Below are 57,671 nucleotides of genomic sequence, written 5' to 3'. Positions count from 1 at the left end.
ACAATAAAAAGAGTGCCGTTTCAGCACTCTCTTAACTTTACTTAAGTAAAACACTGATCAGTCAAATCTTTTAAAGCGAATACTATCATCTAGGAAGGTTTTTTCTCCTGCCGGTGCTTCAATCGATCCAAATACCAATTCGGCACGTAATTTCCAGCTTTCGGGTATATCAAAAGTAGCGGCCACTTCAGCATCAATCACCGGATTGTAATGCTGCAATGAGGCCCCGATATGATGTTCTGCCAATGATGACCATACAGCAAACTGAGCAATACCAGTAGAATGTTCTGACCACGCCGGAAAATGCTCTGCATATAAAGCAAATTGCTTTTGTAACGACTTTACCGTTTCTTGGTCTTCAAAAAATAATACCGTGCCATAACCTGCTGCAAAACTGTCAATTTTTGCATTGGTCTTTTCAAACGCATCTTCTGGGACGACTTTACGCAATGTTTCACGCACGATATTCCAGAACTTCTCATGCGATGCCCCATAAAGAGTGACCACACGTGAAGTTTGTGAGTTGAAAGCTGAGGGACTGTTACGTACAGCATCTTTAATAATATCTTCTATTTGATCTGCTGTGAGAGGAACATTTTTACCAATTGCATAGATAGTACGGCGTTGTTTCATATGTGCTAAAAATGACATGAGCTCACCTTCTTTGAATTGTAATCAGCATAATGAGAACAAATTGATCTTATGTTTATTTTAGGAGCACTCACTCATTATAAAAGTGACATTGTGTTTTTATTTATAGAACAATTTTATAGCAACATGCTTTTTGATTTAAAATAAAAAAACACCCAATAAGGGTGCTTAATTACTACAGCAATAAAATTAACTCAAAATTCTAAATCGTTCAGTATCCTGAGAAACCGGTTTTAAGTCTGCTTCTTGTTCAATGGAACCAAAAACCAGTTGTGCTCGCAGCAACCAGGATTCATCAATATGAAAATGTTGTGAAACTGCAGCATCTATACTGGGATTATAATGCTGCAGACAAGCACCGATGCCTGAATCAGCCAAGGCCGTCCATACTGCATATTGTGCCATACCCGATGTCTGTTCCGACCAGATTGTAAAATCTTGCGCATTAAAAGGAATTTTCTTTTGCAGTTTTTGAATTGTGCTCTGATCTTCATAGAAGAGCACCGTTCCATATCCTGCCATGCATTGATCTATTTTCATTGCTGTACCATCAAATACATGTGCCGCGGCTAATTTACGTTGCACCTCTTTGACTATTTGCCAAAATTGCTCATGGGAATCACCAAATAACACCACAATTCTTGAACTTTGAGAATTTAATACAGATGGACAGCTTCGCACGGCTTCTTGAATCAATTCCGCCAAATAGGCCTGACTGAAATGGACCTTTCTTCCTAAAACATAAATACTGCGACGTTTTTTTAATTGATCGACAAAAGTCAGTTCATTTACCTCTTCAGCAGCTCTTTTTTTTAAATTTAAATTCTTTCGTGATATCTGCCGTAAGGACATGACCAATTCTCTGTAATAATGCCACAACAGTACTCCCCAATAAGAATGCTAAAGCTTTTAAGATTTTCTAATATTCTAGCGGTTTATAAGTCTGTGCTTTGGATCTGAGATCTTTGAATGTTGTTTTTTAAATCAAACAATTATCACTAAAACAACAAACTCCGCATTTAGCGGAGTTTGTGTGAAATGTCATGCATTTTACTTTTCAGTTTCAAACAATGCAGCAACAAATGATTTTGCCGAGAATGGACGTAAATCATCAATTTTCTCACCCACACCAATAAAGCGAATAGGTACATGGGTACGACTGGCAATATTAAATAGCACACCACCTTTAGCCGTGCCATCAAGCTTGGTAATGGTTAAGCCTGTCAAGCCAACGGCTTCATCAAACATTTCAACTTGATTAATCGCATTTTGACCAGTACCGGCATCGACAACTAGCATGATTTCATGCGGTGCTGTGGCATCAATTTTTTGCATCACGCGTTTTACTTTGGTCAATTCTTGCATTAAGTGACCTTTGTTATGCAAACGACCGGCTGTATCAGCAATCAGCACATCCACACCTTTAGCACGTGCGCTTTCGAAGGCATCAAAAATCACTGAAGCGCTGTCTGCCCCATGACCCTGGGCAACCACAGAAATATTGTTGCGTTCGCCCCAAATTTGTAATTGTTCTGTTGCTGCCGCACGGAAAGTATCGCCCGCAGCCAACATAACTTTTTTACCTTCGCCTTGTAAGCGTTTTGCCAATTTACCAATCGTGGTGGTTTTACCCACACCGTTAACACCCACCACTAAAATTACAAATGGGGTTTTATTTGGATCGATATGTAAAGGCTTAACGCGTGGTGCAAGCAATGCCACCAATTCTTCTTGTAAAGCCTTATACAAGGAATGTGAATAGATTAAGTCACCACGTGCAGTACGTTCGGTTAAATTGGCAATAATGGTTTTGGTTGCATCTACACCAATATCTGCCACCAATAATTGCTCTTCTACTTCTTCCAGCAATTCGTCATCGATTTCTTTACCACCAATGAGAATATTGACCATACCATCGGCAAGGTTTTTACGGGTTTTCGTTAACCCTTCTTTCATACGGCTAAAAAAGCCACCTTTAGGCGTATCGTCTTGCTCTGTTTCATTTTGCTCTGTTTCTGTGGCTACAGGCGCAGAAACGGAAGCTTGCTCATTTTGAGTTTCAACAATAGGGATATTTACCGCAGGTAAATTCGGTAAAGTGACATCGTCATCCCCGATATCAGCATCAATCAAAAATTTATTTTGCCCATTAGATTGCTGTTGCATGCCGAATCCTTGAAAAGCATTGCGTTAAAAAACAAGAATTCTAGCATAGTTTTGTCAGGCATTTCTCGGTAGACATTGAACACAACAAAAACCAACAACTTAACCTTTGCTTTCAAACAGCAGTTTCTGAAAAATGATCATAAATATAATTTATTAATGGGGTAAATCTTGTGCTCAAACGCAACTACCCACTTTTTTTAAAGCCGTCTATTTTTAAAAGTCATCTTTTAAAGTTCAGTCTGGCTTTATTGATGCTTCAAAGTGGATTGGCATATGCAGAGACACGCAGTGAATTGGCACGTACCACCTTTGAAACTACACTCAAAAACGGTTTAAAAGTCATTATTCGGGAAGATCATCGCTCCCCTATGGTGATGACGCAAATCTGGTACCGGGTGGGCAGCAGTGATGAATCTGGAAATGTATTAGGAATCTCTCATGTCCTGGAACATATGATGTTTAAAGGCACGCAAAAAGTTCCCAATGATGAGTTTACCCGTTTAAGTCGCACCTATGGTGGAAGCATCAATGCGGCAACTTTTACCAATTACACCAATTATTACCAGCTTTATCCTAAAACCTATTTACCGATGGCTTTAGAGCTTGAAGCAGACCGAATGAGCAACCTGCTATTACGCCAGCAAGATTTTGACCCGGAAATTAAAGTCATTATGGAAGAACGGCGTTTACGTACTGACGATAATCCTACAACACTGGCTTTTGAACGGTTTAAATGGATCACTTATCCGACCAGTCACTATCGGCAACCGGTGATTGGCCATATGAAAAACCTGCAAAACATTCAGCTTGAAGATGTCAAAAAATGGTATCGCGACTGGTATAGCCCGAATAATGCCATCCTGATCATTGTCGGTGATGTGGATTCTGAAAGCACTTTATTGCAAGTACAGAAATATTTTGCAGATATTCCTGCCAGAAAAACCCCGGTACGCAATGATGTCTTAGAGTTCGACCATATCGGTTACCGTCATATGGAGCTAAATTTTCCGGTTAAAGTGCCGAATCTGTTTATGGCCTGGAATGTTCGCTCGCTGGTCACAGCAAAAAATCCGCAAGACGCTTATGCCTTAACTATTATCAAAAACGTATTGGACAGTGGAATTTCTTCACGACTGCAAGATCGCTTAGTTCGAGACAAAAAAATATTGACCGCAGTCAGCGTGTCTTATGATCCTTATAGCCGTGGAGACAGCTTACTCAGCATTTCTGCCTTACCCACCGATGGGGTGAGCTTGCCAGAGGCTGAAAAAGCCATACAAGCTGAAATTGAATTGCTCAAGAACGAGTTAATTAAACCTGAGGAGGTCGAGCGGGTAACGGCTAAATATGTCTCCAATTTGGTTTATAGCCAAGATGACATTGCCGGACAGGCCCGGATGATCGGCAATCTGGAAATCAACGGTTTAAGTTTTCGCCTGATGGATGAATTACCGAGACATTTTGAAACTGTCACCCCTCAAGATATTCAACGCGTGGCAAATGTTTATTTTAGCCGTGACAATCTGAGCACCTTATATCTTTCTCCTGAAAATAAAACCCAATAGTGAAATTTGCCATGTTCAAGCTGTATTCCCTTGTTATTTTCGGCTCCATCATCTGGGCTCAAACAGCAATGGCTGAGGTCAATTTAAATACCCTTACCAATGACAACCCGACCCAGCTTAAATCCATTGCTGTTTTACAAAGTTTAAAAATTACCGACTCACAAAATCAATTTCATGCGCCTTATGTGCATGACCTGAAAAACAAATATCAAGTCCGTTCACTATTTGTAGAATCAAAAGACCTGCCGATGGTGGATATTCAGCTGACATTTAATGCAGGTTCGGCACGTGATGAAGAAATCGCTTCCGGCTTGCATGGCTTAGCCAATATGGCGGCAAAACTGATTGATGAAGGCACAGAAAAATATACCGCCAATGAAATTGCCAGCGCATTTGAACGTGTAGGAGCTCAATTTAGCGCGCAGGCATATCGGGATATGTTCATTGTTAAATTACGCGTGTTATCCGATCCTGAAAAACTTGAACCTGCTTTAGGCATGCTGCTGGAAGTGTTAAATCATTCTAACTTTAAAAAATCCAGCATTAATTTGGTACTAAGCAATACTCAAGTTGGACAAAAGCAGATCCAGGAAAGTCCGAGCAGGATGATGGGTGTTCAGTTTTATCGCGCTTTGTATGGTAAACACCCGTATGCAGAACCCATTCCAGGCACACAGCGCAGCATCAGTAAAATTACCCCAGAACAGCTCAAGCAATTTAGTAACCAATTTTTAGTGGCACAAAATATGAATATTGCCATTACCGGTCAGCTCACTCCAAAACAGGCACAACAACTTTCTGAACGTATTGCGGGTAACTTAAAACAGGGAGAGAAAGCCAAAGCGCTGGCTCAACCAGTCGACAAATCAACATTTGATATCCGCCACATCAAGTTTAATTCCAGTCAAGCTCATGTCATGATAGGGCAATTAGGTACGACACGCTTTGATCCGGATCGACTGGCGCTGGAAGTGGCCAACCAGATGTTTGGCGGGAGTGGTTTTAATTCGATCTTGATGAAAGAGCTTCGGGTGAAACGGGGTTATACCTACGGCGCTTATAGTTCATTTTCATTTAGCTTGGCCCCGGGAACTTTTAGTTTGAGTTATTCCACCCGGCAGGATCAACTGTTCGACAGCATACAGGTCGCTCATCAGGCTTTGGTCAATTTTATCAAACAACCAATTGACCAGAAACAGCTGGAGGAAACCAAAGCCGGTATGTTACGCGCCTTTCCAAATAATTATAGAAGTAATGCCAATATCAATGCACAGTTAGGCTCAATAGGTTTTTATCACCAGCCCTCTGACTATCTGAGTAATTATCCAAAATTATTAGAAAAAATTACTGCACAAGATGTTCAAAATGCCATTCAGAAACATCTGCATCCTGAACAGCTCACCATCATCGTGGTGAATAACACCTTAGATAAGCCTGCGTTAGAAGCGCTACTGAAAAAAGATTTAAATCCGCAAAATCCTCCAAGTACACCTTCAATCGAGCAAACTCCGAAAACAGTTATTGCTCCGGTTGCAAAGGAGGTAATTGATGCGCCTGCCTCATCTCCAGATGATGAGCCTGCATCAATTTAAAATACTGGGCATAAGGAATCTGATGTTGTTGCATCAGCTGTAGAGCCATTTCCTGAGTATCTGGATAATTGGCTTGGGCGGAAAGTTGCACTACATTTTCAAACTGTTTAACTGTAATAGGCCGATGTAATGCAGTAAAAGCAAGAATCAAGATAATGGCAATGATTGTAACGATGAATCCGTTATAAATGTCTTCAAGCTTTATTTTAGATTTTAATTGAACAATTTTTTGTAAAGCAATATGCATAACCTACCTCGAATTCAAGGTAGTGTAGGATGCAGCATAAAGAAGCACAAGCAGATTTGCTCAATTTCACCGCAGTTGCAACAGAAATTGAGCAATTCTTAAATCAGCGATTAGCCAATGACATTTCGGATCACTGAAAAGTACAGCACCAATGCAATCATCCCTAATACCAATAAAATTGCGAAGACCCCAACACCTCTTTCAGCATGTACAGGATGCAGTTCATCATCATCCGCTATGCGCAGTAACTCACCATTATAGATATTATAAAAGTCTTCACGTTGCTGATAATCGAGCTGACGAGTAAAATCGTATACTCTTTTACGCTGTGCCAAACAATAATTACCCAAGTGAATTTCCTGATGAAAAACAGCTTCATCTAAATTTCTACGATGCTGATGCGCGAGCTCAATGATTTGATCTGTAGTTGGAGGCAAATCAAACGTAAAACCATCTAATGTTTTTGTCATGTTATTCTCCTTTTATTTTAAAATTACCCTATTAACATACTAAGCAAAAAATATTTTGTACATTGTTTAATCATGTAACCTTGATTTTAACCATTCTGCCCATAGATATTGTTTGACAATTTAGGTTCAATGTAATATTACTTTAACAATACTTAGTTAAATTAGTATCAAGACAAACTTAATAGTCTTAATTCGCAATCATAATTACAATAAGGAGTTTAATATGATTCAACAACTCTCTCAGCAAGACTTAGAACATGTATACGCAGATGCAGTCAATACTATTCAGTCTCAAATGAATTTTGCCGATGCAGTTCAAAAATTGGAAGAAGTGGCTCGCGCCGGACATGGTAAAGCAGCTTTATTTTTAGCAGAACTTTACTATCAAGGGTTCCGAGTAGAACGCGACTCGCTAAAAGCCCAATACTGGCAGAAGCTGGCCACCATGCAAGCTTAATCAAACGTCACCCAGGTGGCGTTTTTTAATGCCTTCTGTTTTTAATTACATAAATATTTACATTGTTTCTCAAAGCTTAAACAGAACTTTCATCTTGATTCCTTACAATAAGCGCTGAATCCACTACACGTATTCTGGTATGAGACGCATTAATTCATTACAACCTATTCCTAAAGACTTATTTTTTAAGATCACGGTTTTAAAATCTATGATGTATTGTGGTGTACTGTGGGGCTTATATCATCAGCAAGGTTGGGCCATGATGTCTGACCATGAAGATTATATTTTTCCATTCTGGCTAAACGGTATGCAGGCCCAAAAATATGCCGAATGCCATTGGCCAAATTATACACCACGTAAAATTACCCCGGCAGATTTTCAGGAAGCCTTACTACCAACATTAACCCGTTTAAGTGTAACCCCTGCACTTTGTAATTCATCTAGTCAAAAATTTAAATTAACCACGCAACAGATGCGTCATTTCTTTTTTGCTGAATCTTTACAATCTGCTTAAATATTTGTGCAAAGACTTAAAAATGAAATATCAAGAAATGTAAAATTTTATTTATGACCTGAAAAGTATTGGCATTTTTCTTATTTCGCGCTAAGTTTAATGTCAAATAAAGAACAAGAAGGATGATAATAAATGACCAATGTTGCACAAGTTATTCAGGATAAAATAGATAAAACCATTTTTACGATTGACCCAGAATCGACAGTACTTGAAGCCATTTCACTTATGGCAGATAAAGGCATTGGTGCACTGGTGGTCACGCAGCATGATAAAGTTGTAGGTATCTTTTCCGAACGTGATTACACCCGTAAAGTGACACTGATGGAACGAACCTCGAAGGAAACCACAGTCAGTGAAATCATGACTGCCAAAGTACTGACCGTGACGAAATCCACCAGTGTTGAAGACTGTTTGGGCTTAATGACTGATCGCCATTTACGTCATCTTCCTGTAGTTGAAAATGAGAAACTGGTAGGCTTAATCTCGATCGGAGACCTGGTCAAAGCTGTTATGGAGGATCAACGAAAACTCATTGATCAATTGCAGCAATATATTGCCAGTTAAGCTTTTAAAGCACACAAAAAACCTCTCATTTTGAGAGGTTTTTTAATCTATTAATTCTCCCTTTAATAAAGGGAGACTTTATAATTAGTTCAAGCCTAATTTTTCAGCCACATAGTCCGAATCTTTATCACCACGACCTGAAACATTAACCACAATTTTCACATCTTTCGCCATTTTTGGTGCTTCACGGATTGCCCATGCCACCGCGTGAGAGCTTTCTAGTGCAGGCACAATTCCTTCTACACGTGACAATGTCATAAAGGCATCCAGGCATTCCTGGTCTGTGGATGTGGTATATTCCACACGGCCCAAGTCTTTAAGCAAGCTATGCTGTGGACCTACGCCCGGATAATCCAGACCAGAAGCAATTGAGTGTACTGGTAAAGGTTCACCTTGCTCGTCTTCAAGCACGTAGCAAGCCATACCATGCAGTTGACTCGGTTTACCCAAAGTCAATGTTGCCGAATGCATAGCAGTATCCAGACCATGGCCTGCAGGCTCTACACCGACCAGTTTCACATCGGATTCATTTAAAAATGCAGTGAAAGCACCCATGGCATTGGAACCACCACCGACACAGGCTACGATATAATCTGGATTCGAGCCAAAACGATCATTGGTCTGAACTTTGATTTCATCGCCGATAATAGCCTGAAAGTCACGCACCATTTTTGGAAATGGATGTGGACCAACCACCGAACCAATCGCATAGATGTAATTTTTCGGATCTTTTAAATATTCTTCAAACGCACTGTCTACTGCATCTTTTAAAGTAGCAGTACCACGTGTTACAGAAATCAGGTTGGCACCCAAAATTTTCATTTTCACGACGTTAGGATGTTCTTTTTCAATATCCACTTGACCCATATGAATTTCACAAGGAATGCCTACCAAAGCACAGGCCGTAGCCAAAGCCACACCATGCTGACCCGCTCCTGTTTCCGCGATGACTTTCTTTTTGCCCATATATTTGGCAAGTAAAGCTTCACCCAGGCAATGGTTAATTTTATGCGCACCCGTGTGGTTTAAATCTTCACGTTTCAGGTAAATTTGCGCTCCACCCAATTGATCCGACAAACGCTTGGCATGAAACAATGGACTTGGACGGCCGACATAATTGGCAAATAAATCTGCCAATTCATTTTGAAATTCTGCAGTATGGCGAATTTGCTCATACGCCACATTAATTTCGTCCATCGCTTCTTTTAAATGAGGTGGAATAAACTGACCACCGTATTGTCCAAAGAAACCTTCTTCATTGGGTAATGGGATGCCATTAATTTGATGATCCATTTTCAATTCCTTCATTTAAAAGAACACATTTAATTTCAATGCGTTTAGCGCGCCAAATATTTTGTCATGTCTTCCACACCTTTTAAGGTCATCGGATACATATGATCTTCAAAGATTTGCTTGATCTGACCGATGGTATGGGTGTAATGCCAATAACGGTCTTCTTCGGGATTCAGCCAGGCGGTTTTTTCAAAATGTTGACGCAGGCGCTGCAACCAGACATGGCCAGCTTCATCATTCATGTATTCCACCGAACCACCTACAGAACTCAACTCATAAGGTGCCATACTGGCATCCCCAACGACAATTACCCGATAGTCGCGTCCATAGGTATTGAAAAGATCCCAGGTGTTCATCCGCGTATTAGAACGGCGGATATTGTCCTTCCAGACATAATCATAGAGACAATTATGGAAATAAAAATACTCTAAGGTTTTAAATTCGGTTTTGGCCGCACTGAATAGTTTTTCACATTGCGCGATGTGTGAATCCATCGATCCACCAACATCAAATAGCATTAAAACTTTGATGCGGTTGCGACGTTCTGGTACCAGTTGTACGTCCAGTATGCCCTGCTTCGCCGTTTCACGAATAGTACCGTTAATATCCAGTTCTTCAGCCGCGCCTTGACGGGCAAATTTACGCAAACGGCGGAGTGCCATTTGCATTTGACGTGTACCTAAAATCTGTTCGTCATCGAGGTTTTGGTATTTACGCTGTTCCCAGACTTTAACGGCTGAGCGTTTACGTCCCGGTCCGCCAATCCGCACGCCTTCAGGATGATCACCGTAGGCACCGAATGGCGATGTGCCACCAGTACCGATCATCTTGTTTCCGCCCTGATGCTTCTTGTGCTGTTCACGAAGGCGCTCTTCCAGCATCTTCATCAGTTCTTCAAGTGAACCGGCTTTTTTCAGCTCTTCGCGCTGCTCAGGGGTGAGATGCTTTTCCAGCAGTTCCAGGTCAAACCAGTCTTTCGGCAGTTTATGCACTTGATTGAGCAAATCATCCAGATCAAAAGTCGAGATGCCATCAAAATAATCTTTCATGGCACGGTCAAACTTGTCAAAGAAGCGCTCATCTTTAACCATAACCGTTTTAGTCAGCTGATAGAACTCATTCTGATTGGCAAAAACCAGGCCCGAAGCCACTGCCTCATTCAGATCAATCAGTTCACGTGTTGAAACCGGAACACCGTATTTGCGTAAGGTATAAAACAATCGCACAAACATGCGTGTTTCTCCCTTAGCGACGTGACATAAAGGCTAAACGTTCAAGCAACTGTACATCTTGTTCGTTTTTGATCAGCGCACCGTATAATGGTGGAATCGCTTTAGATTTATCATGATTACGCAAGATATCTTCCGGCATGTCATCGGCCATCAGCAAGCTTAACCAGTCAATCAGTTCAGAGGTTGATGGTGGTTTCTTTAAGCCCGGAATCTGGCGAAGCTTGAAGAATACTTGTAATGCTTCATTGACCAAAGCTGTAGACACCTGCGGGAAATGTACATCAATAATTTCGCGCATGGTCGTTTCATCAGGGAATTCAATATAATGGAAGAAACAGCGACGCAAGAATGCATCCGGTAATTCTTTCTCATTATTTGAAGTAATAATCACGATTGGACGTTGCGTCGCGGTGATGGTTTCCCCTGTTTCATAAACAAAGAACGACATTTTGTCCAGTTCATGCAATAAGTCATTCGGAAACTCGATGTCTGCCTTGTCAATTTCATCAATCAACAATACGCAGCGTTCTTCACTGGTAAAGGCTTCCCACAATTTTCCAGGTTTGATGTAGTTTTTAATGTCATAAACACGATCGTCGCCTAACTGGCTATCACGCAAACGCGATACCGCATCGTATTCATACAAGCCTTGCTGCGCTTTGGTGGTCGACTTGATGTGCCAGGTGAGCAGCTTAAGCCCCAAGCTTTCTGCGACCTGTTCAGCAAGTAGCGTTTTGCCTGTACCCGGCTCGCCTTTAACCAAAAGTGGCTTTTGCAGACTACGTGCAGCTTTAACAGCAAGTTTTAAACTATCAGTCGCAATGTACTGATCTGTACCGGAAAATTGTTGAGTATCGACAGACATGATCTAACCTTATTGTTTTACTTAAAGCGGTGAACTATTTTTGTTTGCGACAAATTTTGCTTTGTTGGCCATATATTTTGACCATAAAGCACCAATGACCAAGCCCAGACCTACTACAAAAAGAATGAGAGAGGCATTTGTCCAGATTAAAGCTTTTTCTTTGGTTAAAATACCAAATAACAATCCGAAAAAAGCTGGGGCAATAGAAGCATTATTTCCTTCAGAAACTGTAGGCGTGAGTAAAATCGCAAACCCGATCAGCCATGTCATTCCACCTAGCGGCTTAGGCAAGCGTTTTGCAATGGCATACCACGCCCAGAGAATAATCAGACTTCCTACAAGATATACCGTAACAGCAATGCTATCTTCAGGAATTGAATCTAGTAGAGAAAAAAAACCATTCATGGTTACAGCTCCTGATTAACCATTAAGCACCACGCAGCCCTTCAGGCGCAACTGCATTGGGATTGATTAACCCTTCTGGAGGTACTTGAATAAAGAAACCTTTAGTTTCAATCGAGTCGATCACATGCATGACATTTACACGTGCCAGTTTACGGCTTTCGGTTAACTCTAAATCCATGACAAATGTTGCACGTCCAAATGCAACGCGCATCGCTTCCGGTAAAACTTCCAGCGGATTGGCTGCTTCAGCTTCATTGTCAGTAGCTTCCGGGCGGGCGATGTAAAGATACATTTCATCTTTTTTGCTAGATTTAAAAATTGAACAGTGCATAGTTGAAACAGTACTCATAAAACTCAGGACAAAGCATACAGCAAAAAAAAGACCGATACATTAGTGATTATTAACGCATCAGTCGTGATTTTGTATAATTGTTAATTCTTTAAACAGAATGATTAAAAATTAATCCATCACTTTCATCTGAATAGACAGATAATTTTCGTCTGCATGCAGAACTTCAATCAAGGGCTTGGTTAACAGCTCATAGCGCCAACCTAAAAGATAAGCCGGTAAATCCTGTTCATCATTATGAAAGACCACATGCTGGTACAGTGCATTGAGCCATTTTTTACGCATCAATACTTCTTTAGGGACTTGGGTTTCTCGCACCACAGCCTGAATGACATTATCGACTTTTTCACCAATTTCTTTAGAGGAATGACGAATTGGACGAGCCATACGCAGTGGCCATTCTGCCTGCTCAGGTAGGAATTTCAGTAAATCCAGAATGGTTTTGCCGTATTCACGCACAATATTCTGTCGAATATCTTTAATGCTCGATAACTGGAAAGGATTGCGTGGATTTTTTTCCACCAGATCAATCATGGTTGAATTTTTTAGGATAAAACTACGCGGATAATTCAGCGCTTTAACCATCTGTTCACGCCATACCGCCAGTTGCTGTAATTGCATCAATTGACGGCGTGAATGACGATAATTGCCAATATCGTGATAAAGCAGTTCTAGCGGAGTTTCCTGACCGATTTCATAGGTCAGATGACGGCAATCTTCCAGGGCAAAATCCAGTAAATTTTTTTCAGCTAATTCATGTTGAATCTTATTCGACAGATTCATGAGATAAAGTACGTCATTCGCAGCATAGCTCAGCTGTTCCGGACTGAGTGGACGCGCCAACCAGTCAGATCGGGTCTGGTCTTTATCAATTTCAACATCCAGCATGTGCTTTAACGCATTTTGATAGCTCATCTGTAACCCATGCCCTAAAAAGGACATACCGACCTGAGTGTCAAAAACATTGCTTAGGCTTTTTTCTTGGGCATAATGATAGATGAGATCAATATCTTCGCTGCAGGCATGAAAGATATTCTGCTCAGCATGAAACAGTTTTTTCCAGAATGCTGACAAATCCAGACTTGCGCCATCCAGTAAAAAAACCTGACCTGCAACATTGATTTGAAATACACCCAATTTAGGCCAAAGAGTATCAACCTTGATGAATTCGGTATCCAATCCATAAATGGATGTTTGCCCCATCAAGTGCAGAATATTTTCTAAGTCTTTTTGTTGCTGAATGAACTGAAACATATTACCGAGTCTAAAAACCAGATTCTCTTAAACGTATATTACCCTATATATAAAATTTAGATATAACTAAATTTACAATTAGGACGTATAATCACTATTTTCAAGTATTTTTTTTTAAAGACAATCATTCTTTATATATTTTTTGTATAAGTTTAAATTTCGTTCAAGTAAATGTTACCTAAGTCTTATTTTGCACCATAAATGATAAAATAAGCACCTAAGTACTTATTTCATACGCATACGATTATGTACCGCCTGGCTTAGCGTGTGACTATCCACATATTCAAGTTCTCCCCCTTGAGGAACACCTTGCGCAATCCGGGTCATCTGAACGGGCAAATGCTTGGTTGCTTCCACCAGGTAATGTGCTGTCGCCTGACCTTCTACAGTCGCATTGGTTGCCAGAATGACTTCAGAAACCCCGCCTTGACTTAAGCGCTGAATCAGATAAGGAATACCAATTTCTTCAGGCCCAATACCATCGAGTGGCGATAAATGCCCACCCAATACATGGTATTTGCCACGAAAACTGCCACTTTGTTCAATCGCCATCACATCTGCCGGTGATTCCACTACACAAAGCAACTGATCATCACGTTCATGCGAAAGGCAGATATCGCACACTTCATTTTCAGTCAGTGAATGGCAGACGCTACACTCATGAATATAAGTCGCTGCTTCATTCAAGGCATGTGCCAAACCGACAGCACCTTCCCTATTTTTCATGATCAGGTGTAATGCCATGCGCTGAGCCGATTTCGGCCCAACACTTGGCAAAATACGTAATGCCTGTACCAGCTGATCAAATCGATCACTAAACACTCAGCGTATTCCTTAGAATAAACCGGCAAGGCCTGGCGGCAAGCCCATACCTGAGTTTGCAGATTTCATTTTTTCTTCTGAGATCGCTTCAGCTTGACGTGCAGCATCGTTCATTGCAGCCGCAATCAAGTCTTCAATCATATCTGCATCATCTTGCAAAAGTTCAGGATTGATCTCAATACGTTTTACCACGTTACGGCAAGTCATGGTCACTTTTACCAAACCACCGCCAGCTTCAGCATGAACTTCAGTTTGCGCCAGTTCTTCTTTGGCTTTTTTCATGTTGTTTTCAACATCTTTCTGCATGCGCTGCGCTTGCTGCATCAACATATTAATGTTCATAAAATTCTCCGAACAATCAATTTCTAAATTAATATCTATAAAATTAGATTAAATCTAAACCACGACTAATGTCGCGAATAATATCATCAATATCTTCTAAACCAACAGAAACGCGAATTAAACCTTCACGAATACCGGCAGCTTCTTTCGCTTCTGCTGAGAGTTTACCGTGAGTTGTGGTGGCAGGGTGAGTAATTGTCGATTTCGCATCACCTAAATTACCAGTGATAGAAATAAATTGGGTGTTGTCAATAACTTTCCAAGCCCCTTCACGACCACCTTTCACTTCAAACGAAACAATACCACCGAAACCAGTTTGCTGTTTCTCTGCAAGCTCATGACCGACATGTGAAGGCAAACCAGCGTAATAGACTTTTTCAACTTTTGGATGAGTATTTAGGAATTCAGCCAGTTTCTGTGCACTTGCTGAATGTTCACGCATACGTAAACGCAAAGTTTCCAGACCTTTCAAGAATACCCAGGCATTAAATGGGCTCATTGATGGTCCGGTAGTACGCACATAACCAAAGACTTCTTCAAGCAGTTTGTGATTACCCACCACGGCGCCGCCCAAAGCACGGCCTTGACCATCAAGATATTTAGTCGCGGAATACACCACCAAGTCCGCACCGAATTTGATTGGTTGTTGCAATACTGGCGTACAGAAGCTGTTATCAATCGCAAGCAACGCACCATGGGCATGGGCAAGATCAGCCAGAGCTTGAACATCGGCAACTTCAGCAAGCGGATTAGATGGAGATTCTACAAATAACAGCTTGGTTTCAGGCTTGATGGCATTTTTCCATGCTTGCACATCTGTCAAATCAACAAAATCAACGCTGACACCAAATTTAGCCACGTATTTTTCGAATAACGAAACAGTCGAACCAAACACAGCACGTGAACAGATGATATGATCGCCCATTTTCAAATAGGACATTGCCACAGCCATAATGGCTGCCATACCTGAACTGGTTGCCACAGCGCGTTCAGCACCTTCCAAAGCAGCCAAACGCTTTTCGAACATCGCCACAGTCGGATTGGTAAAACGCGAATAAATATTTCCCGGTTCCTGTCCTGAAAATTTAGCGGCTGCTTCTGCTGCATTTTCATAGACGAAAGATGAGGTTAGGAAAATTGGCTCGCCGTGCTCACCTTCAAAACTGCGGGTATGACCTGTACGAATGGCTAAAGTATCTAATTGGTATTCAAGGTCGTCTTGTTGGCTCATCTTTACTACCCAGTCCTGCTGCCTTTGCTAATAATTGCCAACATTTTGAGCGCCTATGGCATTTAAGGTCAAGGTATAATGCATAAATATCGCCTACACTTCGATCAATCCACTCATAGGTTAGTAGCACCAGCAATGATTCAAGTTAAAAATAGAATGGCTAAACACAAAAGCAAACTCAAAAACCTGTCAACGACTTTATTCAATTCAAAATCACTGGTTCTATCGCAAACTACGCCTTATGAAGTCATTGCTGAGTATAAACAAACCCGTGTGCGCTATTACGCCTCACCCGATAAACAATATAAAGAACCCTTAGTCTTTGTTGCTCCACTTGCGATTAACATGGCCATTTACGACCTGTACCCATATCGCTCACTGGTAAAACATTTTCAACATAGTGGCTTTGATGTCTATTTAGTCGAATGGGGTCAATACAGCTATAAAGATCGCTTTCTGAATTTCATGTCATTTATTGACGATGCCATTCCCCACTGCATTGCCCAAATTCGTCAGCATTCCAGCAGTGATGAAATTTCACTGCATGGCTGGAGCATGGCCGGTGTCTTTGTCATGCTATATACCGCCCTGCAACAACCCAATTTTGTCAAAAACCTGATTGTCCTGGGTAGTCCGGTAGACAGTCATGCATCGGGGCGTACCGGTAAACTGTTTCAAAAGGTCAATCAACTGATTGCCAAAAATAAAGTGCTGCAAAACAAGATCTATTCTGAAGCCTTGCCAAAATCTCTCATCCATACCCCAGGATTACTGAATACTTTTGGCTTTAAAATTATTGATCCAATGGGATGGGTACAAAGCCAAAAGCAGTTTTTAGCCAACCTTGATAACCTGCAAGCCTTATACGAACATGCCACCATGGGCAACTTCCTGAATCGTATGATTGACTACCCAGGCGGTATCAATCAGGACATGATTTTTAATGTCTGGCTACAAAATCCGCTCAAAAACGGCGTTATCAAATTACAAGATAAGAATATCGAATTAAAAAATATAGCGTGTTCCTTATTGGTCGGTGCGGGCCGCAGCGATCAGATTGTTTCTGAAAATGCCGTTAAGCCTTTAATTGAATTGACAAATAGTAAGGATGTCACGTTTACTCTTATCCCCGGTGGTCATTTAGGACTGATGTCCAGCCAGTCTAGTGCTAACGAATTTTGGCCTTTTATGACCACCTGGCTTAAACAGCGATCGAGCAAAATATAAAGGACACATCATGATTCAGTCAGTTGCATTTATCGGCTTAGGTGCTATGGGTTACCGTATGGCAGCACATTTACCTCAACATTTCGGTACAGTCTATGTCTGGAACCGTAATTTCGAAAAAGCTAAACAACATGCAGCTGAATTTGGTACGCAAGCGGTCGAACTCGAACAGGCAGTTCAGGCCGATATAATTTTTTCATGCCTGCCAACCAGCCAGGATGTAGAAGAGCTGATTAACGGCATAAGCATCAAATCTGGCGCAGTCTGGGTGGATTGCACCAGCGGTGTACCCGAATCAGCCATAAAACTTAGCCAGAAGTTAAAAGCGCTGGATGTAGATTTTCTGGATGCACCGGTCAGTGGTCAAACCATTGGCGCCGAAAATGGTACCTTAACGGTCATGATTGGCGGTGACGCTGCTGCTTTTGAAAAAGCCTTTCCAGCCATTCAGGCCTTCGGCAAGCTGATTAAACATGTTGGTGCATCAGGCGCAGGATTTGCAGTGAAAGCGGTCAACAATATGTTATTGGCAGTCAATCTTTGTTCAGTCGCTGAAGGTTTCACCACCTTAAAAGCACATGGCGTAAATTTGCATGAAGCTTTAGACTGTATTAATGCCTCAAGCGGTAAAAGTGGCGTCACAGAAACCGTATTGCCACAACGGGTGTTAAACCGTAGCTTTCCACTCACTTTTGCTCTACCGTTATTGGCCAAGGATACGGGTATTGCCCTGGATCTGGTACGTGATGCTAAACTGTCAGCTCCGGTGATTGCCTTAACGCAAAGCCTGATTCAGTCAGCCAGCAATTTAGCAGAAAAAGACAGTGACTTTTCTAGCGCTGTAAAAATGTATGAATCATGGAGTAAAATTACACTTGAGTAATAACTCGCCATTGAATAATGATAATTAAACCTAATATTGTGATGATGTGTCATACACAATGTTCCAACAGAGGAAAACCTCATGATTAAGTTTACTGTTGCAATGTTTGCAAGTTTTGCAACTTTGCTTGGGGCAACGGCATTTGCCGCAACGGCCGAGCAAGAATGTCAAAAGTTGAAAAATGACCATGATGTCATTTATGCTTCTAAAGGTTTTTGCTTTAAAGATCCTGAAGCCAAGGCGAAGTATGGTAATGATAACTGCTATACAACCAAGCCAAAATTTTCAGAAAAAGAGCAACAACGACTTGACGCCATCAAAGATCGTCAGAAAGAATTGAGCTGTAAATAATTACAGCTCTTCATTTTCTTTCTAAGGACTCGCTATGCTTTACGATGATCAAAATATTTTTGCACGAATTATTCGCAACGAACTTCCTGCAATTAAAGTGTATGAAGACGAACAGGTCCTCGCTTTTATGGACATCATGCCACAAGCTGAAGGTCATACTCTGGTCATCCCGAAAACACCTGCAGTGACCTTGCTTGATCTGCCACCTGATGCAGCGGCCTATACCATTCAAATTGTGCAAAAAGTTGCTCAAGCGATGAAAGTAGCACTCGATGTTCAAGGAATTGTATTGATGCAACTGTCAGGTGCATCTGCTGGTCAAACGGTTCCGCATGTACATTTCCACTTGATTCCAAGTTCAGTGCATGAACTCGGAAAACATGCCTTAAATATGGGCGACCAGGAAAAAATTAAAGCCCTGGCGGAAAGAATTAAAGCTGAACTTTAAAATTCACTATAATTTTAACTTGTCAAAAATGGAGCTTCGGCTCCATTTTTTTATCTCTGCGATTAAACCAATCTATCTTACGACTTTTAATTAAAAATTAAATAATTGAAAAACAATAATAATTATTAATTTACTTAAAATTCTTCGTCATAAAACTGTCATCTAGCTTTCACTTCCCCGTCATAAAGTTTGCAGATACTGCTTAGCAAGTTGGTGAGCTTATGTAATTTTTTGTACACAAGCAAACTATAAAAAGAGTCGACAGGGCAACCGCCCCATAAAAGTGTTTTTGGAGAAACTTCGATGAAAAAATTGCTTCTCGCTGCTACCGTAGCAACCTTAAGCGTAAGTGCAGCGCAAGCAGCACCAACATTGTATGGCAAGCTCAATGTAACTTTAGATCAAATTGACAAGAATGGCTTCAAAGATGAAAGCATCACCAAATTAAACTCTAACTCTTCACGTTTCGGGATTAAGGGCGAAGAAAAACTCACTGATAAATTATCTGCCATTTATTTAGCAGAATGGGCAATTGCTACAGATGGTTCGGGTTCAGATGTCGACCTGAATGCACGTAACCGCTATATCGGGATCAAATCAGATGGGATCGCTACTTTAAAAGTAGGTAAATTTGATTCTTACTTTAAGACTGCTGCGGGCAATAACCAGGATATTTTCAACGATCACACTGAACTGGATATGACTTCAGTTTTGGCAGGTGAAGATCGTTTGAACAACGTGATTGGTTTTGAAATCGACAAAAAATTATTAGGTGGTTTAGGCTTCAACATCATGTTCCAGCAAGGTGAAGAATCTTCAACTACAGACAGTGCGACCACAGGTTATCAAGGTAGCCGTGATGGTTTCGGTGATGGCGTTTCAACATCACTGTCTTATGACAACAAAAATCTAGGCTTAGCTGCAGCTGTAGCAGGTAACTTTGGGGTGGCTTCTAAATATAGCGCTTACAGTTTATCTAACATTTATTCAGATGCCATCCGTGTGACTGGCTCGGTAGATTTAACTAAAGCAGGTGTTGATGGTCTGGTTTTCGGTGCCCTTTGGCAGACCGCCCAACCTACTGACGATTCGGTAACAACAACGGCGGGCACACCAGCGGTGGTAACATCGTATAAAGGCCTTCAAGAAGATGCGTACGGCCTTACTGCTGCTTATGTCATTCCATCTACTCCAATTAAGTTAAAAGCAGAATATATTTCTGCGACCACTCAATCGGATGGTCGTAATGACCGTAAACAAGACCTGTATGGCTTAGGTGCTGATTATCAACTTAACAAACAAGCCCGAGTCTATGGTGTTGTGGGTCAACAGAAGCGTGACTGGTTAGCCCAAGATGATACCAAAACTGTGATTGGCCTCGGTATGGAATATAACTTCTAATTTAAGCATGCATAAAAAAGACCGTTCTAAATGCGGTCTTTTTTATTTACTCACTGAAAAATATGCTCTCGGCTTTAACTGTCTTCATTATTTTAAAATAGTTCATTCATGATATTTAATTTATTGCCACAAAATAAGAATGAACCTAATTTATCCCAGTAAAAAAATACTACATAAAATAAATACGACTGTTTTAGTTGGTTTAAAAAAATAATTATAAGCATTTTAGTCGGATTTAATAATTTAAATATAAGTATTTTAGTCGGAATTAAAATTATTAATACAAAGCATTTTAGTCAACTTTAAAATCATAAAGATTTAGTTTATTTTTTAACATTATTATAATTTAAGTTATTGTTTTTAATATGTTAAATAATATATTTTTATTTTAACTGTTTAATCTATTTATTTTTAGTAATTTTTTGTTTAATAATATACATTATGTTTTGAAAATAGGCTTATTTGCATGAGCTTAATACCCAAAGATTTCAATCAAAGATTAGTTCGAGAGATCGCAATCATATTAATAATCAAGATTGCTCTCCTACTCACGATTAAACATATCTGGTTTGATGCCCCTACTATTCCCCAAAATTTTGACAATCAAGTTGCCGAGCATATTGCTGGCAGTCCTTCCCCAATCAAGGAGACACGTTGATGATTTCTGAAAGCGTGGTCGATCTTTCGCGGTTCCAATTTGCAATGACCGCGTTGTATCACTTTATATTTGTACCTCTTACTCTTGGTCTGGCCTTTATTCTTGCCATTATGGAAACCACCTATGTGATTTCCGGTAAAGAAATTTATAAAGACATGACTAAATTCTGGGGAAAACTTTTTGGTATTAACTTTGCCTTAGGTGTAACTACAGGCTTAACCATGGAGTTCCAGTTTGGTACAAACTGGGCGTACTATTCGCATTATGTCGGTGACATTTTCGGTGCGCCACTCGCTATTGAAGGATTAATGGCATTTTTCCTGGAATCGACTTTTATTGGTCTATTCTTCTTCGGCTGGGACCGGCTTTCTAGAGTTCAGCATTTAGGCGTGACCTGGCTGGTTGCACTGGGTTCCAACATGTCGGCACTCTGGATTTTAGTTGCCAACGGCTGGATGCAAAACCCGGTAGGTGCAGCGTTTAACTTCGAAACCATGCGTATGGAGCTGGTTGACTTTGGCGCACTGATTTTCAACCCGGTAGCTCAGGTTAAATTTGTCCACACCGTATCTTCAGGTTATGTAACGGGTGCCGTTTTCGTTTTAGCGATTTCCAGTTTCTACCTGCTAAAAAAACGTGATCTTCCTTTTGCACGCCGTTCATTCGCCATTGCTGCAATCTTTGGTTTAGCTTCTACACTTTCAGTGATTCTGCTTGGCGATGAGTCAGGTTATGAACTGGGTGATGTGCAAAAGACCAAACTGGCTGCCATTGAAGCAGAATGGGAAACTCATCCGGCACCTGCTCCGTTTACATTGTTTGGTATTCCAAATCGGGAAGAACAACGCACTGATTACGCCATCAAAATTCCTTATGTGATGGGTATTATTGCAACACGTTCGCTGGATAAAGAAGTAACTGGCCTGAAAGACCTGATGGTTCAACACGAGCTTCGTATCCGTAATGGTATGACTGCATATGCCGAACTTGAAAAACTTCGTGCAGGTGACCGTTCTCCAGAGCTTATGGCTTCCTTCAAAGAAAATCAGAAAGACTTGGGCTACGGCTTACTTCTTAAAAAATATACACCAAATGTCGTAGATGCTACTGAAGCGCACATCAAAGCTGCAACCAAAGATACTATTCCTAACGTAACCGCATTGTTCTTCTCGTTCCGTGCCATGGTGGCTTCCGGTTTCTTGATGCTGCTTCTGTTTATCCTTGCAACTTATGCGGTCGCTAAACGTAATGCAGAAAACAAACCCTGGTTGCTTAAATTTGCACTTTATGGTCTGCCATTACCATGGATCGCTACACAAACAGGTTGGTATGTTGCTGAAGGTGGTCGTCAACCTTGGACAATTGGTGAAGTTTTACCAACACATCTCTCTGCTTCAAGCTTAAGCACTGGTGATATTTGGGGTTCAATCCTGGCACTTGCGGCGTTCTATACAGTACTTCTGATTATCGAAATGTACTTGATGATTAAATTCGCGCGCTTGGGTCCAAGTTCATTACATACTGGTAAATATCATTTTGAAAAATTAAATGCCGAGCAAGACGACATTGTTCTTCCAAAACGCGCATCTGGAGAGGCTTAATAATGATTGAATATGAATTACTCAAAATCATTTGGTGGGTTCTGGTGGGTGTATTACTCATTGGCTTTGCCCTCACCGATGGCTTCGATATGGGTTCCATGGCAATTATGCCATTCGTGGGAAAAAATGATGATGAACGTCGTGCGGCAATCAATACCATTGCCCCACACTGGGACGGCAACCAGGTCTGGTTCATTACCGCAGGTGGTGCACTGTTTGCTGCATGGCCGATGGTGTATGCAACCGCATTCTCCGGCATGTACTGGGCGCTCTTACTGGTACTGTTTGCCCTGTTCTTAAGACCTGTAGGTTTTGATTACCGCTCTAAACTAGAGAACAAAAAATGGCGTAACTCTTGGGACTGGGGTTTAGCGGTTGGTGGTGCTGTTCCTGCTTTAGTTTTCGGTGTTGCCTTCGGTAATATGTTCCTGGGCGTACCATTCACCTTAGATGAAACTGTACGTTCAACTTATACCGGCAGCTTCTTTGCCTTGCTCAACCCGTTTGCCCTGGTTTGCGGGATCGTCAGCCTGTCTATGCTGAGTGCGCATGGCGGTGCCTGGTTGATGCTTCGTACGGATGGTGACTTACATACACGTTCTGCAAAAGCAACTCAATTGATGGCTGTGGTATTCCTGGTTTGCTTCCTGGGCGCTGGTGCCTGGTTATACTTCGGTGGAATTGAAGGTTATAGCCTTGCTCAACCCTTTAATACTAACGGTGTAGCAAACCCTCTTGCCAAAGAAGTGATTACCAATGCCAACCATGGCTGGATGAATAACTATTCAACTTATCCAATCACTAGAATTGCACCTGTAATGGCAATTCTGGGTAGCCTGATTGTGATTGCATCTGCTGCAAAAGCCAAAGCGGGTTTGAGTTTCCTCGGCACATCAATGATGATTATTGGTGCAATCTTGACGGCAGGTTTTGCCCTGTTCCCATTCCTTATGCCTTCAAGCATCAATCCTGTTGCAAGCTTGACCATGTGGGATGCTGTTTCCAGTAAAAACACACTGACTGTAATGACTGTTGCAGCCTGTATTTTTGTGCCAATCATCTTGTGCTACACCACCTGGTGTTACTACAAAATGTGGGGCGTGATTACTAACAAACACGTTCAGGAAAATTCACATAGCCTTTATTAAGGCTGTGTTAAAAAACTAGGAGTTATTCAATATGTGGTATTTTGCTTGGATTCTCGGGATTTTAATGGCGTGCTTTGCAGGCGTATTAAGTGCCCTTTATATCGAACATCATCAAGATTTGGATGAGGAATAAACAATGACAGAGATCGCAATGACAGCAGAAGGAAGCAAGCCAAATAGAATTGTAATGGCCATTTCATTTTTGATGGCATTGCCACTTGCTACGGTGCTATTAATTCACCCAGCCCTTATGCTCGATGCTAATGGTCACTACAACCATAGTGCCTTAATGATGATCATGATTGGCATTTCAGGTGGATTTATTTACGGCGTAGGATTTCTGCCTAAGTTCTGGCTCTGGAAATGGCTGTTTAGCCCTTATATCGCCTGGCCGCTGATGATCTGGGGTTATTACACCTGGTTCCTCACCTAATTCTTTAAACGTTCTAAAAAGCCCGCAATTGCGGGCTTTTTTAATTTTTATTAGTCATTACTCGTAATCAAGACGCCCATATAACCGACCCAAATTAAATAAGAAATAAAGACAATGCCCAAATTTATAAATTATTTTTAAACTACGTTTATACGCATATAGCATTTTCTCTCAATATAACTATACCGATCATCCACTCCATTGTTATTCTGCCCGTATTCAGATAAAAATAACTCAACCTCTTACTTCAAATAATCATTAGCTTGTAGAGTTTTTATATAAATCGTTTTATTACGTGCAATAAAAAAAACCGGATATTTAATCCGGTTTATTTCGTCATCAACGATGGGTATGAATCGACATCACAATCCCCATACTTGCCAGTAAGGAAATCACTGCCGAACCGCCATAACTCATCAATGGCAGAGGATCTCCTGTCACAGGCAGAATCCCGCTTGCCATACCGGAGTTTAAAAATACAAAGAAAAAGAACGTCAGACCTATAGCACCCGCATATAACCGTCCAAAATTATGGAAGCTATTTAAGCCAATCATTAAGCAACGAATAATAATGGCAGCAAACAGGCTAAATAATAAAAACACCCCAATAAAGCCATATTCTTCAGCATAAGCTGACATAATGAAATCGGTATGATGCTCAGGCAAGTAACCCAAATGCGACTGTGTTCCAGTTAAATACCCTTTACCGGTTAAACCACCCGAACCGATCGCAATTTTAGACTGAATAATGTTCCAGCCTGCCCCCAAAGCATCTGACTCAGGATCAAACAAAGTCAGAACACGTTTCTTTTGATAGGTTTGCAGTACAAACATCCAGAGAATGGGCGCTACAACCGCCAAAGCCGTCAGTGCTCCCAAAATTAAACGCCAAGACATTCCGCACAGGAACAAGACAAAAACACCAGGAATAATCAGACCAATGTTTAAGTCAGGCTGTAGAGCTACCAGTACAAACGGAATCATCATCAAGATGAGTCCGGTCACAATCTGCAAAAATGTAGGTGGAAATGCACGACGCGAGAAATACCACGCCATCATTAGCGGCATGGCAAATTTCATGATTTCACTGGGCTGCATACTGCCAATGCCCGGAATGGTCAGCCAGCGCTTCGCCCCTAAACGCGTATCCCCAATGACCAATACCAATGCCAAGAGCACCATGCCCAGCATATAAAAATATGGACTGACCGCCTGGTACACTTTTGGCGGCACCTGGGCACAAAGAAACATGATAATAAAGCCCACACCAAAACTGGTCGCCTGGCGGATCACCATACTGCTATCTTGCATGGTGGCACTATAAACCACCATCAGTCCCAACATTGAATTCAATAAAAGAAAAGAAAGTAGCCACGGGTCCAGGTGGAGTTTGGCCCATCTGGATGAATCATGTTTAATGCTTCTACCATCACGTAAAGAGTGACGTAAAAAACGATACTGGGGTGATGGTATCATTTGGAATATTTTAACGTTTAGATGAGGTGAGAAATTATAAAATTAAAGCGATGTAGATAATATATCTGTAGCCAATTTTATTCTACTTTTGCGACATTAAAATCAGTTTGGCCAGTTCCAGATCATCAGCATAGGTAATTTTAATATTATCTGATCGGCCCTGTACCACTTTTACCTGCTGACCTACATATTCTAAAGCGCTAGCCTCGTCGGTAATGCTGATGCCATCCTGCAATGCTTTTTCAATTGCATGCTTTAACGTGCCCAGCTTTGAAATTTGCGGTGTTTGTGCTTGCCACAAATGATCGCGACTGACCGTTTTCTCAATCACATTTCCCTGTTCCACATATTTTAAAGTGTCACGCACAGGAATCGCCAAAATTGCACTGCAATTTTCCTGCATGGCAGTATTGACCAACCGTTGTAAACAATCTTGGGTTACACAAGGCCGCGCGGCATCGTGGACAAACACCCAATCATCTTCAGCTGCAAATTCTTTAAGATAGGTTAAGGCATTCAGCACCGAGTTGACGCGTTCTGCGCCACCAGAACAAAAATGGGCTTTTTCGGGATGGGATAATGCCAAGGTTTTTGCAACATCATCCTGTGTGCCAATAGCAAGCACATAACCTGCCAGAGGTAACTGATTCAGACGCGCAACAGTATGTTCAAGTACAGTTTGATCTTGAATCTGTTGATATTGTTTAAGTTCAGTTTTAGAAAAACGGCTTCCGGAACCAGCAGCAGGAATAACTGCCCAAATTTTATGGTGCACTTTCTACGGGTGCTCCAGTTTCATTTTCATTGGTTCTTAAATCAACTTTGGCATTTGGATCAATATAAATCGGTTTATAGTGTGTACCAATGGTGCTCATTTGCACAAAAGTTTCATGTGGCTTGATCAAGCCCAAATCTAAACGTGCATGCTCTTCAATGGCTTCAATCCCATTTTTCAAATCATAGACTTCAGCAGCCAGAACTCGGTTACGTTCTTTAAGTTCGGTATTTAATTCTGTTTGTTGTTGGATTTTTTGGGCCAGTTTTTGATGGTCGTGATAACCACCTTCACCAAACCAAAACAAATACTGAAACCCTGCGATCAAAACGATCGCAAGGCCCAATAATACTTTACTCATCTTAGAGTCGAATACATTTAACATAAATAGCATTCAGTCGCTTAGTTCAAACCTTTGAACTCAGCTTTACCGCGATAAGCAGCTTTAGTCAATTCTTCGATACGAAGTAATTGATTATATTTTGCTACACGGTCAGAACGGCAAAGTGAACCAGTCTTGATTTGACCCGCTGCTGTACCTACTGCAAGATCAGCAATGGTTGAATCTTCAGTTTCGCCTGAACGGTGAGAAATAACAGTAGAGTAACCATTTGCTTTCGCAAGGTAGATCGCATCTAAAGTTTCAGTCAAGGTACCGATCTGGTTGTATTTGATCAGAATCGAGTTACCCACTTTTTCGTTGATACCGCGTTGTAGGATTTTCGGGTTTGTAACGAACAAGTCATCACCCACTAACTGGATCTTGTCGCCAAGAATTGAAGTCAGGTAAGACCAGCCTTCCCAGTCAGATTCGTCCAGACCATCTTCAATCGAGATAATTGGGTATTGGTTTACCAGACCTGCAAGGTAATCAGAGAACTGGTTGCTTGTGAATGCTTTGTTGCCTTCACCTGCAAGAATGTACTGACCATCTTTGTAGAATTCTGAAGATGCACAGTCAAGCGCAAGCATAATGTCAGAACCCGCTTTATAACCTGTTTGCTCAATTGCAGAAAGGATTACAGTAATCGCTTCTTCATTTGAACGTAAGTTTGGAGCAAAACCACCTTCATCACCAACAGCAGTATTCAAACCTTGTTTCTTTAAAACTAATTTTAAAGAATGGAAGATTTCAGCGCCTGCGCGGAGCGCTTCAGAGAATGAAGTGAAACCTACAGGCTCAATCATGAACTCTTGAATGTCAACGTTATTGTCCGCATGTGAACCACCGTTCAGGATGTTCATCATTGGAACAGGCATCGTTAAAATGCTGTTATTACGAAGGTCTGCGATGTATTGGAAAAGAGGAATTTTCTTTTCGTCAGCAGCAGCACGCGCAGCAGCCAAAGATACTGCCAAAGTTGCGTTTGCGCCTAATTTTTCTTTGTTTTCAGTACCGTCAAGCGCGATCATTGTGTTATCAATATCTTTTTGTTCAAATACTGATTTACCAACCAAAGCTTCACGGATTAAAGTGTTTACGTTATTAACCGCAGTTTTAACACCCTTACCCAGGTAACGTGCCTTGTCGCCATCACGAAGTTCTAAAGCTTCACGAGAACCAGTTGAAGCACCAGATGGTGCACATGCACGGCCAACTACGCCAGATGCTAAGATAACGTCCGCTTCGATGGTTGGGTTACCACGAGAGTCCAAAATTTCACGTGCACGAATGTCAACGATTTGACTCATGAACTATTCCTCAGTTGATTAATAAAAATGATGCGTCAAAAAAGACGCATCAATGTGTATTGAATTAATGTGTATCTAGCTTTTCGAAACCTTTGACCAAGGTATCCAATTCTTTCAGCTGCGCCAAGAAAGGCTCAAGTTGCGACATACGCAGCGCACATGGACCGTCACATTTAGCATGTTCTGGGTCTGGATGTGCTTCCAGGAACAAACCAGCCAAACCAGTTGCCATACCTGCACGTGCCAAAGTTGTAATTTGCGCACGGCGACCACCGGCAGAATCTGCACGACCGCCTGGAGTTTGCAAGGCATGAGTGACATCAAAGAACACCGGCACATTCATCTCTTTCATGATGTCGAAGCCCAGCATGTCTACCACCAGGTTGTTATAGCCAAATGCCGAACCACGTTCACATAGAATCAGCTTGTCATTCCCTGCTTCTAAACACTTATGCAGAATATGGCGCATTTCATGTGGCGCAAGGAACTGTGCTTTTTTAATGTTGATAATGGCATCCGTTTTTGCCATGGCTTCAACCAGGTCAGTCTGACGACTTAAGAATGCAGGTAACTGAATAATATCAGCTACTTCCGCCACAGGTGCAGCTTGGTAAGGTTCATGTACATCGGTAATGATCGGTACATTGAAATGTTTTTTAATGTCCGCTAACCACTCGATACCTTTTTCCAAGCCTGGGCCACGGAAAGAGTTCAAGCTTGAACGGTTGGCTTTATCAAAACTTGCTTTAAACACGTAAGGAATTTCCAGACGTTTGCAGATATCTACATAAGTTTCTGCAATTTCAAAGGCAAGGTCTTTTGACTCAAGTACATTCATTCCGCCGAATAATACAAATGGCAAGTGATTTGCCATTTGTATATCGCCTAAACGTACAATTTCTTGTGGTTTTAATTGCGACATTTAAACTTTCCTAGTTTAGTCCTACGCACCGATTATTTGATTTTTTGGTACTGCTTTTTCGCAGCATCAATAAAGCTAGCAAACAATGGATGACCATCACGTGGTGAACTTGTAAATTCCGGATGGAATTGTACAGCAATAAACCAAGGATGTTGAGGAATTTCAACTGTTTCTACTAAGTGTTGTACTGGTGAATAACCTGAAATCTTCATGCCTTTTTCTTCTAGCACTGGGATATAACGGTTGTTCATTTCGTAACGGTGACGATGACGCTCGATGATTTCTGCTGAACCATACACTTCACAAGTTTTGGTACCGGCAACCAATTCAGATTTTTGCGCACCTAGACGCATGGTGCCACCAAGATCTGAATCAACATTACGTTGTTGAACTTCACCACGTTCATCTAACCATTCAGTGATTAAACCAATGAGTGGAGACTTCGTTGAACGGTTAAATTCTGTAGAAGTTGCATCGCTAATACCCGCTACATTACGCGCATATTCGATCACTGCAAGCTGCATACCCAGGCAAATACCAAGGAAAGGTACGCCGTTTTCACGTGCGTATTTAATCGCCTGCATTTTACCTTCAGTACCACGTTCGCCAAAGCCGCCTGGAACCAGGATTGCATCAGCATCTTTTAATACTGTCGCAACATCTTGGCTTTCAAGTTCTTCCGCATTGACGTAGTCAATTTGAACTTTAACGCGGTTTTTAACCCCGGCATGTAAAAGTGCTTCGTTTACAGATTTGTAGGCATCTGGAAGTTCAACATATTTACCTACCATCGCGACACGAACAGTGTATTCAGGATTTAATAATGCTTCTACTACGTTATCCCAATCTGAAAGATCAGCTTCTGGAAGGTCGTTATAACCAAAACGTTCACAGATTAAATCATCCACGTTTTGTTCGTAGAATGTACGTGGGATTTGATAAATAGAACGTGCATCTTTACATACCACAACCGCACGCGCTTCAACGTTAGTGAATAGTGCAATTTTGCGTGTAGTATCAGCATCTACATCATGCTCGGTACGGCAGATCAAGATGTCTGGTTGAATACCAATAGATAGCAACTCTTTTACAGAGTGCTGAGTCGGTTTGGTTTTAAGTTCTGCTGCTGACTTGATATATGGAAGCAAGGTCAAGTGCATTAGCATGGTGCGTTTATGACCAAGCTCTACCATTAATTGACGAACAGATTCCATGAATGGGAGAGATTCAATGTCACCTACTGTGCCGCCAATTTCAACGATTGCAACGTCATAGCCTTCGCCTGCGCGAAGTACACGCTCTTTAATGTTGTCAGTAATATGTGGAATAACCTGAACTGTACCGCCAAGGTAGTCACCACGACGTTCTTTATTTAAAACGTCCTGATAAACACGGCCTGATGTGAAGTTATTCAATTTGGTCATTTTCGCACGACGTAAGAAACGTTCGTAATAACCCAAGTCTAAATCAGTTTCAGCACCATCCTCTGTGACAAAAACTTCACCGTGTTGGAATGGGCTCATTGTCCCTGGATCGACATTAATGTATGGATCCATTTTGACCATGGTTACTTTTAAACCACGGGCTTCTAAAAGTGCAGCAACTGAAGCAGCTGAAATACCTTTACCTAGTGATGAAACTACACCACCAGTCACGAAAATAAAATGGGTCATTGGGTTTCTCGTACAATCGAGCCTAAATCGGCCTGCAATGTTGCGCAATTTTACTTTACCTTGTACCAATAAAGCAAAGTCATTCCGCATCAATTCATAGAACAATAAACAATTGGTTATTCTATCAGCATTTCCGATAAAAAATTAGAGCAACTTGATAGGATTTTTATATTCGCATTTGCTGTTATAATGGCAACATCCAATTAATGCTTTATTTTGTGCGATTATGAATAAAAAACTTTTACTTTGTGGTGCTATTGCAACTAGTTTACTTTTAACTGCCTGTGTAAAAAAAGAAACCCCGAAGGAAGATGAGCAAGAACAGGTTGAAACCACTCAACAAACTGAACAAGTGAATCAGCCTGCAGAAGCCGTACCTTTAGAAGCTACTGAAGATAGCGAAGCTCAAGCTCCAACCCAAGTAGAAATTGAACGCGAAGAAACAGCAAATACCACTACTGTAATCCGTCGTGAAGTACCTCAACAAAATGCTGCTGAAGCACCAAAAGCTGAACCAAAACCAGTAACTCCTAAACCTGAAGCACCACAAGCTGAACCAAAACCGGTTCCGGAAGCATCAGCCAAGTCAAATAGTGAAGCGCAATCTGAAGATGATGCTGTTGCTGCCGCCATTGCTGCGGCCACTCCCGCACTGGATAAATAAATTGAGTCCATTTAAAAACCCGTCTTTATGGCGGGTTTTTTGGCGTTTTATATGCAATCAAAAATAATTGATTCCCTATAAATAAAATTTTAAGGTAAAAATCGAAAGTATAAATTTAAAGAAATAAGCACAAATTAAATAATAAAGAATAGATATTTATTTTTAATTATATTTAAAACATGTTTATAGCAAGTTCAAAGAATCCAAAACAATCATTCAAACTTAAAGATCATTTATTTTGAGACCTCAGCCCATGCTAAAAAAATGCTGTGATTTACTGGAACAACAGCAATTAAAAATTGCTTTTATTGAAAGTGCCAGTTCTGGCTATCTTTCCAGCCAGTTTTCAATTTATAAAAATAGTGGCGCAGAGATTTTACTGGGTGGACTGGTCAGTTATGACCCCTCAATCAAGATTGACATCCTGAATATTGATGCCCAGCTTATAGAAAAATATACTGCTGAATCTGCTGAAGTGACAAAAGCAATGGCCATACAGGGCAAAAAATTATTTTGCCAAGCCGATATTATTGTTGCTTGCACGGGTTTACTCAAACCAGGTGGCAGTGCAACAGAAAATAAACCTGAAGGCACATTTTTTATCTCAATTTTATATTTAAATGAAATACACAACTTTCATTACTTCATCCAAGGCACACCTTTAGACAAACTCACCCTCTTAACCCAATATATTGCTGAAGAAATAATCAAACTTATACAAGGAGTTTAGTCATGCTTAAACTCAAAATCCTTAGTTTGGGATTAATCCTGTTACCATGCACCAGTTTTGCAACTGTTGGAGGCCCTCAAAAGATAGAAGTCCTGGGTTATGAAAGCAAAGAACAAAAAGTCTATTTGCTTAGACATTATCAAGATGGTCGCGGCCGACTGCCCCAGCTTTATTATTATCAATTTAAAAATAATAAACAGCCTGAGAAACTAATTCAGGTAAATTCGCTGTATATCAATCCTAAAACCAAGAAGATTGATTATGATCAAGACAGCCGCTTGTTTGACAAAGAAGTCGCAAAAATTAAAAAACGACTGATACCTTTGATGGCAATACCAAAGCAATCGGTTAAAATTCAGGTGTTAAAGAAAACCAGCTCGAAAGAGAAATCCTGGTATGACTCTAAAGAATATATTCCCAAATATACTTATCAATACCAGCTCAGCAATAAGACCTTAAAAAGCCAAATCCATCAGGCGATCGATTACCGCAACGGATTAAATATCTCTCAAGCCTACAAGATTCCCCAGCAACAAAAGATTTTAGCGGTAGTTAAATATCTGGGTATTCCTTTTGAAACCGGTTATACCATTGAAGATCCGGTGTTACTCACACTCAAAAAATAAACAGCCAAAAAATAAAGCCTCCGAAGAGGCTTTATAAATATTTTGTTTTAAGCAGCTGTACGCTCTGCAATCGGAACCACTTTGCGCAGTTCAGGACCGGTATAATCCGCACTTGGACGAATAATACGGTTGTCTGCACGCTGTTCCATCACATGTGCTGCCCAGCCTGTTACACGGCTCATCACAAAGATTGGCGTGAACAGTTTGGTTGCAATTCCCATGAAATGGTAAGCAGAGGCATGGAAGAAGTCTGCATTACAGAATAGTTTCTTCTCGCGCCACATTACTTCTTCACAGCGTACTGATACTGGATAAAGCACGGTATCACCGACATCTTTCGCTAAACGCTCAGACCAGATTTTAATGATGCCATTACGCGGGTCATTGTCTTTGTAAATTGCATGACCAAAGCCCATGATCTTTTCTTTACGCTCCAACTTGCCTAGCATTTCGCGTTCAGCTTCTTCTGGAGAGGTCCAGTTTTCAATCATTTCCATCGCTGCTTCATTGGCACCACCGTGTAATGGACCACGTAATGAACCAATTGCACCTGTGATACATGAGTGCATATCAGACAAAGTCGAAGCACATACGCGCGCAGTGAATGTTGAAGCGTTAAATTCATGCTCTGCATACAGAATCAGCGATACGTTCATCACCTGTTCATGCAATTCATTTGGTTTTTCACCACGAAGTAAATGCAGGAATTGCGCGCCGATTGAATCATCATCAGTATTTTCTTCAATACGCACGCCATCGTGGCTATAACGATACCAGTAGCAAATAATTGCAGGTAAAGTTGCTAAAATACGGTCTGCAACATCTTGCTGCTCATCAAAAGATTTTTCTGTTTCCAGGTTACCGAGCATAGAAACACCGGTACGCATCACATCCATTGGATGCGAATCTGCCGGAATGCGTTCTAAAACTTCTTTCAATGCTTGTGGAAGCTGACGTAAAGATTTCAATTTGGCTTTATATGTAGCAAGCTGTTCTTTAGTCGGCAATTCACCAAAGAAAATCAGGTAAGCCACTTCTTCAAACTGGCAATTTTCTGCCAGATCTTGCACATCATAACCACGATAAGTTAAGCCTGCGCCACTCTTACCAACAGTTGAAAGTGCTGTTTTACCTGCCACTTGTCCACGCAGTCCTGCGCCGGTGAGTACTTTTCCTTCAGCCATTTTAATTCTCCATTTTGAATTATTTATTTAAACAATTTGTCCAGGGTGTTTTCGAACGTATGATAATCCAAGAATTCGTAAAGCTCTTTACGTTGCTGCATCTTGTCCAAGACGTTAACTTGCGTACCATTTTCACGAATCGAGCGCATCACTTCCAATGCTGCTTTTTGCATGGCGCGCGTTGCTGACAATGGATACAACACCATACGGATACCCTGCTCACCCAATTCATCCACCGTGTAATAAGGTGTATCACCAAATTCAGTAATGTTGGCCAATACAGGCACACCAACTGCATCACATACGGTTTTATACATGGTAATGTCAGTCATTGCTTCAGCGAAAATGGCATCCGCTCCAGCTTCTACACATGCACATGCACGGTCAATCACCGCCTGCAAACCTTCTTTTTGCAAGGCATCGGTACGTGCCATCACCACAAAATTTGAATCGGTTTTGGCATCAACCGCAGCTTTAATACGGTCAACCATTTCCTGTTGCGACACGATTTCCTTGTTCGGACGGTGACCACAACGCTTTTGCGCAACCTGATCTTCAATATGTACTGCTGCTGCACCCGCTGCAATCATTTGTTTTACTGTACGGGCAATATTAAATGCACCACCCCAGCCGGTATCGATATCTACAAGTAAGGGCGTGTCAACACGTTCGGTAATACGACGAACATCTTCCAGTACGTTATCTAAACTGGTCATACCCAGGTCAGGTAAGCCATAAGAATAATTGGCAACTCCTGCGCCCGATACATAAATAGCCTTATAACCTACTTCTTTCGCCATCATGGCTGCATAGGCATTCACTGTGCCGATAATTTGTAATGGTTTTTCCACTTCCAGTGCTTGTCTAAATCTTAAGCCTGCAGACATTTGTTCTGTCATCTTCCTTTCCACAGTTTCACTTTACTTATCGAAGTTCGAGTATAGCCATAAACATCTGTTTAGCTATGACTATTTAGAATTTATACTCTAAAACTTTAGTCAAATATTCATCAAACACATAGTGTTATTTCCAATCTTCATAGTTGTTACTAAATAAGACAAATGCTATTTCAGGAAATGTGTGCATATATTTGCTATCATTGCAAATGATTTCATTTTTTAATCGTTGATTCTCTATAGGCCATATGCAAGAACTCGCTCAATTAGACTCCCTCGCGCGTGATACACCACAAACCAAACGTGGTCATGAACGATGTCTGGCGCTTTTGCTGAGTGCCAATGAGCTTTTTCTCAAACACGGCTATGATGCTGTATCCCTGGATGATATTGTCAATCACGCGGGGGGTTCCAAGGCTTCAATTTATAAGTTTTTTGGTAATAAAGAAGGCTTATTTACTGCAATCTGTGATTATCGCAGGGAACAGTTTTTTAAAGATATTTGCCTGCCTTTTGAACAAGGAAAAGAAAATTTTAAATCTTATCTGATCAATACCCTGATTAATTTTCACCGTCATTTATTAATTCCTGAAAATGCGGCATTTATGCGTCTGATTCTAGAGCGGACCCAGCACAACCCTGAACTTGCCCTGTATATTCATGAACAAGGTCCCAAGCATATTCAGTCCGCAATTGCCTGTGCCTTAGAAAAGGCACATAGCAAAGGAATTTTAAGATGTGAACATCCGCTTTATTCAGCCCAATTCTATTTTGGTATTTTAAGAAATTTGGAATGGCGCATTCTAATGAATATTCCAGCTCAAGAAAATGATCAGGAAACGATCGAATACATCACTTATTGCGTAGATCGCTTCCTGGAAGGCCATCAACCACGCTAGATTTTTTGCAATTTTCCTCGCATATAGTATATTAGCCGATTCCGTATTTTTCTTAACTAACCAGCAACTAATTGCCGATGATTTATTTTCAGCGATTATTGTGGAGTAAATGATGGCTCTCCGTCACTTTCTAACTTTACGTGATTTATCGACTTTAGAACTTAACCAGATTTTGCAACGCGGGATTGAACTCAAGCGTAAGCAGCATAACAATGAAGTTTTCCAACCTTTCGTTGGTAAAGTCATGGGTATGATTTTTGAAAAATCGAGTACTCGCACACGTGTTTCGTTTGAAGCTGGTATGAGCCAATTCGGTGGGAGCGCAATCTTTCTTTCTTCACGTGACTCACAACTCGGTCGCGGTGAGCCAGTAGAAGATTCAGCACGTGTAATTTCAAGCATGCTGGATATTGTGATGATCCGTACTTTCGGTCATGACATTGTTGAGCGCTTTGCTTCTTATTCTAAAGTTCCAGTGATCAATGCATTAACTGATGACCACCACCCTTGCCAGCTTTTAGCAGACATGCAAACCTATATTGAACACCGTGGTTCAATTGAAGGCAAAACTGTGGCCTGGATTGGCGATGGCAACAACATGTGTAATTCTTATATTGAAGCTGCACACATGTGGGGCTTTAAACTAAAAATTGCAGCCCCTAAAGGCTATGAGCCACAAGAAAAATTCTTGACTGAGTTTGCTCACTGTGTAGAACTGGTTGACTCAGCTGAAGATGCCGCTGTGAATGCTGACCTGATTGTGACTGATGTATGGGCAAGCATGGGCCAAGAAGAAGAACAGAAAATTCGTGAAAAAGCCTTTGCTGATTATCAAGTGAATGAACGTTTAATGGATCTGGCACACCCAGACTGTTTGTTCATGCACTGCTTACCTGCTCATCGCGGTGAAGAAATTTCTGAAAATCTCCTCGATCATAAAAATGCTGTGGTTTGGGATGAAGCTGAAAACCGTCTGCATGCGCAAAAAGCGCTGGTTGAATTTTTAATTAATGAAAATTTAAAAAAAGACTAAGCGTTCAGACTAAAGTTTCTTAAAAAAGTACCTTCGGGTGCTTTTTTTATATCTATAAATTGTTTAATTTAAACCATAAATTTTATAAGCGATTATAACCATGCCTTTAAAAAAAATATTGCTCTGCCTAAGTAGCATTCTTATGTTCCAGTCCACTCAGGCCAAACCCACTGAACTGGATCAATATTTTGTCAAAAAACAGATTTTGGATTCCGCTTATAAAATTAAAGACCGTAAAGCCTTAAATGAAATTTTGGATGTGATTAGCGATGAGGATTCTCGCACTCTGCCTTTCCAGATCGATCAAAACATGCTGATGGAAAAATACCAAGTGAATGCGAATGAAATAAAAATTGAAGGCATTATCACTACCCCTGATTTTGCCCAGTTCGCTCTAGATGTAGGTGATAAGGAAGTCAAAAAGCTGATGAGAAAAAATATTCTGCAAAGTTGCAGCTTATTGTTTGAAAATGAATTTCAGCGTGTAAATCCCTATCATGTTGAATTAAAGCTGTCCTCTGAAAGCCAGAGCTATGACTTTAAAATTAAAAATAAGGAATGTTCTTTTTAAGAAAATATCTTGATACGTTAGTTCACTAACGTATCAAACCTTGCGGCTGCAAAATAATAATCATTGCCCCAGCAATTACCACCAGTCCGCCCATTAGATCCCACCGACTTAAACTGATCTGATCAACAAATCTTAACCACATTAATGCGGTAAAAATATAAATTCCACCGTAGGCTGCGTAAATTCGACCCGATGCTGCAGGATGCAAAGTAAGCAGCCAGACAAATGCCGCCAGCGCCAAGACGGTCGGAATCCAGAACCACTGGGTTTTTCCCTGATTTAAAATCAGATAGGGAAAATAACAGCCCAGAATTTCCATAATTGCAGTGACAAAAAATAAAAAGACCGTGGTTAACACTTTAGTTATATGTATATCCATAAGCCGGGGTTCACATCCATTTTCGCTTTCTAAATGATTTTAAAATCATACTTTAAAGAAAGCACAAAAAATTTGGCTTGAAATAAATAAAAAACCCGTGTGAACACGGGTTTTTTATTTATGAGGTTTAATGATTAAGCAGGTTCTGCAGTTTGATCTTCAAACACTTCAAGTTTAAGACCCACCGCTTTACCATTCTCTTTCTTCACAGATACCGAAACATTGCCACCATGTTCAGCCAATTCACCAAATAAAATCATTTCGGCTAATGGTTTTTTCAGATGTTCCTGAATCAGGCGTTGCATTGGACGGGCACCCATTAAACGGTCATAGCCATTTTCAGCCATCCATTCACGCGCACTCTTATCCACTTCAAGAATGACTTTTTTATCATCCAGCTGAGCTTGAAGTTCAGTCAGGAATTTATCCACCACATTTTCAATAATCGTGGTTGGCAATGCCTTGAATTGAATCACACCATCCAGACGGTTACGGAATTCTGGAGAGAAGGCTTTCTTCATCGCTTCCTGATTGTCATTGCTATTGTCTTGCTCTCTAAAACCAATGCTGACACGTGAAATACTTTCAGCGCCGATATTGGTGGTGAGCACAAGAATCACATTACGGAAATCTGACTTGCGACCATTATTATCGGTTAATGAACCGTGATCCATAATTTGCAATAACAAGTTAAATACATCTGGATGAGCTTTTTCAATTTCGTCCAGCAGCAATACGCAATGTGGACTCTTATGAATCGCATCGGTGAGCAAACCACCTTGGTCAAAACCAACATAACCTGGAGGCGCACCAATTAAACGTGAAACCGCATGACGCTCCATATATTCCGACATGTCGAAACGAACCAGCTCCACACCCAAAAGTTTTGCCAACTGCTTGGTTACTTCAGTTTTACCGACACCTGTAGGACCTGCAAAGACAAAGCTACCAACAGGTTTGTCTGGTGATTTCAACCCGGCACGTGATAATTTAATTGCAGAACCGAGTGCCTCAATAGCTTCATCCTGACCGAACACCACACGTTTAAGGTCACGCTCAAGATTTGAAAGTACGGTTTTATCATCTTTCGATACGGTTTTCGGCGGAATACGCGCAATTTTCGAAATGATGTCTTCAATATTTTCAACCGTGATCAGACTGTCATCCTGCTCCGCTTTTAAACGGCGCTGAGCACCTGCCTCGTCAATCACGTCAATCGCTTTATCTGGCAAGAAACGGTCATTAATAAACTTGGCTGATAACTCTACCGCAGAAACCAATGCTTTATCTTCATATTGTACGTGATGAAAATCTTCAAATTTCGATTTTAAGCCACGTAAAATATCTATGGTTTCTGAAATAGAAGGTTCATTGACATCAATTTTCTGGAAACGACGCGACAATGCATGATCTTTTTCAAACACCTGACGGTATTCCTGAAAAGTGGTTGAACCGATGCAACGCAAGGTACCATTCGACAAAGCCGGTTTAATCAGATTCGATGCATCCATGGTACTGCCCATGCTTGAGCCAGCACCAATGATCATGTGAATTTCATCAATAAATAACACAGCTTCCGGTTTCTTTTTCAAGGCATTCAACAATTGTTTCAAGCGCTTTTCAAAGTCACCACGATATTTGGTTCCTGCAACCAAGGCACCAATATCGAGACTATATATCTCTGCATTCGCCAGTGGTTTAGGCGCTTTACCGTTGACAATCAACCAAGCCAGACCTTCTGCAATCGAGGTTTTACCTACACCAGGATCACCGACCAGCAAGGGATTATTTTTACGGCGACGGCATAAAATTTGTGCTGTACGTTCAATTTCTTTTTCACGCCCAATCAAAGGATCGGTTTTTCCTTTTTGCGCTTCTATATTCAAATTGGTGGTATATAAATCCAGCGGACCTGCATTAGAAGAATTCGACGTTTCACCATCCAGCTCCTCTACTTCTTCCTCTGCCTGTACGTCTTCCTTACGTGTACCATGTGACAAATATTGGGTTAAAGTTAAACGATTAATTTGATGACGTTTAAGCAAATAAACCGCAAAAGAATCACGTTCAGAATACATCGCAACAAGAATGTCTGCGCCTTCAACAGTTCGATCGCCACCGCTGGATTGCACATGAAAAATCGCACGTTGCAGAATACGATCAAAACTTTCAGTCGGATGCGGCGCCTGATCGCTATGTTCACTTAGTTTAGGGGTGTGTTGTTCAACGTATTCTTCTAGCTCTTTACGTAGAACGATAATGTCCGCACCACACGCTTTAAGCGCATTTACAGCAGAGTCATTATCAAGTAAAGCCAACAATAAATGTTCAACCGTGAGAAACTCATGTCTCTTTTGACGAGCCATGCTTACAGCCAAACGTAAAGATACTTCTAATTGACGACTGAGCATGTAATCCCCTTAATCTTTTGGCTCAATCTGGCAAAGTAATGGATGACCTTGAGACCGAGCATAATTATTGACTTGGTTCGCTTTCGTTTCCGCAATGTCACGTGGATAAACGCCTGCAACACCTTTCCCTTCGTAATGTACAGTTAGCATTACTTGGGTTGCTTGGTCAAGATTTAAAGCAAAGTATTGTTGTAAAATTTCAATTACAAAGTCCATTGGGGTGTAATCGTCGTTCATTAAAACAACAGCATACATCGGCGGACGTTTTAATTCGGGCGGCGCAGTTTGTACTGCGATTTCACCTTCAGATTCATCTTGCGAGTCATGACCTAAGCGTGGACTAATATGCCAATCGACATATCCTGATTGATGAAAAGAATTTTTGATGGCATTTAAACAATTTTGACGCTTATTCATTCGCATAGGATTTTTAATTCACATTTATTGTGCATTTGCTTCTGCTTGAGGAATTTCAGAAATAAATGCAGATTGACTCTCTATCGGTTTGCCACGGCCCCAACTAAAACGTTTAATCACTGGCGTACTTGTTGCACCGCTTAAACGCACTTCAATGAATTGCGGGGTGAAGCCTTTAGGCATGGTCCAGCGTCCGGTTAAACGTTCATAATCTTCAAAGTTAAAGTTTTTATCTTCCATAGGAACAACTAAAACTTCAGTACCCTGAATTAAACGCAATTCTACAGTTCCTGAAATACTGCGTTTATTTGGACTCACTTGAACCAGATCAAGTTGATATTCATAGGCATTTTCAGGTAAGGGTTTAATCCCGATATTTTGTATTGTCAGACTTAAACCACCACGCTGACGCAATACTTCACGGTAAATTGCACTTAACCCTTCAGCCTGGGTTTTATCTTCACGTGCCTGGTTCAAAGCAGCAAACAAATCATTGGAATTACTGACCGCGACATCACGTTCCTGTACAGCCAAATTCAAGTTTTTATTCAATGTTTGCAAACTGCTCTTTTGCTTTTGCACGACTTCGACCAGTTGTTCGGCATCAGCTTCATAGCCGACTACAGTCAAACCTTGCCGATGCCCAACTGAATAGCCCAGCAAACCACTTCCCAGAATAAGAATGGCCGCACTAATTCCCAGTGGTAAATTGCCCTTTAAAAAAGGCTTTTTACTGAGAAAAGACAGTTGTGACGGAGTATTTGAGTCAGAGTTCGGCATCGTCATCTCTTATTTTGATTCATTCAAAACACACATTTAAATCCAAATCCAAATGTGTGTGAAGTTGAAAAACGTTTTTTATGGTAATAAACCAATTCCTGCAAGACCTGCATTTTCAGCAAAGCCAAACATCAGGTTCATATTTTGTACTGCCTGTCCTGCCGCACCTTTCACCAGATTATCCTGTACAGAGAGCACAATCAGTTTTTTCGGTTGCGGTTTATACAGCGCAATACGAAGCTGGTTTGCGCCGCGCACAGAACGTGTTTCAGGTGAACTGTTGGCTGGCATCACATCGACAAACTGTTCATTGGCATAGAACTGTTCATACAAGCTTTGCAGGTCCGCCGCATCACCGGCATCGGTCAAATCGACATAAATGGTGCTGAGCATACCACGGATCATCGGCACTAAATGCGGTACAAATACAATGTGATTAAACACACCTTTTTGACCGGAAATATTTTCCAATGCTTCTACAATTTCAGGATGATGACGGTGACCTGCCACGCCATAAGCCTTAAAGTTATCAGCATTTTCAGAATAAATCATGCCGAGGCTGGCTTTACGGCCTGCACCAGAAACACCTGATTTTGCATCAATAATAATACTTTCAGGTTTCACCAATGCTTCAGCCTGTTTAAATAATGGCGCAAGACCCAGTTGCACAGTCGTTGGATAGCAACCCGGATTACCAATCACGCTAGCTTGCTTAATTTTGTCACGGTTGAGTTCTGACAGACCATAAACTGAATCTTTTAAAATATCTGGGCAGGCATGTTGAAGACCATACCATTTTTCAAATTGGTCTAAGTCTTGCAAACGGAAATCTGCTGCCAGGTCGATGACTTTAGTATTTGCTGCAACCAGTTCTGCTGCATGTTTCATGGCTACCCCATGCGGAGTGGCAAAGAACACGACATCACATTTTTTCAATTCATCGATGTTCAAATCTGAGTATTGAAGATCGGTATGACCACGTAGGCTTGGGAACATGTCATCGACACGGCGACCATTTTCGGTACGTGATGTCAGTACATTTACTTGCACATTTGGGTGTCGTAGTAAAAGACGCAACAATTCAACGCCTGTATAACCTGTACCACCGACAATACCAACAGTAATCACGATCACTACCTCAAATCTAAAGTGTCCATTTCGTAACTGCGTAGTATGACAGGAAGTTTTGGTTTTCTGAACTGTTTTACCCGATCTCGCTTATTTTATTTAAGCTTTTAAATCCTAAGTTGAAGGAAAGAGAAGCACTTGCATCATTAAATTAGAGTAATTAATCTAATTTGAAATAATAGCAGAGAATATAAAAATGATAGGGTCACGCATATGGATGAAAACATCTAACGGAAAATTATCAACTGGTGAAAAAATTAAACTCATCAACCGAACCCTGATTCCATCAGTATTCGCTTATAGCAAAACGTTCTTTCAACCTTATAACCGAAGTAATCAACTCAATCTTCAAGATTACCTGGTTCCCGATACTCCCATTGTTCAAGAGGTGATCTCAGAATTAAATCAATGTTCCTCAGTTGAAATTATTCAACACTCTTGGCGATGTTATTTTTGGGGAATTGCTGTGGCCAATACCAAAAATTGGCAGTTTGATCATGAGTCTTATCTTATTGCGAGTTTAATGCATAATGTCGGTTTGGCTGATCCTCAAGCAAACTTCTCATGTCAGTGCTTTACTTTAGAAAGTGCTTTAAGAAGCGAAGCCATCTGTCAAAAAAATTCATATGAGATAGAGAAAACTCAAAATATTTCAGATGCAATCTGCCTGCATATGAATGGTTATTTAGATGAACATGATTCAAATATTTCCAAAGAATCTTTATTACTGCAAAAAGCCACTTCCTTTGATGTCATTGGATCAGAGTTGAATCTTTTTAATTATAGTTTTGTGAAACAAGTATTAGAAAAATACCCGAGAGATAATTTTAAAAATGAAATGAAATCGCTGATTAAAAAAGAATGCCTAAAGAATCCATACTCAAGAACAGCACTCTTCAAAACCTTAGGACTCCCTACAATGATTACATTGAGCAGACATGAGCTTAAAGGATAATTCGCTTTTTTAAGTGAAATTCCCTTGTAGATATTTTGTCTAAGCACACCACCACCAAGGCATTGGACTGGTTTTTAAAATTTTACGATGCTGCTGGAAATTGACATCATGTTTTTGTACTTCAGCCCAAAACCTTGGACTATGATCAAAATGCCGTGTATGCGCCAGCTCATGTACACAAACATAACGGGTAACATGTTCAGGGAACAATACTAGACTACTATTCAACATAATGTCATGTTTCGCCGAGCAACTGCCCCAACGCGTTTTCGGTTGGCGAATCGCACATTTTCCAAAATTCAGCTTACATTCTTCGCTCAACTCTTCTAAATAAAGTGGAAGATGCTGTTTGGCATAAGCCATCACGAAAGCTTTTAAATATTGTTCGGGCTGACGATCGCTAATCAAAAGTTGATTTTTTAATTCATCATAAATAAAAGAATTTTTTTGGCTTTTATAAACAACCTGTAAAGGCTGCGCTAAATTAAAAAGCTGGAGTTCGGTCGGTAAAACGCGGTCTTGGATCGCTGTTTTTTGTTCTTGCCAGGTTTTTAGTAACCATTCTTCAGCTTGATCTAGAAAGTTTTGAATTTTTCGTTTGCTGCAAAGCAGCGGTACAGTTAAACGAATTTGAGCCGAGTCGACACGTAAGCGCAAACGTTTCGCTCGCGCATGACGGACAATCTGGATTTCAGGTAGGTCGTTTGGGGTCATTTGTTTTTTTAAATCTCCCCCAACCCCTCTTTTTCAAAGAGGGGCTTTTAAAAGTCCCCCTTTAGCAAAGGGGGATTTAGGGGGATTCTATCTATTGAATCAAGGGATTAAACCGCAGTACGTTCTTCAATGCCGTTATCTGTTGCAACTACAGCAATATCTGCTTTATTAATTGCAAAAATACCGTTGCACACCACACCCGGAATGTCATTGATGGTCTTTTCGAGTTCAAGCGCATTTAAGATATTCAAGTTATGTACATCTAGAATCACATTACCGTTATCAGTGATTACACCTTCACGATAAACCGGATCACCGCCCAAGCTGACAATTTTACGTGCTACTGCAGAGCGTGCCATTGGAATCACTTCTACAGGCAACGGGAAATCGCGACCCAACTGTTCTACCCATTTTGAATCATCAACAATACACACGAATTTCTTTGCAATCGACGCAACGATTTTTTCACGGGTCAATGCCGCACCGCCGCCTTTAATCATATGCATGTGACGATCAATTTCATCTGCGCCATCTACATAAGCATCTAGGCCGCCAACTGAATTCATATCAACCACTTCAATGCCTAATTTTTTAAGGCGCTCGGCAGTCGCTTCAGAGCTGGCAACCGCAGCTTCCAGTTGCAATTCTGGCAATAATTCAATGAGGAAGTTCACAGTACTTCCTGTACCTACACCCAAAATCCCGCCTTTAGGCAAGTGTTTTAAAGCAGCTTTTGCGGCAGCTTGTTTCTTTTCATCTTGGGTAGCATACAGACTCATAACTTGGCTCAACTATTTTTTGACATTTGTTGCTGATTAAACAGCGCAAATGTACAGGGGTTTGTTACAATAAAGGCCTATTTTAAACTGTTAGATGGAAAATTAACATGCTGTCTCGTTTGGTTCGACAAATATTACAGGCAACGGTGTATGACGTTGCAATCGAAACCCCACTCGAAGCAGCGCCACGAATTAGTGAAAAGCTAAATAATAACATTCGCTTTAAACGCGAAGATTTGCAACCTGTCTTTTCCTTCAAGCTACGCGGTGCCTATAATCGTATTAGTCAATTACCGAAATCTCAGTTGGAACGTGGCGTTATTACGGCTTCAGCAGGAAACCATGCACAAGGTGTGGCTCTGTCTGGTAAAAAACTGGGAATTCGCGCCATTATCGTGATGCCAAAAACCACGCCTGATATTAAAGTTCAGGCTGTTAAACGCCTGGGTGGTGAAGTGGTATTGCATGGTGATTCATTTGATGTCGCCAACAAATATGCGATTCAACGTTCTATTGATGATGGCATGACCTTTATTCCGCCTTATGACGATGAACTGGTGATGGCGGGTCAAGGCACCATTGCCAATGAAATTTTGCGTCAATGGCGTGATGTGGAATATGTATTTGTTGCCGTTGGTGGTGGCGGTTTAATTGCCGGTGTTGCTGCTTACCTAGGCGATGTTGCTCCACATGTGAAAGTTATTCCTGTAGAATATGATGAGTCAGCATGCTTGAAAGCAGCTTTTGAAGCCAATGAACGCGTGATTCTGCCTTCTGTAGGTCTATTTGCCGATGGTACTGCGGTTGCACAGATTGGTGAAAAACCGTTTGATGTGATTCGCCTGCAAAAATCTGACAACTCAGGTCCAATTGTTGAACCTGAGGTTGTTCTGGTGAACACGGATGAAATCTGTGCTGCCATCAAAGATACTTATGACGAATGTCGCAGCATTGTTGAACCTTCTGGTGCCATGGCACTTGCCGGAATCAAGAAATATGTCGCTGAACATGGCTTGGAAGGTAAAAACATGGTGTCGATTGTTTGCGGTGCCAACATGAACTTTGATCGCCTGCGTTACATTGCTGAGCGTACCGAACTCGGTGAACGTAAAGAAGCTATTTTCGCCGTCACTATTCCAGAAGAAAAAGGCTCATTCCTGAACTTCTGCCGTGCCCTACAAGGTCGTAACATCACTGAATTCAACTACCGTGCCAGCTCTTCTAGTGCTGCTCAAGTTTTTGTCGGCATTAGCTTAAAAGGTGGCGAAAAAGAACGTCACGACATTTATGACACCTTGGCAACGCAATATGATGTTGATGACTTGTCTGATGATGAAGTTGCCAAACTGCATATCCGTTATCTGGTGGGTGGTCATGCAGATATTGAAAATGAACGTCTATTCCGTGTCGAGTTTCCAGAGCGTCCAGGTGCATTACTGACTTTCCTGGAACGTCTTGGTCCTACCCATAACATTACCCTGTTCCACTACCGCAACCACGGCGCAGCCGAAGGTCGTGTACTGGTTGGCTTAGAAGCAAGCGATGCGAAACAAAATCCGGATGGCTTGATTGAAACATTGGAAAGTATCACTTATCCATATGCAGAAATTACCAATAACCTAGGTTATCAGCGTTTCTTGAAATAAGTGATTAAAAATCACATTAAAAAAGAGCCATGTACTGGCTCTTTTTTATATTCCAAATTTTTAAATCGATCTAAGACAGTCCATTTTTATATAGTGTTCTATACAAATCTCTTCATGCTTAAATTGTTTCGAGAAAAACTTACAGAATTTATGGATTTTGACATCCTGATCAGGCACTGCCATCCAATAGGCTTTTTCCGCATAGATAATTAATAGTTCAAAATTTTGAGATTTTAGAAGAGTGTAAATTTCTTCAAAAACAATATCAAAAGCATGTGCATGGACATTGTAATATTTCCCGATCACCTGTTTATGCTTTTCATAGTGTTGATATAAAGGAGTCACTCTTTCACGAATTTTCTGCTGGGTTAAACCCATATCAATGTTCATATGCTGTAAAACAGCACATTGTTCCAAGCTGTTTTCATAGGGGTTTTCAGCATCCACTGCCATTAAATAGGTACAGTTCTGTTTACTTACTTTTTCGGCTTTTACCCATGCCAGAAAATCCTGAAAAATATCCCGATGCTTCTTCTTCGGAATTCCCTGCTGTTTCAGCGTAGGAAACCATTCCTGTAATAATCTAAAAATCTTTTTATCATCCATTTTCATCCACTATAAAAATAGAGTTTTAAAAATAAATCATATCCAGATTTTTTGAATGTTTTATGACATGCTGCAATCCAAACAAGCCTACCTAGCAAATCCCTTTCACAATTCACTCATGCTTAAAATTATGAATAAAGGTCTTGTAATCATATGAGTAAACAGATGTAGAAATAAGCCTTTGTTATATATAATTTTGTAAGCCCGATAGCTGAATCAATCATAAAATTATAAAATGAGTCTCTATACACATACATTTTATGAATCAAAAGCATATAAAAACCAGATAAGGAATACGCTGAATGGCATTATTTGCAGTCATTGGTTTAGGCAGTTTTGGCGCAACAGTAGCTACAGAACTGGTCGGACTAAACCATGATGTCATTGGAATCGACAGCAATAAAAAATATGTTGAAAATATCTCTGATCAGCTCACTCATGCTGTGATTGCCGATGCCACCGATGAACATGTGCTTAGAGAACTGAATATCCAAAATTGTGAAGCGGTCGTCGTGGCGATTGGTGAAGATATTGAAGCCAGTATTTTATGTGTCCTGCATCTGAAAAACATGGGCATGAACAAGATTTGGGCCAAAGCCAAATCTAAAGCCCACCACATGATACTGGCCCATCTGGGGGTGAATAAAATCATTCACCCCGAAGAAGATATGGGTACCCGTATTGCCCAGTCTTTAAGCTACCCGATGGTCAGCCGCTATATGGCATTAGAAGACAATCATTTTATTGTCAAAATTGAAATTAAAAAAAGTCTGCAGGGTGAACGCTTTAACCATCTGATGGACCATAATAGCGAAGTTAAAACCCTGCTGCATAAACGCGGCAAGGATATTCTGTTTAAGATTGATCCTCATTTAATTCTGCAAGAAGGTGATATTTTATTGGTTGAAGGTGAACTTGAACCCTTACGAAAACTGTCTGCCCGGTTTAAATAAAATATGAATCAGCCGCAAAATAAAAAAACCAATACAGTCAATCTTAGCCCTCCCAGTTTACTGGCTCTGGGTTTTTTGAGCTTTATTGTCGCCGGTACCTTATTGTTAAAATTACCCATTGCCCATCATGGTGAGTTAAGCTGGCTCAATGCCCTGTTTACCTCAACTTCCGCGGTAACCATTACCGGACTTTCGGTGGTGAATGTCGGAGATTCCTATACCACCTTTGGTCAAGTCATCATTATGCTGTTACTGCAATGTGGCGGCTTGGGCTTTATGACTTTTGCCATACTGGCGGCATTGAGTCTTTCTTCCAATATCCGGCTCAAACAGCAAATGATGGCGCAGGAAACCATTGGTCAAACCAGTCTGGCCAAGGTGTCTTTCACCATTAAAGGTGTACTATTATATTCCTTATTTTTTGAGGCGATTGGTACCGTCATTTTAACCATTGCCTGGATGCAGGAATATGATTTTTCCCGCGCCTTTTTTTATGCGGCTTTTTATAGTGTTTCCGCTTTTAATAATGGCGGCTTTTCCCTATTCCCGAATAGTTTGATGAGTTTTGCCGACCATTATTTCATTACCTTTACCATCAGTATGCTTTACATTATTGGCGGTATTGGTTTTGTGGTACTGATGGATATAAAACGTGCCCGTCGCTGGAAAAAATTAAGCACCAATAGCAAATTAATGCTCTCTACCATTGCCGGCTTAAATCTTTCCGCCTTTGTCATCATTTGGATTCTGGAAGCCAATAATCCGCTGACTCTTTCCAACATGAGCCTAGGCGATCAGGCCTTGAATGCCTGGTTCCATGCCACTGTGCCGCGCTCCTCCGGTTTCAACAGCCTGGATATCTCCAGCATGACCGATGCCTCTACTTTAGTCACCATCATGCTGATGTTTATTGGCGGTGGTTCTTTAAGTACTGCAGGTGGTATTAAAGTCGGTACATTTATTATTGTGGTTTTAAGTGTAATTACCTTTTTACGCCGTTCTGAAGAGTTACGGGTATTCAATCATTCCGTTTCAAAAGTGACGTCATTTAAGGCTTTTGCCGTCCTTTCCATCACGGCGATCTTGATATTTTTAGGACTGTTTACGCTTCTTATTTTAGAGCCGAATAAAGACTTTCTGGATTTACTGTTTGAAGCGGTTTCAGCCGCCTGCACGGTCGGATTATCGCGCGGCATCACCAGTGAACTACAGCCTGCAAGCCTAATTGCTTTAATCTTGCTGATGTTCGCGGGTCGTTTGGGTCCACTGACCTTGGCTTACCTGATTGCCACTCCAAAAAAGAGCCGTTTAAAACATCCACCGGCGGATATTCAGATTGGTTAATTACGATTAATTTTCGATATAAAAAAACCACTCAATTGAGTGGTTTTTTTGATGCACTGATAAATTTTAATACCAATTCATTAAAGACACACCTAAACCGACATAAGTCGCACGGTGGTTATAATCAATCAGGCTTTCACCATAGCCATCAAATAATTGAAAATGGCCACGTAATTTACCGCTAATTGGGAATGCCCAGTCAAACTGCGCTGCCCCATGTGCATCATCACCGCCTTTTAGCGAGTGACGCAGCATCAGTGAAAATTCATGATCATTCTTGCGGTAGAATGCAGTCAAGTCACCACGACCGATATAATTTTTAATATCCGGGTTGTTATCATCTTTGGCATCTTCTTCAATGCGATACCAAGGACGTAACATCAGCGCAAAGTTATCGCGCTCTAAACCGAGATTAAAGATAATACGGTTCCAGCTACGTGATAAGGGATCGGCACGACCATTGGACTGATGGTTAAAGGTCACGCCCAGTAAGCGAGCATTTAAGCCCAAAATTTCATAATTGGTCCGAAAAACCAGACTCGCTTCAGGCTCATAGTTAGTTTCACGGAAAGGACGCGAAGCATCCGCATTATAGACCTGCCAGCGTGATGACTGGGTATAACCGAACCAGACATCGCCATTATCACCAAACAGGTTTTCAACTGCTTTGGTTTTTAACGACAACTGGAATTTTGCTTCCATCGATTTCAGGTTTTGGTCATCCCCTACCTGTACCGTATTGTTTTCATTTGGACTGGAAGGACGCTCATTTTTGTCTGACGTCCAGAATCCCGGAAGTAAATAAACCGGCTGATGCGCACGAATATTCCAGGTTCCAAGTTTGCTTTCAGGAGACAGTTCCCAACGCTTGTCCAGCAAAGAGGTATTCGGGTCAATTTTTGGCCCTTCCGCTGCAAATACGTTATTCACACCATGGCTGATTTTTTCTTTGATCGTTTCAGGTTCTGTCGGTTTCGGCGCAATTTGATTGGCTGCTTGACGCTCAGACACCAGCTGTGGTTTCTCTGCTTCAGGCACCTTGAATAAAGTGTCATAACAAGCCAGACGATCAGCATTCGACTCTAAACCCACACAGGCTTCAGGACTTGCTGGTGTAATTAAAGATTCTGGTGTTTGCGCATTAATATTCGTCACATACAAAGAACTGAGCATGATCATGCTCAGTTGCAAGGTAGTGCGTTCAAGTTGTTTGAACGCCATAGAGTATTCCTCGAATTATGTTTTAGTTCACTTGCTTAATATCAAAACCAAGTTCAAGCAATGCTTCACGCTTAGCCACCGGTGCAACCACCGCTTTGACCGGTTTTTGCTGAACCAGATATTGTTCTGCAACTCGTTTTAAATCATCCAGAGTTACAGCAAGTAAACGCGCACGTAACTGCTTGCGCACCGCAGGTGTACGTGCATGCAAGAGTGCATAGCAGGCACTAATTGCTTCTCCGGCAGGAGAACCTGGCTTATCCATGCTCGCAACCAAGCCCAAAATCGCTTCTTCGAGTTGATGTGGCTGGTGTTCTGTATTCAGCAACCAGTCAATACTGGCATCAAAGTCTTTAAAGGTTTCTGCCAGACGCGGATCACGATAGCTATAGAAACGGAACGAACAGGCATTACCATCGTAGCTAGCGCCACCACCATAGGCACCGCCTTTTTCACGAATCGCACTATGCAAGAAGCCATTACGTAAATATGCAGCCAGTACCATCAGCGGTGCAGCATCTGGATGAGAGACCTCAACTGCAGCATAAGCTGAAGCACAGAATTGAACATTGGCTTGAATCAGCCAGGCTTCGTCTTTATTGCTATTTTCTGTGAAAACTGGCGTTAATTCTACCGGTGTTTGATCAACTGCCAGCTTATCCCAAACCTCTTGAACTTCTTCAATCAAACGATCAGACTGATGTTCTTCACAAACCAGCAGGAACTGTTTTGGTGCCTGTAAAAGTAAACGATGAATCGCTTTGAGCTCTGCAATTAAAGCCTCATAAGCAACTTCATCATTTTCAATTTTATTGACCAAGTCACCTAACCAGTTCAGTGCCCCCAAACCGGTATTTTGATAATCGCGCTGTGCCAAGGCACTGCAATTACGTGATGCAATTTGCATGGCATAGCTATGACCAGAACCTGAAATACGCGATTGCCAACGTGTTTTACGTTGCTGCAATAATTCAATAATACGGTCTTTTTCATCAAAACGAAGTTGTTCAAAAGCCAACTTCAAGATGCGGATCGCTTCAAAGTTATTCACAAGAGATTTGGTGGTTAACGTGAGCCAAGCGCTGATTTTATTTTTGTCATCCACTTTTGAGCGTAAAGATGCGCCCATGCCTACACCACCGCTCACTGCGGTTTGCAGTTGCTGTAGCTCAAGATAATCGTACTCGCCAGCACCGACTTCACCCAACAAAACAGACAGCAAATTGAAGTATGGCGAGTGCACCACTTCATCTGGAATTTTCACCAACACCTGTTGATAGTAAATACCGTTGGTACCAGCATGGTACAGATTCAAAGGTGTATCCAGATTATTGCTGATAATTTCACGCAATTGACCCTGTACAATATGCAGATCCGCCGGGACATCCTCTAACCCTACTTTCGGCAACAGGTTCATGTCATCCGGTGTATCTTGACGAACTTTTAAGGCTTCGGTTTGCTTGATGATTTCAGCTTTCTGTTCATCAGTCAGCTTAGCCCCAATCTCAGCCAAACGTGCTTTTTCAGCTTCCGCTTCTTTAGCCGATTTGGTTGCATCTGGCACCAAAGTCATTTGCACGCGATGGGTATTATCCAGCAAATGCTCTTTAATCAGATTTGACAGCCACATTGGGTCTTTAAGTTCTTCTTTAACTTGCTCAATGGCCGTGTCTACGTCCCAAACATCAATGGGATCGCTGTGGTGAATCACGCTGCCTAAACCGTTTAAAATCAGGCTTAAACCATACGGCATACCGTCGCCATTGATTTCACGCTGATGCAATTCAATCTGATGCAAAATCGCATCCACCATTTCAGCATCAACCGGTTTAGAGGCAACGTCTTCAAGAACCTTAAATACGCCGTCTTTAAATTCTTGTGCATGTTCCGGGTTTGAACCCTGTACGCCACAGAAGAAAGTCATTTCAAAATTGGAATCATCTACGCCCATGATTGGACCAGTAGATTGTGCATAGTCACAGGTTTCCAGGTAATGACGTAATGGCGACGCGGAATCTTCCAGTAAAATTCCTTCAACCAGACGCATACCCAAGCGCAATTTAATATCGCTAGCCTGAGGCAATAACCATGAAATGATGTGATAGGTTTTATCTTTTAAATCTTCTGCATCTAAAGCATAGGTTTCTGTCACTTCAATCGGTGCAGTTAAACGTGTTTCAGGCGTTGAATGCAGGGTTTGACCTTTCTCGAATTTAGACAAGGCCAAAGTTTCAAATTGTTCTTGTAAATGATAGGCAGATTCATTGCCAAATGTCATAAATACCGCATTACTTGGGTGGTAATGTGACTTATAGAAATCGACTAACTCTGGGTAAGTTAAATCTGGAATATCTTTAGGATCGCCGCCTGAATTGTAATGATAGGTGGTTTTCGGGAATAAATGATGCGCCAGTTGATGATACAGCTGATCTGAAGGAGAACTCATCGCCCCTTTCATTTCGTTAAACACCACGCCTTTATAGACCGGTTCGCCATTTTCCAGCTCAATACGAATGCCTTCTTGAGCAAAATCCAGTTCATTTAAATTCGCAGCAAAAGCGGCATCTAAATACACTTCCAGCAAGTTTTGAAAGTCTTTTTTGTTTTGCGTTGCAAAAGGATAAGCTGTCCAGTCTGCTGAAGTAAATGCGTTCATAAAGGTGTTGAGTGAACGGCGAATCATCAGGAAGAACGGGTCACGAACAGGGAATTTTTCAGAACCGCATAATGCCGTATGTTCTAAAATGTGCGCCTCGCCTTTTGAATCCATCGGTTGAGTACGGAACGCCACCAGAAAGACATTTTCATCCAGATCACTGGCAAGGTGATAATGGGTTGCACCGGTCACTTTATGTTTATATTCAGACACAAAAATGTCTAAGGCCTCAACATGGTGTTGACGTATCAACTGAAACGCAGGATGAACAGTTTGGGTAATGGTTTCAGTGACATCTACAGTCATGTGATCTCCTCACGTATACATATTTATAAGATGTTTTCGATTATACCTGAATCTTAAAGTATTTGGATTTGTACAATTACGAATTTCCCAGTATTTCAGTCAAGTTTCAATTTCTTGTGTTTCAATAAAATCAATACGGTTTTTAAGGAAAAATAACCTTTCATGACACAGCTACTTCATTAAGCGAGTTAAGTCTGGGCCATCCGAAACAATAGGTTTTTCAGGCAATTTGCATTCATGTATGATTCTCTTTATGCAGTGAAATCCTGTCTTCAATTTTATGGCAGCAAAATAACGATCACATGGTATCTCATGATCCATATTTTATTTTCAGGATAGAATAGTGGCGGATTTTTCTTTTATCTAAAGATAAATATTTAAATTAAGTTAAGACAAGGATTTAAGTTTCTCAGTCAGTTTTCTTTTCATTGTTATACAAACTTGATTGAATACCTAGACTTCGCTGTTATGTTCAAGCTGATAGAGAAAATTTGCAAAGCCTTCAGGTGCACGCCCGTGCAGTCGACTGCTGGTTTTAACCCGGACCAGATTACTCCAGATTACGTTGAAATCCATGTCTATCATCCGCTTGATCAGCTGCACGTCTTCATGACTGGATAAAGCTTCAAAGCCCCCAGACTGGATATAGGAGATGGCACTAAAACTCAAATTGGCACCATGAACATGGCTATGGTCCATCGTATCCTGATAATGCGCCAGATAGTTTTTTCGGGTCAGTGCAGAAAATTTTTTCCAGCTATCCACTTCCACCACGCCACAGATTGCATCTGCCGGTTGGTGATTGAGCTGCTGTAACAACCACTGCGAATCGACACACGAGTCGGCATCCGTACAGGCAATCCAGGTGACGCCCAAACGGATCATATGGCGAACCCCGAGATCACGCACTTTTCCAACACAATGAAAATTGCACTCCAGATAGTCCACTCCTGCATGCTGCACAATTTCCAAAGACCGATCATTGCAACTGTCCAGCACGACCAGCACCTGCACTTTTGTTTTTGTATCGGGTAATGCCTCTACCGCGTTTTGAATAGCATTCAGACAATCTTGCAAATAATGCTCTTCATTACAGGCAGGAATCACAATTCCAATCATAGCAATCCCTCTTTAGCAGCTAAAGTGGTGGAGTCCTTACTCCACAAGTCTATTATAAAATCGGGATCATTAAGATTCAAATAATGATTGAGGCTAAATTGTTGCCTCAACACTTGATGTACGTCTTCACCCTTCAGGGCAAATCCTTCAATTGGATAACGCCAGTGACAGCACAACACTATGCCCTGTGGGGTTAAGCCGTTTTCCACTTTATGGATTAATTCGCTCAGTTCGGATGGTTGCAGGTAATACATTATTTCACTAATCACAATCAGATCAAAAGAACCGGCCGGAAACTGTTCTGGAATACGCTTTTGGATAACCTGTACATGAGGCAAAGAGTCAAGACGTTTCTGCGCTATCTGGACGGCTTTAGCATTGGCATCCAGACTGGTTAAATGTTTTGCTCGCCGGGCTAGCTGCTCACTAAACACCCCGTTAGAACAGCCAATTTCTAGCACATTGTCATACTGAGATTTTAATAGCAGCGATAAACAAATCTGGCGTTTGCGCCGTTCATACCAGCGCTGTTCATATTCCCAGGGATCATCGTTATTTTTATAAAGTTCATCAAAATAATCAGTCTGATTAATCACAAATATATACCTCGCAAGGCATTAAAATTCGTTGAATGGTCTGTGGGGATAGAATGGGTGGCCGGCCAGTGCTTTGATCTGGTTTCAACTGGCTTTTAAAACAGGCAATAGCCTGTGCTTTATACTCAAGCTGCTGCGGAGTCAGTTGTAATTTTAATGCTTTATTCCAGGGAATACGGCTATCCTCAGGAATTGCCCAATGCCAGGCCCAAATCAGCACCTGATAGCAGGATAATTGCAATTCATTTGCCAGTTGCTGGACCACTTTTCCAGTTGCCTCATGATCTGGATGCCCATCCCGGTCAAAGGTGCAGACCAGAATATCCTCCGGCTTTACCAAACTCTCTAAAGCTTGATAAAACCTGTCTTGCTGAGAGCTCACTTCGCCATCCATCATATTTAAAGCCATCCGGCTCACTACATGCTGAATTCCTAATACCTCAAGCGCTGCCTGAGTTTCAGCTGGACGTATGCTATTTAATTGCTCTGCTGTATAAACACGTGAGCCGGGATGGCTTTGGGTGCCATTCGTTACAGCCACCAGCACGATCTCACGCTCAAGTTGAGCCAGTTGCTGCAAAAGACCGGCACAGCCTAGAATTTCATCGTCGGGATGCGGTGCAACAATCAGGACACGTTTTCCTGCAGGAAAACAGGCATCAATGTCTAAAGGTTGCAGTGCATCCAGTCCTGACCAGTTCAGCCAGTCTTGATAGCCCGTACCCTCTCCGTGAATCAGGCGGTCTCCCACCAGCGCATGTTTCTTTATAGCCTCCATGCGCTATCCTCCTGAACAACCAATTGGCCAATTTGTTCTAAATCAAAGGCGGCATGACTTTGCCTTAAAAATACCGGCAAGTCAGCCGCCAATGAAGCAAATATTCGGTTTTCACAAAATGGTCGCGCACCAAGCGCCTGACCGACCTGTTCCAGAACCAATTGGGCGGTCTGTTCAACTTGGGCACGTAATATCCGAATAATCCGTTCATGGCTTTTAGCAGGATACCGGTCAATCTGTTCCGCAACATGATAAAAATACTGCTGTGTGCCAAATAGTAAAGTACTGATTTTTCCCAGATACATCAGGCGATAGGCATCTGCCCTGTTTTTACATTCCTGATATAAAAAGTCTGCCAAACGTGCGGCCGCTCCATACCAGCATGCAGCAACCCCGGCTGCCCCATGCCAGAATCCAGGCCTGTCCAGATAAGCATTAGGATGACTGACAGCTTCCGCACCCACCTGATTAAAATGAATACTGGCAGTACGCGTATGCTGCATTCCAACCGCTTGCCAACCCTCATGCTCAATCTGGATATGAGGCTGATGCATATCGACAATTAACAATTGTGAGCGATTATGTTCATTCCGATAGGTCATCAGTCCATAATCAACCAGGCCGGCTCCCGAGCACCAGTTCTTTTCACCTGAGCATAAACCTTGCTCGAATTGAAGAGGAGATTCACCTCCTTCAGCCGCCCAGACTGCCCAGAGCCCCTCTTTTACATCAGGAAATTTTAATTCTTTGAGTATGCTTATTGCATCCAGATGCGACTCAAACCATTTAACTAAATTAAGATTGGTTGCCGCAACTTGGGCCAGTATTTGCCAGCGCTTTAAAGTTTGTCCCTGTCCGGGATGAGGGATCTCAGGAGTAAAAGAAATTAATTGCTGAATAGCATGTTCTAAATTTTTATCAATAGTAGAGGGAGATTGTTCAAAATCAGATAGAATTGTAGTTAAACTCAAAGATCACTCTCCTTTCACTGCCACTAATATGAACTAGAGGCACATTAAAGTTATTAGAATTTTGCTATTATTTAGTTCATTCTAAAGCCGTTAAATATTTGAATTTAAGTATTTTTGTATAAAAATTATATTATTATTTTCTTTGTTCTTATGGGCATCATGAGCTATTAAAATAAAACAGCCGCAATATTTACATACTGCGGCTGCTGAACCCATTTGGCATTTATCTTATTTTAAGGCGTCAATATGACTTTACGGCAGTCCTGTTCACGCTTATCAAAAATCCGGTAGCCTTCAGCGGCATCGGACAGATTCATGCGATGAGTAATAATCATTTCTGGAGATAAATCGCCATTTTCAATATGTTCCAGAAGTTCAGGCAGGAATTTATGCACATGAGTCTGACCCATTTTGAAGGTCAGCCCCTTATCAAATGCATCACCAAACAGGAAACCATGAATCGGACCTGCATAAACGCCCGGCACACTGACAATTCCACCCCGACGCACCGCCGCAATGCACTGACGTAAAGCTGCACCGCTTGAACCTTCAATTTTAAGATTGGTAAGCACCGTTTCAATCATGCTGCCTTTGGCTTCAAA

60 protein-coding genes and 2 pseudogenes are annotated in these 57,671 nt (G+C 41.3%); 25 read left to right on the top strand and 37 right to left on the bottom strand.

Annotated features, from left to right (window positions below; genetic code table 11):
• Positions 1 to 57 precede the first annotated feature (57 nt).
• From B4C48_RS05695 to ftsY, 3 genes and pseudogenes are all read right to left on the bottom strand, one after another.
• On the bottom strand, positions 58 to 651 hold the full coding sequence (locus B4C48_RS05695; RefSeq protein ID WP_291354640.1) for a nitroreductase family protein: 594 nt from the start codon (positions 649 to 651) through the stop codon (positions 58 to 60).
• Between the two features lie 189 nt (positions 652 to 840).
• Positions 841 to 1,528: pseudogene (locus B4C48_RS05690) on the bottom strand (nitroreductase family protein).
• 173 nt (positions 1,529 to 1,701) lie between these two features.
• Positions 1,702 to 2,817, bottom strand: a complete 1,116-nt coding sequence (ftsY, locus tag B4C48_RS05685; protein WP_291354639.1) for a signal recognition particle-docking protein FtsY — start codon at positions 2,815 to 2,817, stop codon at positions 1,702 to 1,704.
• A 251-nt stretch (positions 2,818 to 3,068) separates the two neighbouring features.
• Here ftsY and B4C48_RS05680 point away from each other — a divergent pair, with 251 nt between their 5' ends.
• Positions 3,069 to 4,382: a M16 family metallopeptidase gene (locus B4C48_RS05680; protein ID WP_291354638.1), complete on the top strand. Its 1,314-nt coding sequence runs from the start codon at positions 3,069 to 3,071 to the stop codon at positions 4,380 to 4,382.
• Between the two features lie 68 nt (positions 4,383 to 4,450).
• Positions 4,451 to 5,974: a M16 family metallopeptidase gene (locus tag B4C48_RS05675; RefSeq protein ID WP_291354637.1), complete on the top strand. Its 1,524-nt coding sequence runs from the start codon at positions 4,451 to 4,453 to the stop codon at positions 5,972 to 5,974.
• On the opposite strand, the gene B4C48_RS05670 is transcribed toward B4C48_RS05675, so the two are convergent.
• Positions 5,901 to 6,221: a hypothetical protein gene (locus B4C48_RS05670; protein WP_291354636.1), complete on the bottom strand. Its 321-nt coding sequence runs from the start codon at positions 6,219 to 6,221 to the stop codon at positions 5,901 to 5,903. The genes B4C48_RS05675 and B4C48_RS05670 overlap by 74 nt on opposite strands.
• A gap of 110 nt (positions 6,222 to 6,331) precedes the next feature.
• The gene (locus tag B4C48_RS05665) at positions 6,332 to 6,691 is read right to left on the bottom strand and encodes a hypothetical protein (protein ID WP_291354635.1); all 360 of its coding nucleotides are present in this window, start codon (positions 6,689 to 6,691) and stop codon (positions 6,332 to 6,334) included.
• Positions 6,692 to 6,914: 223 nt separating this feature from the next.
• Here B4C48_RS05665 and B4C48_RS05660 point away from each other — a divergent pair, with 223 nt between their 5' ends.
• The 3 genes from B4C48_RS05660 to B4C48_RS05650 all read left to right on the top strand — a co-directional run bounded on the left by B4C48_RS05660 (position 6,915) and on the right by B4C48_RS05650 (position 8,226).
• Positions 6,915 to 7,148, top strand: coding sequence for a hypothetical protein (locus B4C48_RS05660; RefSeq protein ID WP_291354634.1), 234 nt, complete (start codon positions 6,915 to 6,917; stop codon positions 7,146 to 7,148).
• 139 nt (positions 7,149 to 7,287) lie between these two features.
• Positions 7,288 to 7,662 carry a DUF2750 domain-containing protein gene (locus tag B4C48_RS05655; protein ID WP_291354633.1) on the top strand — a complete coding sequence of 125 codons (375 nt, stop codon included), beginning with the start codon at positions 7,288 to 7,290 and terminating at the stop codon, positions 7,660 to 7,662.
• A 132-nt stretch (positions 7,663 to 7,794) separates the two neighbouring features.
• On the top strand, positions 7,795 to 8,226 hold the full coding sequence (locus B4C48_RS05650; RefSeq protein WP_291354632.1) for a CBS domain-containing protein: 432 nt from the start codon (positions 7,795 to 7,797) through the stop codon (positions 8,224 to 8,226).
• Between the two features lie 84 nt (positions 8,227 to 8,310).
• Here B4C48_RS05650 and trpB read toward each other — a convergent pair whose 3' ends face one another.
• The 9 genes from trpB to B4C48_RS05605 all read right to left on the bottom strand — a co-directional run bounded on the left by trpB (position 8,311) and on the right by B4C48_RS05605 (position 16,019).
• Positions 8,311 to 9,519, bottom strand: coding sequence for a tryptophan synthase subunit beta (trpB, locus tag B4C48_RS05645; protein ID WP_291354631.1), 1,209 nt, complete (start codon positions 9,517 to 9,519; stop codon positions 8,311 to 8,313).
• Between the two features lie 44 nt (positions 9,520 to 9,563).
• The gene (locus B4C48_RS05640) at positions 9,564 to 10,751 is read right to left on the bottom strand and encodes a vWA domain-containing protein (protein WP_291354630.1); all 1,188 of its coding nucleotides are present in this window, start codon (positions 10,749 to 10,751) and stop codon (positions 9,564 to 9,566) included.
• A 13-nt stretch (positions 10,752 to 10,764) separates the two neighbouring features.
• Positions 10,765 to 11,616, bottom strand: a complete 852-nt coding sequence (locus B4C48_RS05635) for an AAA family ATPase (protein ID WP_291354629.1) — start codon at positions 11,614 to 11,616, stop codon at positions 10,765 to 10,767.
• A gap of 21 nt (positions 11,617 to 11,637) precedes the next feature.
• On the bottom strand, positions 11,638 to 12,021 hold the full coding sequence (locus B4C48_RS05630) for a hypothetical protein (protein ID WP_291354628.1): 384 nt from the start codon (positions 12,019 to 12,021) through the stop codon (positions 11,638 to 11,640).
• A gap of 22 nt (positions 12,022 to 12,043) precedes the next feature.
• Positions 12,044 to 12,352, bottom strand: coding sequence for a YcgL domain-containing protein (locus B4C48_RS05625; RefSeq protein ID WP_291354644.1), 309 nt, complete (start codon positions 12,350 to 12,352; stop codon positions 12,044 to 12,046).
• Positions 12,353 to 12,481: 129 nt separating this feature from the next.
• Complete coding sequence (locus B4C48_RS05620; RefSeq protein ID WP_291354627.1) at positions 12,482 to 13,624, bottom strand: ribonuclease D; 1,143 nt, start codon at positions 13,622 to 13,624, stop codon at positions 12,482 to 12,484.
• Positions 13,625 to 13,849: 225 nt separating this feature from the next.
• On the bottom strand, positions 13,850 to 14,446 hold the full coding sequence (gene recR / locus B4C48_RS05615; RefSeq protein ID WP_291354626.1) for a recombination mediator RecR: 597 nt from the start codon (positions 14,444 to 14,446) through the stop codon (positions 13,850 to 13,852).
• Between the two features lie 12 nt (positions 14,447 to 14,458).
• Positions 14,459 to 14,788: a YbaB/EbfC family nucleoid-associated protein gene (locus tag B4C48_RS05610; protein WP_291354625.1), complete on the bottom strand. Its 330-nt coding sequence runs from the start codon at positions 14,786 to 14,788 to the stop codon at positions 14,459 to 14,461.
• Positions 14,789 to 14,831: 43 nt separating this feature from the next.
• A complete protein-coding gene (locus B4C48_RS05605; RefSeq protein ID WP_291354624.1) occupies positions 14,832 to 16,019 on the bottom strand; it encodes an O-succinylhomoserine sulfhydrylase in 1,188 nt (395 codons plus the stop codon).
• Positions 16,020 to 16,154: 135 nt separating this feature from the next.
• Between B4C48_RS05605 and B4C48_RS05600 the strand changes: the two genes are divergently transcribed.
• The 10 genes from B4C48_RS05600 to B4C48_RS05555 all read left to right on the top strand — a co-directional run bounded on the left by B4C48_RS05600 (position 16,155) and on the right by B4C48_RS05555 (position 24,169).
• Entirely contained in the window at positions 16,155 to 17,246 is a 1,092-nt protein-coding gene (locus tag B4C48_RS05600) for an alpha/beta fold hydrolase (protein ID WP_291354623.1), read from the top strand.
• A 10-nt stretch (positions 17,247 to 17,256) separates the two neighbouring features.
• Positions 17,257 to 18,129, top strand: coding sequence for an NAD(P)-dependent oxidoreductase (locus B4C48_RS05595; RefSeq protein ID WP_291354622.1), 873 nt, complete (start codon positions 17,257 to 17,259; stop codon positions 18,127 to 18,129).
• Positions 18,130 to 18,210: 81 nt separating this feature from the next.
• A complete protein-coding gene (locus B4C48_RS05590) occupies positions 18,211 to 18,480 on the top strand; it encodes a YARHG domain-containing protein (protein WP_291354621.1) in 270 nt (89 codons plus the stop codon).
• Between the two features lie 34 nt (positions 18,481 to 18,514).
• Positions 18,515 to 18,928 (top strand): HIT family protein, encoded by a 414-nt coding sequence (locus B4C48_RS05585; protein ID WP_291354620.1) that lies wholly within the window; start codon positions 18,515 to 18,517, stop codon positions 18,926 to 18,928.
• Between the two features lie 303 nt (positions 18,929 to 19,231).
• Positions 19,232 to 20,329 carry a porin gene (locus B4C48_RS05580; protein ID WP_291354619.1) on the top strand — a complete coding sequence of 366 codons (1,098 nt, stop codon included), beginning with the start codon at positions 19,232 to 19,234 and terminating at the stop codon, positions 20,327 to 20,329.
• Between the two features lie 466 nt (positions 20,330 to 20,795).
• On the top strand, positions 20,796 to 20,987 hold the full coding sequence (gene cydP, locus B4C48_RS05575; RefSeq protein WP_291354618.1) for a cytochrome oxidase putative small subunit CydP: 192 nt from the start codon (positions 20,796 to 20,798) through the stop codon (positions 20,985 to 20,987).
• Entirely contained in the window at positions 20,987 to 22,588 is a 1,602-nt protein-coding gene (locus tag B4C48_RS05570; protein WP_291354617.1) for a cytochrome ubiquinol oxidase subunit I, read from the top strand. The genes cydP and B4C48_RS05570 overlap by 1 nt, the downstream gene beginning before the upstream one ends.
• A gap of 2 nt (positions 22,589 to 22,590) precedes the next feature.
• Positions 22,591 to 23,736, top strand: coding sequence for a cytochrome d ubiquinol oxidase subunit II (cydB, locus tag B4C48_RS05565; RefSeq protein WP_291354616.1), 1,146 nt, complete (start codon positions 22,591 to 22,593; stop codon positions 23,734 to 23,736).
• 31 nt (positions 23,737 to 23,767) lie between these two features.
• Positions 23,768 to 23,869, top strand: a complete 102-nt coding sequence (gene cydX / locus B4C48_RS05560) for a cytochrome bd-I oxidase subunit CydX (protein ID WP_002120988.1) — start codon at positions 23,768 to 23,770, stop codon at positions 23,867 to 23,869.
• A gap of 3 nt (positions 23,870 to 23,872) precedes the next feature.
• Positions 23,873 to 24,169, top strand: coding sequence for a cyd operon YbgE family protein (locus B4C48_RS05555; RefSeq protein ID WP_291354615.1), 297 nt, complete (start codon positions 23,873 to 23,875; stop codon positions 24,167 to 24,169).
• Positions 24,170 to 24,508: 339 nt separating this feature from the next.
• Here B4C48_RS05555 and rodA read toward each other — a convergent pair whose 3' ends face one another.
• The 6 genes from rodA to B4C48_RS05525 all read right to left on the bottom strand — a co-directional run bounded on the left by rodA (position 24,509) and on the right by B4C48_RS05525 (position 30,707).
• Complete coding sequence (gene rodA / locus B4C48_RS05550) at positions 24,509 to 25,645, bottom strand: rod shape-determining protein RodA (protein ID WP_291354614.1); 1,137 nt, start codon at positions 25,643 to 25,645, stop codon at positions 24,509 to 24,511.
• Between the two features lie 82 nt (positions 25,646 to 25,727).
• Positions 25,728 to 26,420 carry a 2-C-methyl-D-erythritol 4-phosphate cytidylyltransferase gene (ispD, locus tag B4C48_RS05545; protein ID WP_291354613.1) on the bottom strand — a complete coding sequence of 231 codons (693 nt, stop codon included), beginning with the start codon at positions 26,418 to 26,420 and terminating at the stop codon, positions 25,728 to 25,730.
• On the bottom strand, positions 26,410 to 26,805 hold the full coding sequence (gene ftsB, locus B4C48_RS05540) for a cell division protein FtsB (protein ID WP_291354612.1): 396 nt from the start codon (positions 26,803 to 26,805) through the stop codon (positions 26,410 to 26,412). The genes ispD and ftsB overlap by 11 nt, the downstream gene beginning before the upstream one ends.
• A gap of 17 nt (positions 26,806 to 26,822) precedes the next feature.
• Positions 26,823 to 28,112, bottom strand: a complete 1,290-nt coding sequence (gene eno, locus B4C48_RS05535) for a phosphopyruvate hydratase (RefSeq protein WP_291354611.1) — start codon at positions 28,110 to 28,112, stop codon at positions 26,823 to 26,825.
• 64 nt (positions 28,113 to 28,176) lie between these two features.
• On the bottom strand, positions 28,177 to 29,034 hold the full coding sequence (gene kdsA, locus B4C48_RS05530; RefSeq protein WP_291354610.1) for a 3-deoxy-8-phosphooctulonate synthase: 858 nt from the start codon (positions 29,032 to 29,034) through the stop codon (positions 28,177 to 28,179).
• Between the two features lie 32 nt (positions 29,035 to 29,066).
• Positions 29,067 to 30,707, bottom strand: coding sequence for a CTP synthase (locus B4C48_RS05525; RefSeq protein ID WP_291354609.1), 1,641 nt, complete (start codon positions 30,705 to 30,707; stop codon positions 29,067 to 29,069).
• A gap of 226 nt (positions 30,708 to 30,933) precedes the next feature.
• Between B4C48_RS05525 and B4C48_RS05520 the strand changes: the two genes are divergently transcribed.
• The 3 genes from B4C48_RS05520 to B4C48_RS05510 all read left to right on the top strand — a co-directional run bounded on the left by B4C48_RS05520 (position 30,934) and on the right by B4C48_RS05510 (position 32,727).
• Positions 30,934 to 31,371, top strand: a complete 438-nt coding sequence (locus B4C48_RS05520; protein ID WP_291354608.1) for an internalin — start codon at positions 30,934 to 30,936, stop codon at positions 31,369 to 31,371.
• A gap of 253 nt (positions 31,372 to 31,624) precedes the next feature.
• The gene (locus tag B4C48_RS05515; RefSeq protein ID WP_291354607.1) at positions 31,625 to 32,101 is read left to right on the top strand and encodes a CinA family protein; all 477 of its coding nucleotides are present in this window, start codon (positions 31,625 to 31,627) and stop codon (positions 32,099 to 32,101) included.
• Between the two features lie 2 nt (positions 32,102 to 32,103).
• Positions 32,104 to 32,727 (top strand): aminotransferase, encoded by a 624-nt coding sequence (locus tag B4C48_RS05510; RefSeq protein WP_291354606.1) that lies wholly within the window; start codon positions 32,104 to 32,106, stop codon positions 32,725 to 32,727.
• 47 nt (positions 32,728 to 32,774) lie between these two features.
• On the opposite strand, the gene prpC is transcribed toward B4C48_RS05510, so the two are convergent.
• Both prpC and prpB read right to left on the bottom strand, forming a co-directional pair.
• Positions 32,775 to 33,911 (bottom strand): bifunctional 2-methylcitrate synthase/citrate synthase, encoded by a 1,137-nt coding sequence (gene prpC, locus B4C48_RS05505; RefSeq protein WP_291354605.1) that lies wholly within the window; start codon positions 33,909 to 33,911, stop codon positions 32,775 to 32,777.
• Between the two features lie 23 nt (positions 33,912 to 33,934).
• The gene (prpB, locus tag B4C48_RS05500; protein WP_291354604.1) at positions 33,935 to 34,810 is read right to left on the bottom strand and encodes a methylisocitrate lyase; all 876 of its coding nucleotides are present in this window, start codon (positions 34,808 to 34,810) and stop codon (positions 33,935 to 33,937) included.
• A gap of 245 nt (positions 34,811 to 35,055) precedes the next feature.
• Here prpB and B4C48_RS05495 point away from each other — a divergent pair, with 245 nt between their 5' ends.
• From B4C48_RS05495 to B4C48_RS05485, 3 genes are all read left to right on the top strand, one after another.
• The gene (locus tag B4C48_RS05495; RefSeq protein WP_291354603.1) at positions 35,056 to 35,706 is read left to right on the top strand and encodes a TetR/AcrR family transcriptional regulator; all 651 of its coding nucleotides are present in this window, start codon (positions 35,056 to 35,058) and stop codon (positions 35,704 to 35,706) included.
• Positions 35,707 to 35,818: 112 nt separating this feature from the next.
• On the top strand, positions 35,819 to 36,739 hold the full coding sequence (argF, locus tag B4C48_RS05490; RefSeq protein WP_291354602.1) for an ornithine carbamoyltransferase: 921 nt from the start codon (positions 35,819 to 35,821) through the stop codon (positions 36,737 to 36,739).
• A gap of 142 nt (positions 36,740 to 36,881) precedes the next feature.
• The gene (locus B4C48_RS05485) at positions 36,882 to 37,310 is read left to right on the top strand and encodes a hypothetical protein (protein WP_291354601.1); all 429 of its coding nucleotides are present in this window, start codon (positions 36,882 to 36,884) and stop codon (positions 37,308 to 37,310) included.
• 25 nt (positions 37,311 to 37,335) lie between these two features.
• Here B4C48_RS05485 and B4C48_RS05480 read toward each other — a convergent pair whose 3' ends face one another.
• The 5 genes from B4C48_RS05480 to argC all read right to left on the bottom strand — a co-directional run bounded on the left by B4C48_RS05480 (position 37,336) and on the right by argC (position 42,431).
• Positions 37,336 to 37,689, bottom strand: coding sequence for a YnfA family protein (locus B4C48_RS05480; protein ID WP_291354600.1), 354 nt, complete (start codon positions 37,687 to 37,689; stop codon positions 37,336 to 37,338).
• Between the two features lie 134 nt (positions 37,690 to 37,823).
• The gene (gene clpA, locus B4C48_RS05475; protein WP_291354599.1) at positions 37,824 to 40,100 is read right to left on the bottom strand and encodes an ATP-dependent Clp protease ATP-binding subunit ClpA; all 2,277 of its coding nucleotides are present in this window, start codon (positions 40,098 to 40,100) and stop codon (positions 37,824 to 37,826) included.
• A gap of 9 nt (positions 40,101 to 40,109) precedes the next feature.
• Positions 40,110 to 40,523, bottom strand: coding sequence for an ATP-dependent Clp protease adapter ClpS (gene clpS / locus B4C48_RS05470; RefSeq protein WP_291354598.1), 414 nt, complete (start codon positions 40,521 to 40,523; stop codon positions 40,110 to 40,112).
• Between the two features lie 18 nt (positions 40,524 to 40,541).
• Positions 40,542 to 41,297, bottom strand: coding sequence for a DUF6776 family protein (locus tag B4C48_RS05465; RefSeq protein ID WP_291354597.1), 756 nt, complete (start codon positions 41,295 to 41,297; stop codon positions 40,542 to 40,544).
• 78 nt (positions 41,298 to 41,375) lie between these two features.
• Entirely contained in the window at positions 41,376 to 42,431 is a 1,056-nt protein-coding gene (gene argC, locus B4C48_RS05460; protein WP_291354596.1) for an N-acetyl-gamma-glutamyl-phosphate reductase, read from the bottom strand.
• A gap of 211 nt (positions 42,432 to 42,642) precedes the next feature.
• Here argC and B4C48_RS05455 point away from each other — a divergent pair, with 211 nt between their 5' ends.
• Positions 42,643 to 43,380: a hypothetical protein gene (locus B4C48_RS05455; RefSeq protein ID WP_291354595.1), complete on the top strand. Its 738-nt coding sequence runs from the start codon at positions 42,643 to 42,645 to the stop codon at positions 43,378 to 43,380.
• 39 nt (positions 43,381 to 43,419) lie between these two features.
• Here the strand turns inward: B4C48_RS05455 and B4C48_RS05450 are convergent, their stop codons facing one another.
• The gene (locus B4C48_RS05450; RefSeq protein WP_291354594.1) at positions 43,420 to 44,094 is read right to left on the bottom strand and encodes a M48 family metallopeptidase; all 675 of its coding nucleotides are present in this window, start codon (positions 44,092 to 44,094) and stop codon (positions 43,420 to 43,422) included.
• A 107-nt stretch (positions 44,095 to 44,201) separates the two neighbouring features.
• Complete coding sequence (rpiA, locus tag B4C48_RS05445; RefSeq protein WP_291354593.1) at positions 44,202 to 44,873, bottom strand: ribose-5-phosphate isomerase RpiA; 672 nt, start codon at positions 44,871 to 44,873, stop codon at positions 44,202 to 44,204.
• Between the two features lie 107 nt (positions 44,874 to 44,980).
• Between rpiA and ilvA the strand changes: the two genes are divergently transcribed.
• Positions 44,981 to 46,519 (top strand): threonine ammonia-lyase, biosynthetic, encoded by a 1,539-nt coding sequence (gene ilvA, locus B4C48_RS05440; RefSeq protein ID WP_291354592.1) that lies wholly within the window; start codon positions 44,981 to 44,983, stop codon positions 46,517 to 46,519.
• Between the two features lie 60 nt (positions 46,520 to 46,579).
• Here ilvA and B4C48_RS05435 read toward each other — a convergent pair whose 3' ends face one another.
• Positions 46,580 to 47,125 carry a hypothetical protein gene (locus B4C48_RS05435; protein ID WP_291354591.1) on the bottom strand — a complete coding sequence of 182 codons (546 nt, stop codon included), beginning with the start codon at positions 47,123 to 47,125 and terminating at the stop codon, positions 46,580 to 46,582.
• Positions 47,126 to 47,427: 302 nt separating this feature from the next.
• Between B4C48_RS05435 and B4C48_RS05430 the strand changes: the two genes are divergently transcribed.
• Together B4C48_RS05430 and B4C48_RS05425 are read left to right on the top strand one after the other, a co-directional pair.
• Positions 47,428 to 48,078, top strand: a complete 651-nt coding sequence (locus B4C48_RS05430) for a potassium channel family protein (protein ID WP_291354590.1) — start codon at positions 47,428 to 47,430, stop codon at positions 48,076 to 48,078.
• Between the two features lie 3 nt (positions 48,079 to 48,081).
• Positions 48,082 to 49,422 carry a TrkH family potassium uptake protein gene (locus tag B4C48_RS05425; protein ID WP_291354589.1) on the top strand — a complete coding sequence of 447 codons (1,341 nt, stop codon included), beginning with the start codon at positions 48,082 to 48,084 and terminating at the stop codon, positions 49,420 to 49,422.
• 66 nt (positions 49,423 to 49,488) lie between these two features.
• Here the strand turns inward: B4C48_RS05425 and B4C48_RS05420 are convergent, their stop codons facing one another.
• The 7 genes and pseudogenes from B4C48_RS05420 to B4C48_RS05390 form a co-directional block, all read right to left on the bottom strand.
• Positions 49,489 to 50,643, bottom strand: coding sequence for a phospholipase A (locus B4C48_RS05420; protein ID WP_291354588.1), 1,155 nt, complete (start codon positions 50,641 to 50,643; stop codon positions 49,489 to 49,491).
• Between the two features lie 22 nt (positions 50,644 to 50,665).
• Positions 50,666 to 53,605: an insulinase family protein gene (locus tag B4C48_RS05415; protein ID WP_291354587.1), complete on the bottom strand. Its 2,940-nt coding sequence runs from the start codon at positions 53,603 to 53,605 to the stop codon at positions 50,666 to 50,668.
• 453 nt (positions 53,606 to 54,058) lie between these two features.
• The gene (locus B4C48_RS05410) at positions 54,059 to 54,724 is read right to left on the bottom strand and encodes a glycosyltransferase (RefSeq protein ID WP_291354586.1); all 666 of its coding nucleotides are present in this window, start codon (positions 54,722 to 54,724) and stop codon (positions 54,059 to 54,061) included.
• Entirely contained in the window at positions 54,721 to 55,320 is a 600-nt protein-coding gene (locus B4C48_RS05405; RefSeq protein ID WP_291354585.1) for a class I SAM-dependent methyltransferase, read from the bottom strand. The genes B4C48_RS05410 and B4C48_RS05405 overlap by 4 nt, the downstream gene beginning before the upstream one ends.
• On the bottom strand, positions 55,313 to 56,098 hold the full coding sequence (locus B4C48_RS05400) for a PIG-L deacetylase family protein (RefSeq protein ID WP_291354584.1): 786 nt from the start codon (positions 56,096 to 56,098) through the stop codon (positions 55,313 to 55,315). The genes B4C48_RS05405 and B4C48_RS05400 overlap by 8 nt, the downstream gene beginning before the upstream one ends.
• Positions 56,086 to 57,069, bottom strand: coding sequence for an acyl-CoA dehydrogenase (locus B4C48_RS05395; protein ID WP_291354583.1), 984 nt, complete (start codon positions 57,067 to 57,069; stop codon positions 56,086 to 56,088). The genes B4C48_RS05400 and B4C48_RS05395 overlap by 13 nt, the downstream gene beginning before the upstream one ends.
• 233 nt (positions 57,070 to 57,302) lie before the next feature.
• Positions 57,303 to 57,671, bottom strand: a pseudogene (locus B4C48_RS05390) (glutathione-dependent formaldehyde dehydrogenase); the annotation flags it as partial.

Origin of the sequence: Acinetobacter sp. UBA3106 (assembly GCA_002365595.1) — a bacterium.
GTDB lineage: Bacteria > Pseudomonadota > Gammaproteobacteria > Pseudomonadales > Moraxellaceae > Acinetobacter.
Note: the sequence above shows the minus strand (reverse complement) of the source record. Positions and strands in the feature narration are given on the sequence as shown.

Coding starts and splice junctions, on each gene's coding strand:
- B4C48_RS05625 (WP_291354644.1), bottom strand. CDS start 12,352: ATGCACTGTTCAATTTTTAAATCTAGCAAAAAAGATGAAATGTATCTT.
- clpS (WP_291354598.1), bottom strand. CDS start 40,523: ATGCGAATGAATAAGCGTCAAAATTGTTTAAATGCCATCAAAAATTCT.
- B4C48_RS05485 (WP_291354601.1), top strand. CDS start 36,882: ATGTTCCAGTCCACTCAGGCCAAACCCACTGAACTGGATCAATATTTT.
- B4C48_RS05435 (WP_291354591.1), bottom strand. CDS start 47,125: ATGGATGATAAAAAGATTTTTAGATTATTACAGGAATGGTTTCCTACG.
- B4C48_RS05425 (WP_291354589.1), top strand. CDS start 48,082: ATGAATCAGCCGCAAAATAAAAAAACCAATACAGTCAATCTTAGCCCT.
- B4C48_RS05630 (WP_291354628.1), bottom strand. CDS start 12,021: ATGAATGGTTTTTTTTCTCTACTAGATTCAATTCCTGAAGATAGCATT.
- B4C48_RS05675 (WP_291354637.1), top strand. CDS start 4,451: ATGGCTGAGGTCAATTTAAATACCCTTACCAATGACAACCCGACCCAG.
- argF (WP_291354602.1), top strand. CDS start 35,819: ATGGCTCTCCGTCACTTTCTAACTTTACGTGATTTATCGACTTTAGAA.
- ilvA (WP_291354592.1), top strand. CDS start 44,981: ATGCTGTCTCGTTTGGTTCGACAAATATTACAGGCAACGGTGTATGAC.
- B4C48_RS05455 (WP_291354595.1), top strand. CDS start 42,643: ATGAAAACATCTAACGGAAAATTATCAACTGGTGAAAAAATTAAACTC.
- cydB (WP_291354616.1), top strand. CDS start 22,591: ATGATTGAATATGAATTACTCAAAATCATTTGGTGGGTTCTGGTGGGT.
- B4C48_RS05665 (WP_291354635.1), bottom strand. CDS start 6,691: ATGACAAAAACATTAGATGGTTTTACGTTTGATTTGCCTCCAACTACA.
- B4C48_RS05570 (WP_291354617.1), top strand. CDS start 20,987: ATGATTTCTGAAAGCGTGGTCGATCTTTCGCGGTTCCAATTTGCAATG.
- B4C48_RS05585 (WP_291354620.1), top strand. CDS start 18,515: ATGCTTTACGATGATCAAAATATTTTTGCACGAATTATTCGCAACGAA.
- cydP (WP_291354618.1), top strand. CDS start 20,796: ATGAGCTTAATACCCAAAGATTTCAATCAAAGATTAGTTCGAGAGATC.
- B4C48_RS05695 (WP_291354640.1), bottom strand. CDS start 651: ATGTCATTTTTAGCACATATGAAACAACGCCGTACTATCTATGCAATT.
- B4C48_RS05525 (WP_291354609.1), bottom strand. CDS start 30,707: ATGACCCATTTTATTTTCGTGACTGGTGGTGTAGTTTCATCACTAGGT.
- clpA (WP_291354599.1), bottom strand. CDS start 40,100: ATGCTCAGTCGTCAATTAGAAGTATCTTTACGTTTGGCTGTAAGCATG.
- ftsY (WP_291354639.1), bottom strand. CDS start 2,817: ATGCAACAGCAATCTAATGGGCAAAATAAATTTTTGATTGATGCTGAT.
- kdsA (WP_291354610.1), bottom strand. CDS start 29,034: ATGTCGCAATTAAAACCACAAGAAATTGTACGTTTAGGCGATATACAA.
- B4C48_RS05430 (WP_291354590.1), top strand. CDS start 47,428: ATGGCATTATTTGCAGTCATTGGTTTAGGCAGTTTTGGCGCAACAGTA.
- B4C48_RS05510 (WP_291354606.1), top strand. CDS start 32,104: ATGCTTAAACTCAAAATCCTTAGTTTGGGATTAATCCTGTTACCATGC.
- B4C48_RS05680 (WP_291354638.1), top strand. CDS start 3,069: ATGCTTCAAAGTGGATTGGCATATGCAGAGACACGCAGTGAATTGGCA.
- B4C48_RS05600 (WP_291354623.1), top strand. CDS start 16,155: ATGATTCAAGTTAAAAATAGAATGGCTAAACACAAAAGCAAACTCAAA.
- B4C48_RS05450 (WP_291354594.1), bottom strand. CDS start 44,094: ATGACCCCAAACGACCTACCTGAAATCCAGATTGTCCGTCATGCGCGA.
- B4C48_RS05610 (WP_291354625.1), bottom strand. CDS start 14,788: ATGAACATTAATATGTTGATGCAGCAAGCGCAGCGCATGCAGAAAGAT.
- B4C48_RS05620 (WP_291354627.1), bottom strand. CDS start 13,624: ATGTTTCAGTTCATTCAGCAACAAAAAGACTTAGAAAATATTCTGCAC.
- B4C48_RS05495 (WP_291354603.1), top strand. CDS start 35,056: ATGCAAGAACTCGCTCAATTAGACTCCCTCGCGCGTGATACACCACAA.
- B4C48_RS05660 (WP_291354634.1), top strand. CDS start 6,915: ATGATTCAACAACTCTCTCAGCAAGACTTAGAACATGTATACGCAGAT.
- trpB (WP_291354631.1), bottom strand. CDS start 9,519: ATGGATCATCAAATTAATGGCATCCCATTACCCAATGAAGAAGGTTTC.
- B4C48_RS05520 (WP_291354608.1), top strand. CDS start 30,934: ATGAATAAAAAACTTTTACTTTGTGGTGCTATTGCAACTAGTTTACTT.
- B4C48_RS05580 (WP_291354619.1), top strand. CDS start 19,232: ATGAAAAAATTGCTTCTCGCTGCTACCGTAGCAACCTTAAGCGTAAGT.
- B4C48_RS05650 (WP_291354632.1), top strand. CDS start 7,795: ATGACCAATGTTGCACAAGTTATTCAGGATAAAATAGATAAAACCATT.
- B4C48_RS05595 (WP_291354622.1), top strand. CDS start 17,257: ATGATTCAGTCAGTTGCATTTATCGGCTTAGGTGCTATGGGTTACCGT.
- B4C48_RS05635 (WP_291354629.1), bottom strand. CDS start 11,616: ATGTCTGTCGATACTCAACAATTTTCCGGTACAGATCAGTACATTGCG.
- B4C48_RS05670 (WP_291354636.1), bottom strand. CDS start 6,221: ATGCATATTGCTTTACAAAAAATTGTTCAATTAAAATCTAAAATAAAG.
- B4C48_RS05640 (WP_291354630.1), bottom strand. CDS start 10,751: ATGTTTGTGCGATTGTTTTATACCTTACGCAAATACGGTGTTCCGGTT.
- cydX (WP_002120988.1), top strand. CDS start 23,768: ATGTGGTATTTTGCTTGGATTCTCGGGATTTTAATGGCGTGCTTTGCA.
- prpC (WP_291354605.1), bottom strand. CDS start 33,911: ATGGCTGAAGGAAAAGTACTCACCGGCGCAGGACTGCGTGGACAAGTG.
- B4C48_RS05415 (WP_291354587.1), bottom strand. CDS start 53,605: ATGACTGTAGATGTCACTGAAACCATTACCCAAACTGTTCATCCTGCG.
- rodA (WP_291354614.1), bottom strand. CDS start 25,645: ATGATACCATCACCCCAGTATCGTTTTTTACGTCACTCTTTACGTGAT.
- B4C48_RS05590 (WP_291354621.1), top strand. CDS start 18,211: ATGATTAAGTTTACTGTTGCAATGTTTGCAAGTTTTGCAACTTTGCTT.
- ftsB (WP_291354612.1), bottom strand. CDS start 26,805: ATGTTAAATGTATTCGACTCTAAGATGAGTAAAGTATTATTGGGCCTT.
- B4C48_RS05480 (WP_291354600.1), bottom strand. CDS start 37,689: ATGGATATACATATAACTAAAGTGTTAACCACGGTCTTTTTATTTTTT.
- B4C48_RS05410 (WP_291354586.1), bottom strand. CDS start 54,724: ATGATTGGAATTGTGATTCCTGCCTGTAATGAAGAGCATTATTTGCAA.
- B4C48_RS05605 (WP_291354624.1), bottom strand. CDS start 16,019: ATGAGCCAACAAGACGACCTTGAATACCAATTAGATACTTTAGCCATT.
- B4C48_RS05515 (WP_291354607.1), top strand. CDS start 31,625: ATGCTAAAAAAATGCTGTGATTTACTGGAACAACAGCAATTAAAAATT.
- B4C48_RS05400 (WP_291354584.1), bottom strand. CDS start 56,098: ATGGAGGCTATAAAGAAACATGCGCTGGTGGGAGACCGCCTGATTCAC.
- B4C48_RS05420 (WP_291354588.1), bottom strand. CDS start 50,643: ATGGCGTTCAAACAACTTGAACGCACTACCTTGCAACTGAGCATGATC.
- B4C48_RS05465 (WP_291354597.1), bottom strand. CDS start 41,297: ATGCCGAACTCTGACTCAAATACTCCGTCACAACTGTCTTTTCTCAGT.
- rpiA (WP_291354593.1), bottom strand. CDS start 44,873: ATGAGTCTGTATGCTACCCAAGATGAAAAGAAACAAGCTGCCGCAAAA.
- B4C48_RS05655 (WP_291354633.1), top strand. CDS start 7,288: ATGAGACGCATTAATTCATTACAACCTATTCCTAAAGACTTATTTTTT.
- prpB (WP_291354604.1), bottom strand. CDS start 34,810: ATGACAGAACAAATGTCTGCAGGCTTAAGATTTAGACAAGCACTGGAA.
- eno (WP_291354611.1), bottom strand. CDS start 28,112: ATGAGTCAAATCGTTGACATTCGTGCACGTGAAATTTTGGACTCTCGT.
- B4C48_RS05555 (WP_291354615.1), top strand. CDS start 23,873: ATGACAGAGATCGCAATGACAGCAGAAGGAAGCAAGCCAAATAGAATT.